This window comes from Paracoccus methylarcula (assembly GCF_003007735.2).
In the GTDB taxonomy this organism is placed as follows: Bacteria; Pseudomonadota; Alphaproteobacteria; order Rhodobacterales; family Rhodobacteraceae; genus Paracoccus; species Paracoccus methylarcula.
The window spans coordinates 113,495-169,818 of sequence record NZ_PXNQ02000011.1; the positions used below are offsets into that span (position 1 = coordinate 113,495).

49 protein-coding genes, 1 other RNA gene and 9 pseudogenes (2 of these 59 running past the window's edge) are annotated in these 56,324 nt (G+C 64.1%); 28 read left to right on the forward strand and 31 right to left on the reverse strand.

What is annotated here, in order from left to right:
- Both A7A09_RS20605 and A7A09_RS20610 read right to left on the reverse strand, forming a co-directional pair.
- Positions 1–48: the start of a hypothetical protein gene (locus A7A09_RS20605; protein ID WP_148043704.1), read on the reverse strand. 432 nt of this gene lie to the left of the window's left edge; the window shows 48 of its 480 coding nt (coding positions 1–48); the start codon lies at positions 46–48; the stop codon falls past the left edge of the window.
- A 227-nt stretch (positions 49–275) separates the two neighbouring features.
- The gene (locus tag A7A09_RS20610) at positions 276–524 is read right to left on the reverse strand and encodes a hypothetical protein (protein WP_148043705.1); all 249 of its coding nucleotides are present in this window, start codon (positions 522–524) and stop codon (positions 276–278) included.
- Between the two features lie 104 nt (positions 525–628).
- Between A7A09_RS20610 and A7A09_RS16865 the strand changes: the two genes are divergently transcribed.
- From A7A09_RS16865 to A7A09_RS16875, 3 genes are read left to right on the forward strand one after another with little or no spacing between them, the layout of a single operon-like run.
- Positions 629–1,219: an anthranilate synthase component II gene (locus tag A7A09_RS16865; protein WP_106692482.1), complete on the forward strand. Its 591-nt coding sequence runs from the start codon at positions 629–631 to the stop codon at positions 1,217–1,219.
- Positions 1,216–2,235 (forward strand): anthranilate phosphoribosyltransferase, encoded by a 1,020-nt coding sequence (trpD, locus tag A7A09_RS16870; RefSeq protein WP_106692483.1) that lies wholly within the window; start codon positions 1,216–1,218, stop codon positions 2,233–2,235. The genes A7A09_RS16865 and trpD overlap by 4 nt, the downstream gene beginning before the upstream one ends.
- On the forward strand, positions 2,232–2,870 hold the full coding sequence (locus tag A7A09_RS16875) for a uracil-DNA glycosylase (protein ID WP_106692484.1): 639 nt from the start codon (positions 2,232–2,234) through the stop codon (positions 2,868–2,870). Before trpD ends, A7A09_RS16875 begins: the two co-directional genes overlap by 4 nt.
- Before the next feature lie 44 nt (positions 2,871–2,914).
- On the opposite strand, the gene A7A09_RS16880 is transcribed toward A7A09_RS16875, so the two are convergent.
- On the reverse strand, positions 2,915–3,700 hold the full coding sequence (locus tag A7A09_RS16880) for an IclR family transcriptional regulator (protein WP_106692485.1): 786 nt from the start codon (positions 3,698–3,700) through the stop codon (positions 2,915–2,917).
- Between the two features lie 135 nt (positions 3,701–3,835).
- Between A7A09_RS16880 and A7A09_RS16885 the strand changes: the two genes are divergently transcribed.
- The 8 genes and pseudogenes from A7A09_RS16885 to mutL all read left to right on the forward strand — a co-directional run bounded on the left by A7A09_RS16885 (position 3,836) and on the right by mutL (position 14,224).
- Complete coding sequence (locus A7A09_RS16885; RefSeq protein WP_170167148.1) at positions 3,836–5,341, forward strand: ABC transporter substrate-binding protein; 1,506 nt, start codon at positions 3,836–3,838, stop codon at positions 5,339–5,341.
- Positions 5,342–5,442: 101 nt separating this feature from the next.
- Positions 5,443–6,360 carry an ABC transporter permease gene (locus tag A7A09_RS16890; protein WP_106692487.1) on the forward strand — a complete coding sequence of 306 codons (918 nt, stop codon included), beginning with the start codon at positions 5,443–5,445 and terminating at the stop codon, positions 6,358–6,360.
- A 1-nt stretch (position 6,361) separates the two neighbouring features.
- Positions 6,362–7,252 (forward strand): ABC transporter permease, encoded by an 891-nt coding sequence (locus A7A09_RS16895; RefSeq protein ID WP_106692488.1) that lies wholly within the window; start codon positions 6,362–6,364, stop codon positions 7,250–7,252.
- 11 nt (positions 7,253–7,263) lie between these two features.
- On the forward strand, positions 7,264–8,265 hold the full coding sequence (locus A7A09_RS16900) for an ABC transporter ATP-binding protein (protein WP_106692489.1): 1,002 nt from the start codon (positions 7,264–7,266) through the stop codon (positions 8,263–8,265).
- A pseudogene (locus tag A7A09_RS22245) lies at positions 8,262–9,241 on the forward strand (ABC transporter ATP-binding protein). Before A7A09_RS16900 ends, A7A09_RS22245 begins: the two are co-directional and overlap by 4 nt.
- An 11-nt stretch (positions 9,242–9,252) precedes the next feature.
- Positions 9,253–10,826, forward strand: a pseudogene (locus A7A09_RS16910) (gamma-glutamyltransferase).
- The gene (locus A7A09_RS16915) at positions 10,823–12,196 is read left to right on the forward strand and encodes a M20 family metallopeptidase (RefSeq protein WP_106692490.1); all 1,374 of its coding nucleotides are present in this window, start codon (positions 10,823–10,825) and stop codon (positions 12,194–12,196) included. Before A7A09_RS16910 ends, A7A09_RS16915 begins: the two are co-directional and overlap by 4 nt.
- A 197-nt stretch (positions 12,197–12,393) precedes the next feature.
- A pseudogene (gene mutL, locus A7A09_RS16920) lies at positions 12,394–14,224 on the forward strand (DNA mismatch repair endonuclease MutL).
- 25 nt (positions 14,225–14,249) lie between these two features.
- Here mutL and A7A09_RS16925 read toward each other — a convergent pair.
- Positions 14,250–15,460: pseudogene (locus A7A09_RS16925) on the reverse strand (PQQ-dependent sugar dehydrogenase).
- Between the two features lie 307 nt (positions 15,461–15,767).
- Here A7A09_RS16925 and A7A09_RS16930 point away from each other — a divergent pair.
- A complete protein-coding gene (locus A7A09_RS16930; protein WP_106692491.1) occupies positions 15,768–16,541 on the forward strand; it encodes an MBL fold metallo-hydrolase in 774 nt (257 codons plus the stop codon).
- 86 nt (positions 16,542–16,627) lie between these two features.
- Here the strand turns inward: A7A09_RS16930 and A7A09_RS16935 are convergent, their stop codons facing one another.
- Genes A7A09_RS16935 through A7A09_RS16950 form a run of 4 tightly spaced genes read right to left on the reverse strand, consistent with a single transcriptional unit; the run spans position 16,628 to position 18,717 of the window.
- Positions 16,628–17,275 (reverse strand): pseudouridine synthase, encoded by a 648-nt coding sequence (locus A7A09_RS16935; RefSeq protein ID WP_106692492.1) that lies wholly within the window; start codon positions 17,273–17,275, stop codon positions 16,628–16,630.
- Positions 17,272–17,898, reverse strand: coding sequence for a LysE family translocator (locus tag A7A09_RS16940; protein WP_106692493.1), 627 nt, complete (start codon positions 17,896–17,898; stop codon positions 17,272–17,274). The genes A7A09_RS16935 and A7A09_RS16940 overlap by 4 nt, the downstream gene beginning before the upstream one ends.
- On the reverse strand, positions 17,895–18,275 hold the full coding sequence (locus tag A7A09_RS16945; protein WP_106692494.1) for a GFA family protein: 381 nt from the start codon (positions 18,273–18,275) through the stop codon (positions 17,895–17,897). Before A7A09_RS16945 ends, A7A09_RS16940 begins: the two co-directional genes overlap by 4 nt.
- On the reverse strand, positions 18,265–18,717 hold the full coding sequence (locus tag A7A09_RS16950) for a GAF domain-containing protein (RefSeq protein ID WP_106692495.1): 453 nt from the start codon (positions 18,715–18,717) through the stop codon (positions 18,265–18,267). Before A7A09_RS16950 ends, A7A09_RS16945 begins: the two co-directional genes overlap by 11 nt.
- 149 nt (positions 18,718–18,866) lie before the next feature.
- Here A7A09_RS16950 and A7A09_RS16955 point away from each other — a divergent pair, with 149 nt between their 5' ends.
- The 4 genes from A7A09_RS16955 (at position 18,867) to mbfA (ending at position 22,429) form a co-directional block, all read left to right on the forward strand.
- Positions 18,867–20,189: a histidine kinase gene (locus A7A09_RS16955; protein ID WP_170167145.1), complete on the forward strand. Its 1,323-nt coding sequence runs from the start codon at positions 18,867–18,869 to the stop codon at positions 20,187–20,189.
- Positions 20,190–20,199: 10 nt separating this feature from the next.
- Entirely contained in the window at positions 20,200–20,823 is a 624-nt protein-coding gene (locus A7A09_RS16960) for a response regulator (RefSeq protein ID WP_106692497.1), read from the forward strand.
- Positions 20,823–21,335 (forward strand): DUF2478 domain-containing protein, encoded by a 513-nt coding sequence (locus A7A09_RS16965; RefSeq protein WP_106692498.1) that lies wholly within the window; start codon positions 20,823–20,825, stop codon positions 21,333–21,335. Before A7A09_RS16960 ends, A7A09_RS16965 begins: the two co-directional genes overlap by 1 nt.
- Before the next feature lie 119 nt (positions 21,336–21,454).
- A complete protein-coding gene (mbfA, locus tag A7A09_RS16970; RefSeq protein WP_106692499.1) occupies positions 21,455–22,429 on the forward strand; it encodes an iron exporter MbfA in 975 nt (324 codons plus the stop codon).
- Positions 22,430–22,551: 122 nt separating this feature from the next.
- On the opposite strand, the gene doeB is transcribed toward mbfA, so the two are convergent.
- The 10 genes and pseudogenes from doeB to ehuR form a co-directional block, all read right to left on the reverse strand.
- Positions 22,552–23,556, reverse strand: coding sequence for a N(2)-acetyl-L-2,4-diaminobutanoate deacetylase DoeB (gene doeB, locus A7A09_RS16975; protein ID WP_106692500.1), 1,005 nt, complete (start codon positions 23,554–23,556; stop codon positions 22,552–22,554).
- Positions 23,553–24,749 carry an ectoine hydrolase DoeA gene (gene doeA, locus A7A09_RS16980; protein WP_106692501.1) on the reverse strand — a complete coding sequence of 399 codons (1,197 nt, stop codon included), beginning with the start codon at positions 24,747–24,749 and terminating at the stop codon, positions 23,553–23,555. Before doeA ends, doeB begins: the two co-directional genes overlap by 4 nt.
- A pseudogene (locus tag A7A09_RS16985) lies at positions 24,750–25,717 on the reverse strand (cyclodeaminase).
- Positions 25,714–26,670 (reverse strand): hydroxyectoine utilization dehydratase EutB, encoded by a 957-nt coding sequence (gene eutB / locus A7A09_RS16990; protein WP_106692502.1) that lies wholly within the window; start codon positions 26,668–26,670, stop codon positions 25,714–25,716. The pseudogene A7A09_RS16985 and the gene eutB overlap by 4 nt, the downstream one beginning before the upstream one ends.
- On the reverse strand, positions 26,664–27,368 hold the full coding sequence (locus A7A09_RS16995; protein ID WP_106692503.1) for a maleate cis-trans isomerase family protein: 705 nt from the start codon (positions 27,366–27,368) through the stop codon (positions 26,664–26,666). The genes eutB and A7A09_RS16995 overlap by 7 nt, the downstream gene beginning before the upstream one ends.
- A gap of 18 nt (positions 27,369–27,386) precedes the next feature.
- Positions 27,387–27,830: a universal stress protein gene (locus A7A09_RS17000; RefSeq protein WP_106692504.1), complete on the reverse strand. Its 444-nt coding sequence runs from the start codon at positions 27,828–27,830 to the stop codon at positions 27,387–27,389.
- A gap of 12 nt (positions 27,831–27,842) precedes the next feature.
- A complete protein-coding gene (locus A7A09_RS17005) occupies positions 27,843–29,129 on the reverse strand; it encodes a TRAP transporter large permease (RefSeq protein WP_106692505.1) in 1,287 nt (428 codons plus the stop codon).
- A gap of 3 nt (positions 29,130–29,132) precedes the next feature.
- On the reverse strand, positions 29,133–29,783 hold the full coding sequence (locus A7A09_RS17010; protein ID WP_106692506.1) for a TRAP transporter small permease: 651 nt from the start codon (positions 29,781–29,783) through the stop codon (positions 29,133–29,135).
- Between the two features lie 83 nt (positions 29,784–29,866).
- Positions 29,867–31,003, reverse strand: a complete 1,137-nt coding sequence (locus A7A09_RS17015) for a TRAP transporter substrate-binding protein (RefSeq protein WP_106692507.1) — start codon at positions 31,001–31,003, stop codon at positions 29,867–29,869.
- Positions 31,004–31,164: 161 nt separating this feature from the next.
- Entirely contained in the window at positions 31,165–32,619 is a 1,455-nt protein-coding gene (gene ehuR, locus A7A09_RS17020) for a MocR-like ectoine utilization transcription factor EhuR (RefSeq protein ID WP_148043706.1), read from the reverse strand.
- Between the two features lie 18 nt (positions 32,620–32,637).
- Here ehuR and A7A09_RS17025 point away from each other — a divergent pair, with 18 nt between their 5' ends.
- From A7A09_RS17025 to A7A09_RS17040, 4 genes and pseudogenes are all read left to right on the forward strand, one after another.
- Positions 32,638–33,120, forward strand: a complete 483-nt coding sequence (locus tag A7A09_RS17025) for an Lrp/AsnC family transcriptional regulator (RefSeq protein ID WP_106692509.1) — start codon at positions 32,638–32,640, stop codon at positions 33,118–33,120.
- 107 nt (positions 33,121–33,227) lie between these two features.
- Positions 33,228–33,929 carry a transferrin-binding protein-like solute binding protein gene (locus A7A09_RS17030; RefSeq protein WP_106692510.1) on the forward strand — a complete coding sequence of 234 codons (702 nt, stop codon included), beginning with the start codon at positions 33,228–33,230 and terminating at the stop codon, positions 33,927–33,929.
- A 223-nt stretch (positions 33,930–34,152) separates the two neighbouring features.
- Positions 34,153–35,612, forward strand: a pseudogene (locus A7A09_RS17035) (NAD-dependent succinate-semialdehyde dehydrogenase).
- A 13-nt stretch (positions 35,613–35,625) separates the two neighbouring features.
- A complete protein-coding gene (locus tag A7A09_RS17040; RefSeq protein WP_106692511.1) occupies positions 35,626–36,996 on the forward strand; it encodes an aspartate aminotransferase family protein in 1,371 nt (456 codons plus the stop codon).
- Positions 36,997–37,068: 72 nt separating this feature from the next.
- On the opposite strand, the gene A7A09_RS17045 is transcribed toward A7A09_RS17040, so the two are convergent.
- From A7A09_RS17045 to A7A09_RS21620, 6 genes and pseudogenes are all read right to left on the reverse strand, one after another.
- A complete protein-coding gene (locus tag A7A09_RS17045; RefSeq protein WP_106692512.1) occupies positions 37,069–37,626 on the reverse strand; it encodes a nucleotidyltransferase family protein in 558 nt (185 codons plus the stop codon).
- Positions 37,623–38,474 carry an XdhC family protein gene (locus tag A7A09_RS17050; protein ID WP_170167146.1) on the reverse strand — a complete coding sequence of 284 codons (852 nt, stop codon included), beginning with the start codon at positions 38,472–38,474 and terminating at the stop codon, positions 37,623–37,625. Before A7A09_RS17050 ends, A7A09_RS17045 begins: the two co-directional genes overlap by 4 nt.
- Positions 38,475–38,596: 122 nt before the next feature.
- Positions 38,597–38,764 carry a 50S ribosomal protein L33 gene (rpmG, locus tag A7A09_RS17055; RefSeq protein WP_089344652.1) on the reverse strand — a complete coding sequence of 56 codons (168 nt, stop codon included), beginning with the start codon at positions 38,762–38,764 and terminating at the stop codon, positions 38,597–38,599.
- 163 nt (positions 38,765–38,927) lie between these two features.
- Positions 38,928–39,322, reverse strand: an RNA gene (rnpB, locus tag A7A09_RS17060) — RNase P RNA component class A.
- Positions 39,323–39,450: 128 nt separating this feature from the next.
- Positions 39,451–40,449, reverse strand: coding sequence for a tRNA dihydrouridine(20/20a) synthase DusA (dusA, locus tag A7A09_RS17065; RefSeq protein ID WP_281277612.1), 999 nt, complete (start codon positions 40,447–40,449; stop codon positions 39,451–39,453).
- 427 nt (positions 40,450–40,876) lie between these two features.
- Positions 40,877–41,062, reverse strand: a pseudogene (locus A7A09_RS21620) (MFS transporter); the annotation flags it as partial.
- 206 nt (positions 41,063–41,268) lie between these two features.
- Here A7A09_RS21620 and A7A09_RS17080 point away from each other — a divergent pair.
- From A7A09_RS17080 to A7A09_RS22170, 4 genes and pseudogenes are all read left to right on the forward strand, one after another.
- Positions 41,269–42,087 carry a chromate resistance protein ChrB domain-containing protein gene (locus tag A7A09_RS17080; RefSeq protein WP_106692515.1) on the forward strand — a complete coding sequence of 273 codons (819 nt, stop codon included), beginning with the start codon at positions 41,269–41,271 and terminating at the stop codon, positions 42,085–42,087.
- Between the two features lies 1 nt (position 42,088).
- Complete coding sequence (gene chrA, locus A7A09_RS17085) at positions 42,089–43,462, forward strand: chromate efflux transporter (protein ID WP_211341167.1); 1,374 nt, start codon at positions 42,089–42,091, stop codon at positions 43,460–43,462.
- A 15-nt stretch (positions 43,463–43,477) separates the two neighbouring features.
- The gene (locus A7A09_RS21145) at positions 43,478–43,765 is read left to right on the forward strand and encodes an ATP-binding cassette domain-containing protein (protein WP_211341168.1); all 288 of its coding nucleotides are present in this window, start codon (positions 43,478–43,480) and stop codon (positions 43,763–43,765) included.
- A pseudogene (locus tag A7A09_RS22170) lies at positions 43,657–44,070 on the forward strand (ABC transporter permease); the annotation flags it as partial. The gene A7A09_RS21145 and the pseudogene A7A09_RS22170, both read left to right, overlap by 109 nt.
- An 18-nt stretch (positions 44,071–44,088) precedes the next feature.
- Here the strand turns inward: A7A09_RS22170 and A7A09_RS17100 are convergent.
- From A7A09_RS17100 to A7A09_RS17125, 6 genes and pseudogenes are all read right to left on the reverse strand, one after another.
- Complete coding sequence (locus tag A7A09_RS17100) at positions 44,089–45,099, reverse strand: ABC transporter ATP-binding protein (protein WP_106692517.1); 1,011 nt, start codon at positions 45,097–45,099, stop codon at positions 44,089–44,091.
- Positions 45,077–46,090 carry an ABC transporter ATP-binding protein gene (locus A7A09_RS17105; protein ID WP_106692518.1) on the reverse strand — a complete coding sequence of 338 codons (1,014 nt, stop codon included), beginning with the start codon at positions 46,088–46,090 and terminating at the stop codon, positions 45,077–45,079. Before A7A09_RS17105 ends, A7A09_RS17100 begins: the two co-directional genes overlap by 23 nt.
- Positions 46,080–46,979 carry an ABC transporter permease gene (locus tag A7A09_RS17110; RefSeq protein ID WP_106692519.1) on the reverse strand — a complete coding sequence of 300 codons (900 nt, stop codon included), beginning with the start codon at positions 46,977–46,979 and terminating at the stop codon, positions 46,080–46,082. Before A7A09_RS17110 ends, A7A09_RS17105 begins: the two co-directional genes overlap by 11 nt.
- Positions 46,976–47,917, reverse strand: a complete 942-nt coding sequence (locus A7A09_RS17115) for an ABC transporter permease (RefSeq protein ID WP_106692520.1) — start codon at positions 47,915–47,917, stop codon at positions 46,976–46,978. The genes A7A09_RS17110 and A7A09_RS17115 overlap by 4 nt, the downstream gene beginning before the upstream one ends.
- A 9-nt stretch (positions 47,918–47,926) precedes the next feature.
- Positions 47,927–49,498: an ABC transporter substrate-binding protein gene (locus tag A7A09_RS17120; protein ID WP_106692521.1), complete on the reverse strand. Its 1,572-nt coding sequence runs from the start codon at positions 49,496–49,498 to the stop codon at positions 47,927–47,929.
- Between the two features lie 235 nt (positions 49,499–49,733).
- A pseudogene (locus A7A09_RS17125) lies at positions 49,734–50,549 on the reverse strand (IS5 family transposase).
- A 153-nt stretch (positions 50,550–50,702) separates the two neighbouring features.
- Between A7A09_RS17125 and A7A09_RS17130 the strand changes: the two are divergent.
- On the forward strand, positions 50,703–51,920 hold the full coding sequence (locus tag A7A09_RS17130) for a methyl-accepting chemotaxis protein (RefSeq protein WP_106692522.1): 1,218 nt from the start codon (positions 50,703–50,705) through the stop codon (positions 51,918–51,920).
- A gap of 58 nt (positions 51,921–51,978) precedes the next feature.
- On the opposite strand, the gene guaB is transcribed toward A7A09_RS17130, so the two are convergent.
- Positions 51,979–53,427, reverse strand: a complete 1,449-nt coding sequence (guaB, locus tag A7A09_RS17135) for an IMP dehydrogenase (protein WP_106692555.1) — start codon at positions 53,425–53,427, stop codon at positions 51,979–51,981.
- 269 nt (positions 53,428–53,696) lie between these two features.
- On the opposite strand from guaB, the gene A7A09_RS17140 reads away from it, so the two are divergent.
- The 3 genes from A7A09_RS17140 to A7A09_RS17150 form a co-directional block, all read left to right on the forward strand.
- Entirely contained in the window at positions 53,697–54,860 is a 1,164-nt protein-coding gene (locus A7A09_RS17140; RefSeq protein WP_106692523.1) for an OmpP1/FadL family transporter, read from the forward strand.
- A 305-nt stretch (positions 54,861–55,165) separates the two neighbouring features.
- The gene (locus tag A7A09_RS17145) at positions 55,166–56,017 is read left to right on the forward strand and encodes an ATPase (RefSeq protein ID WP_106692524.1); all 852 of its coding nucleotides are present in this window, start codon (positions 55,166–55,168) and stop codon (positions 56,015–56,017) included.
- 5 nt (positions 56,018–56,022) lie between these two features.
- Positions 56,023–56,324, forward strand: the beginning of a protein-coding gene (locus A7A09_RS17150; RefSeq protein WP_106692525.1) for a homoserine O-succinyltransferase. The gene runs 625 nt beyond the window's last position; the window shows 302 of its 927 coding nt (coding positions 1–302); its start codon is at positions 56,023–56,025; the stop codon falls past the right edge of the window.

A 56,324-nucleotide genomic window follows, 5' to 3' on the forward strand; every position in this document is an offset into this window, starting at 1 on the left:
GCTGACCGCCGGGGGCTCGGACTGTCCGGTTTGCGAATTGGGCGTCAAGGGGGTGGGCAGTTCCGGCAGGGTGTCACCGCCGCGCCCGAATTCCGATCCGACGGGCAGGTCGATCGCCGCCGCCTCGGGACGCCTCTCCTCTTCGGCGGGCGCGGGTTCGGACGTGGCGTCAGCCGCTTCGGTTTCCGTGGTTCCGGGTCCGGTCTCCGCAGTGTCGCCGTAGGCCGTTTCATCCCCGGCCCCGTCATCCGATCCCTCGGATCCGGTTTCCGAGATTACCTCATCCGCCTCGGAGCCTGAGACAGCGATCCGGGATCCGCCGCCTCCATGCCGGGGCCGGGCGTGGTTTCGCCGCCCGGGGATGCCGATTCGGCCGTTTCGCCCGCATTCCCATTCCCGGCATCGGTGGCGGGCAGAGGGGCCGTGCCCTGCTGTGGCAGAGGTGTCAGCAATGACAGGGCCACCAGCCCTATCGCGCTGATTCCCGCGCCATGCAGCAAACCTGTCCAGAATCCACGTGCCATCCGCCTCTTCACCCTCTGGCCGGGCTTGACCCCCCGGCGCGCTTTGGCCCATCTATAGCGAACCCGAATGCGGGGGGAAACCGCCCCGGAACCAAGGCGAGACAATGATCCTTCTGATCGACAATTACGACAGCTTCACCTGGAACCTCGTGCATTACCTGGGCGAAGCGGGGGCCGAGGTGGTCGTGAAACGCAATGACGCGCTCTCGGTGGAAGAGGCGCTGGCGCTGCAACCTGACGGCATCGTGATCTCTCCGGGCCCCTGCGATCCGGCGCAGGCCGGGATCTGCGTCGAGTTGATCCGGGCGGCGGCGGAACGCGAACTGCCGCTGCTCGGCGTCTGCCTTGGTCACCAGGCCATCGGCGAGGCCTTCGGCGGCAAGGTGGTGCGCGCAAGCCGCATCCTGCATGGCAAGGTCGATGCGATCAACCATGACGGCAGCGGAGTATTCACCGGCCTGCCCTCGCCGCTGAAGGCGACGCGCTATCATTCGCTGACGATCGAGCCCGAGAGCCTGCCCAATTGCCTGCGCGTCACCGCCAGTTCCGATGACGGCACGATCATGGGGCTGATCCACGCGGATCTACCAATCGAGGGCGTGCAGTTCCACCCCGAATCCATCGCATCCGAGCACGGGCACGAGATGATCCGCAATTTCCTTGCCCGCTGCCGCCCCGGAAAGCAGGCCGCATGACCGATATCCGCCCCCTCATCGGCATCGCCGCCACCCGCCCCCTCACCGGCCCCGAGGCCGAAGCCGCCTTTTCGGCCCTGTTCGACGGTGCCGCCACCCCGGCCCAGATCGGCGGATTGCTGATGGCGCTGCGCGTGCGCGGCGAAACCGTGGACGAGATCGCCGCCGCCGCACGCGCCATGCGGGCGCGGATGAACCGTGTGCAGGCCCCCGATGGCGCGATGGACATCGTCGGCACTGGCGGGGATGGCAAGGGCACGCTGAACATCTCGACCGCCACGGCTTTCGTCGTCGCGGGCGCGGGCGTGCCGGTCGCCAAGCACGGCAACCGCAACCTGTCGTCGAAATCCGGCGCGGCGGATGCGCTGACCCATATGGGCATCAACGTGATGGGCGGCCCGGCCATGGCGCAGCGGGCGCTGGACCGGGCGGGGATCTGCTTCATGATGGCGCCGATGCACCATCCCGCCATGCGCCATGTCGGCCCGCCCCGCGCCGAACTGGGCACCCGCACCGTCTTCAACCTGCTGGGACCGCTGACCAACCCGGCCTCGGTCCGACGCCAGTTGACCGGCGCATTCAGCAGCCAATGGCTCCGCCCCATGGCCGAGGTGCTGCGTGATCTCGGCTCCGACGCGGCCTGGCTGGTCCATGGCAGCGATGGCACAGACGAGATCAGCATCGCGGGCGAAACCCGTGTCGCCGCGCTCAAGGATGGCGAGGTCGGCGAATTCACCGTCACGCCCGAGGATGCCGGACTGCCCCGCCATCCGTTCGAAGCCATCATCGGAGGCGAGCCAGCGGACAACGCCCGCGCTTTCCGTGCGCTTCTGGATGGCGAGACGGGGGCCTATCGCGATGCGGTCCTGCTGAATGCCGCGGCGGCGCTGCTGATCGCGGGCAAGGTGGCCGACCTGCGCGAAGGGGCGGCGCTGGCCGCCGAATCCATCGACAGCGGCAAGGCCAAGGCCCGGCTGACCAGCCTGGCCGAAGTCACCGGCCCGCCCGAGGCATGAGACCACCCGAGGCCTGGGCCCATCTGCCCTTCTTCGAGCAGGACTGGCCAGCGATCCGGGACCGGTTGCTTGATGCGCGTGACTGGCTGCCCGGCCCCGGCCGGATTTTTGCGGCGCTGGAAGCCGTGCCGCCCGACAGGCTACGCGTGGTGATCCTTGGTCAGGACCCTTACCCGACACCGGGCCATGCCAACGGGCTGGCATTCTCGGTCGCGCCCGACATCCCGCTGCCCCGGTCGCTGCGAAACATCTATGCCGAGATGCGCGAGGATATCGGTGCCGCGCCCGCGAATGGCGATCTGTCGCATTGGGCGCGGCAGGGGGTATTGCTTCTGAACACATCGCTTTCGGTTCCCGTCGGATCGGCGGGCGGTCATGCCCGATGGGGCTGGCACAGGCTTGCGCAGCAAAGCATCGCCGAAGCACAGCGGCATGGCCCGCTCGCCTTCCTGCTTTGGGGAGGACACGCGCAAAAGGCCGTCGCCGGCTTGCCCCGGGAACAGGACCTGACGATCGCGACCGCCCATCCATCGCCGCTATCGGCGCGACGCGGATTCTTCGGCAGCCGGCCTTTCAGCCGGATCAACGGCTGGCTGGAGGACCGGGGGCATCCGCCGATCCATTGGGCAGGCTGACAGCGTTTCCTCGTGGAAATATCGCCCGAGCAGCGAAATTGCCTTCAGGACCGCAGCGCCGGTGAGATCGAATTCGCCGTATCCAGTAGCCATGGCAGAATCTCGGCGCGCAGCCGTGCATCGTCCCAGGTATAGGCCGAGACGGAGCATTGCACCCCGGCCAATGCGCGCCCGTCCGGGCCGATGATCGGTGCCGCGATGGCCATTTCGTTCAACAGCATCTGGTCACGCGATACCGAGAAACCGTTCGCGATGGTCTCGTCTATGCTCCGGCGGATCTCGTCGCGATCCATGACCGTCCGCGGGGTGAAAACCTTCAACGGCCATGTCTCGATGGCGGCTTCGCGCTCGGCCTCGGGCCAGGTCGACAGGATCGCGCGGCCAGCAGAGGTGGACAGCGCCGGCAGCCGCCGCCCGATGATCGTGGCCGCGAAATAGGTCCGTTTGCACGGCAGGCGCGAGACATAGATGATGTGATCGCCCGAGATCTCGGCCAGGTTGATCGTCTCGCCCAATTGCCGGGACAGTTCGATCAGCTTGGGCATCGCCGTGCCGACCAGCGGATCCGACCAGTAATAGCAATAGGCCAGCTCCAGCCAGGCATGCGAGGGACGCAGGCGCCGGGTATTGGGATCCTTGTCCAGATACCCTTCCAGATGCAACGTGTTGGCCAGCCGCTGGATCGTGCTCTTGTCCATGCCGGTGCGCTTCGCAAGCTCGCCCAGGCTCATCTCGGGCTTGCTTTCGTCGAATGCCCGCAGCACGCGCAATCCCTTGGCAAGTGCCCCCACGAACAGCGTATCGCGCTTGGTTTCGCCGGTATTTGCCATCAATCCCTCCACTCATGATCAAAAAACTTGACCTAGGGGCAATAAGCCTGCTTATTTAACCATAATAAGATTTAACGTATCACTATGCGATACAGCACACAACAACAATCACGGGAGAGTTTCACAATGGGACGAATGATGTTGCGCGGCGGCACGGCCGCAATCGCCCTTCTGGCCGCCGGAGCAGCCCATGCCGACAAGGCGGCCGACACGCTGCGCGTCGCCTTCACCAAGGAACTCGAAAGCGTCGACAGCTATTTCAATTCGGCCCGCGAGGGCGTGGTGCTGCAGCGCGCAATCTGGGACGGGCTGCTTTACGCCGATCCGCAGACCGGCGAATACAAGGGCAATCTGGCGACCGAGTGGAACTGGGTCGATGACACCACGCTGGAGCTGAAGCTGCGCGAGGGTGTGAAATTCCACGATGGCAGCGATTTCACCGCCGATGATGTTGTCTACACGGTGAATTTCGTGGCCGACGAGGCGAATGGCGCGGTGACGCAGCGCAATGTCAACTGGATGGATCATGCCGAGAAGCTGGATGACTACACCGTCCGCATCATCACCAAGGAGCCCTTCCCCGCCGCGCTGGAATACCTGTCCGGGCCGGTCTCGATGTATCCTTCCGACTATTACGAAGAGGCCGGACCAAGCGGCATGGGGCTGAAGCCCGTCGGCACCGGCCCCTACAAGGCCGTCAGCGTGGAGCCGGGCAAGCATTTCGTGCTGGAGCGGAACGAGGATTATTTCGACGGGCCGAAAGGCCAGCCCACCATCGGCAAAGTCGATATCCGGACCATTCCCGATGTGAACACCCAGATGGCCGAGATCTTCAGCGGCCAGCTTGACCTGATCTGGCAGGTTCCCTCGGACCAGGCCGAACGGCTGGCCGAGATGGGGCAGTTCACCGTCGCCAATGAAAGCACCATGCGGGTGGGTTACCTGTCCATGGACGCGGCCGGGCGATCCAATCCGGACAATCCCTTCACCAAGCTGGAGGTGCGGCAGGCCGTGAATTACGCGATCGACCGCCAGACCATCGTGAAGGAATTGCTGAAGGGCAAATCGACCACGATCGATACCGCCTGCTTCCCCAGCCAGTTCGGATGTGTCCAGGATGTGACCGAGTATCCCTATGATCCGGAAAAGGCCAGGGAACTGCTGGCCGAGGCGGGTTATCCCGACGGGTTCACAACCGAGTTCTACGCCTATCGTGACCGCGAATATGCCGAGGCCATCTCCAGCTACCTGAACGCCGTCGGCATCACGACGGATTTCAAGATGCTGCAATATTCGGCGCTGCGCGACCTGAACATGAAAGGCGAGGTGCCGATCTCGTTCCAGACATGGGGCTCGTTCTCGATCAATGACGCCTCGGCCATGGTCAGCCAGTTCTTCAAGCATGGCGAGCTGGACGATGCCCGCGACGACGAGGTCCTGGCCGAACTGGACATCGCCGACAGCTCCATCGATCCCGAGACCCGGACAGAGCATTACGGCATCGCGCTGCAGCGCATCGCAGACCAGGCCTATTGGGCACCGCTCTTTTCCTACAACACCAATTACGTGTTCACGAAAGAGGTCGCATACACGCCCACCCCGGACGAGGTTCTGCGCTTCCATACCGCGACCTGGAACTGATCCGGACCGCGATCCGACGCCCGCCGCAGGATGGCCGGACAACCGGCCATCCCGAACCCGGCCCGATATGCCGGGGCACGCAAGCAAGGATGTGAATTCAGATGCTTCGCTTCATCCTCAAGCGATTGGGCCTGGCGCTTCTTGTCGCGCTCACCGTTTCCTTCATCAGCTTCAGCCTGCTGTTCCTCGCGGGTGATCCGGCAATCGCCATCGCGGGCGAAAGTGCCAATGCCAAGGATATCCAGGCGATCCGCGAGCTTTACGGCTTCGACCGGCCGATGCTGGTGCAATATGCCGACTGGCTGTGGAACGCGCTGCGCTTCGATTTCGGGCAAAGCTATTACTTCAAGTTGCCCGTCGCCGACCTGATCGCGGAACGGCTGTCGGTCACAATGACGCTCGGAGTCTGCGGCATCCTGTTCGCGCTGCTGACCGCCGTGCCGCTTGGCGTGATCGCGGCGATCCGCCCCAATTCGCTGATCGACCGGATCGCCCTGTTCCTGTCGGTCGCCGGACAGGCCATGCCCAGCTTCTGGTTCGGGCTGATCCTGATCGTGGTCTTTGCCATCCAGCTAGGCTGGCTGCCCGCCTCCGGCGCGTCGAGCTGGCAGCATTTCATCATGCCGACAGTGGTGCTGGGCTATTACGCCATGCCCGCGATCATGCGGCTGACGCGGGCCGGGATGCTGGAGGTGCTGTCGGCGGATTATATCCGCACCGCCCGCGCCAAGGGCGCGCCCGAAGGCCGGGTGCTGTTCAAGCATGCGCTGCGCAACGCGATCATCCCGGTCGTCTCGTTGGCGGCGGTGCAGATGGGCTTCATGCTGGGCGGCTCGATCGTGGTCGAGTCGATCTTCGCGCTGCATGGCGCGGGTTATCTTGCCTGGGAATCGATCGGGCGCAACGACCTGCCCACCGTGCAGGCGCTGATCCTCGTCTTCGCGCTGTTCTATATCGTCTTCACCTTTCTGGCCGATGTGCTGAACGCCTGGCTGGATCCCCGCATGAGGAGCGCCTGAGATGACGGCCCTTCCCGATATCGCCGAGATCACCGGCCCGACGCCCGGCCAGCAATTGCGCAAGCGCATGTTCGGCCATCAGGGCTTCATGATCGGGGCGATCTTCCTGGCGCTGCTGGTGCTGGTCGCGATCCTCGCGCCGGTGCTGGCTCCGCATGATCCCTATGCCCAAAGCCTTGGCGACCGGATGGTGCGACCGGTCTTCATGGGCGGAACATGGGAGCATCCGCTCGGCACCGACCATCTCGGCCGCGATTACCTGTCGCGGCTGATCTATGGCGCCCAGATCTCGCTGCTGATCGGGGCGATTGCGGCGCTGATCTCGGGGCTGATCGGCACCACGCTCGGGATCGCCGCAGGATATTTCGGCGGGCGCGTCGATGCGGTGGTGACCTTTCTCATCAATGTCCGGCTGGCGATGCCGGTGGTGCTGGTCGCGCTGGCTGTCGTGGCGATCCTCGGCGGGTCGCTGAACGTGGTGATCGGGGTTCTGGGCCTGCTGCTGTGGGACCGCTTCGCCGTCGTCATGCGCGCCTCGACATTGCAGATCCGCAACCGCGAATTCGTCGCAGCCGCCCGCGCCATCGGCTGCTCGACCCCGCGCATCCTGCTGTCGGAAATCCTGCCCAACATTCTCAACAACCTGATCGTCGTGGTCACCCTGGAAATGGCCCATGCGATCCTGCTGGAAGCCGCCCTGTCCTTCCTTGGCCTCGGCGTGCAGCCACCGACACCAAGCTGGGGGCTGATGGTGTCCGAGGGCAAGAACATGATGCTGTTCGAGCCATGGCTGGTGCTGATCCCCGGTGCGGTGCTGTTCTTGCTGGTGCTGGCGATCAACCTGATGGGTGACGGGCTGCGCGACGTGACCGCGCCCGAAAACCGCAATTGAGGGGACCAGACATGACCGAAGACCCCATTCTCTCTGTCCGCGACCTGACATTGGACATCCCGACGGCAGGCGGCATGCTGCACGCGGTCCGGGGCATCGATTTCGACCTGCATCGGGGCGAGACCCTGTGCATCGTGGGTGAATCCGGTTCGGGCAAATCTCTGACCTCGTTGGCGCTGATGGGGCTTCTGGCACCCAAGATCCAGCGCAGCGCCGCCCGGATCGATTTCGACGGCACCGACCTGCTGAAAGCCTCGCGCCGCCAGCTCCGGCATCTGCGGGGCGCGCGCATGTCGATGATCTTCCAGGAGCCGATGACCTCGCTCAACCCCGCCTATACCATAGGCGACCAACTGGCCGAGACGCTGCTGCTGCATCGCAAGGTCAGCCGCGCGCAGGCCCGCGCCCGCGCGGTGGAACTGCTGGAGAAGGTCGGCATCACCGCCGCCGAAAGCCGCCTGTCGCAATTCCCGCATCAGCTTTCGGGCGGGTTGCGGCAGCGGGTGATGATCGCCATGGCACTGATGTGCGAGCCCGAGCTGATCATCGCGGACGAGCCGACCACCGCGCTCGACGTGACCATCCAGGCGCAGATCCTGCGGCTGCTGGTCGATCTCCAGCGCGAGATGAACATGGCGATGATCCTGATCACCCATGACCTGGGCGTGGTGGCCCGCGTCGCCGACAAGGTCGCGGTGATGTATGCGGGTGAACTGGTCGAGACCGGCCCCGCCGAGGCGATCTTTCGCCAGCCCGCGCATCCCTATACGCGCGGCTTGATCAATTGCATCCCGGTTCCCGGCCGGACCGAGCGGGGCGCGCGTCTCGGCACCATTCCCGGCATCGTGCCGTCACTGGTTGGCGAGGTGACCGGCTGCCCCTTCCGCAGGCGCTGCGATCAGGCGGTGGAGGCATGCGCACACGCGATCCCGTTGCATCGGCTTGACGGCGACACGCATCAATTGCGCTGCGTCCATCCCGACGGCCATCGCCATGAGGAGGTGACAGCATGACCGGCAATCCCGTTCTGGAACTGAAGAACGTCTCCAAGACCTACACGGTCAAGCAGGGGATTTTCGGTCAGCCGCGCCCCTTGCGGGCCTTGAACGATGTCTCGCTCAGTCTCGGGCGCGGCGAAGTGCTGGGGCTCGTCGGCGAATCCGGCTGCGGCAAATCCACGCTCGCCAAGATCCTGCTGGGGCTGGAGGCGCCGACCGAGGGGCAGGTCCTGGTCGATGGCCAGGCGCTTGCCACGCAGGACCGCATCGCCCTGTCGCGGCGCATCCAGCCGATCTTCCAGGACCCCTATTCCTCGCTGAACCCGCGCAAGAGCATCGAGGATATCGTCAGCCTGCCCCTTCGCGTCCATCGCATCGGTGACGCTGCCAGCCGGCAAAAGAAGGTGCGCGAGATGCTGGATATCGTCGGCCTGCCCTCGCGGGTGGCGCGCAGCTATCCAAGCCAGATGTCGGGCGGTCAGCGCCAGCGCGTCGCCATCGCCCGCGCATTGATCATGAATCCCGAGATTGTCATCTGTGACGAGCCGACCTCGGCGCTGGATGTCTCGGTGCAGTCGCAGATCCTTAACCTGCTGGGCGATCTGCGGCAGGAATTCGGCCTGACCTACCTGTTCATCAGCCACAACCTTGCCGTGGTCGAGCATCTCGCGACCCGCGTGGCGGTGATGTATCTGGGCCGGATCGTGGAAGAGGCCAGCGTGGCCACCCTGTTCGAAGAGGCGCGCCATCCCTATTCCCGCGCCCTGCTGGAATCGGTGCTGACCCCTGATCCCGGCCTCGGCGTGCCCGACACACAACTTGGCGCGGCTATCCCAATCCGATCTCTCCCCCCTCGGGCTGCGCCTTCCATCCGCGTTGCGCGAAAGCGATGCCGCATTGCGCGCAGATTGCGCCCAGCCCCATCGCGACGCCGGATGGCCATGTCGAATGCCATCTTTACGACGACACGCCCACACGGGCGGCAAGCTGAGGATCCCGCCCATGACATCATCACTGTCCCGCACGCAAACGGTGCGCAAAACGGTCGTGGAAACACCGCGAGGCGTGGTGGCCGCGCAGAACTCCCGCGCGGCGCAGGCCGGGGCCGAGGTCCTGGCGGCCGGGGGAAACGCGGTCGATGCCGCCGTCGCCGTCTCCTTTGCCATCGGCGTGCTCGAACCCTGGATGAGCGGCCCCGCAGGCGGCGGCGGGATGATGCTGTGGCATGCCGGCACGGGCGAGGCCGAGGTGTTGTTCTACGGCATGCGCTCACCCGCGGCGCTCGATCCGGCGGATTATCCGCTGGCGGGCAGCGGCAAGGCCAGCGACCTGTTTCCATGGGACGCGGTCGAGGGCGACAGGAACATTCGCGGCGCGACAGCGGTGGCGGTTCCGGGCGCGTTGATGGCATCGGACAGGCCCATGCCCGCCATGGCCGCCTGCCATGGCGCGACTTGCTGGCCCCCGCCATCGGCTTCGCGCGCGAGGGGCTGCCGGTGGACTGGTATGCATCGCTGATGATCGCCTCGGCCACCCGCGCATTGGCGGATGACGCGGATGCCGCCGCGATGTTCCTGGAGGACGGGCGATGGCCGACCATCGTGGGCTGGACCAGCACCGCGGGCAAGACCATCGCCATGGACGCCATGGCCGCGACCCTGGCCGAGATCGCCGAGAAGGGTGCGCGGGAATTCTATGACGGCGATGTCGGGGCCGCGCTGGCCGCCGATATTAGAGCCAAGGGCGGCAGCCTGTCGCATGACGACCTGCGCGCCTATCGCGCCGAGTTCCAGCAACCCCTGTCCTTCGCGCGTGGCGATGCGCGCTATCATGTCACCCCGCATCTGACGGCTGGCCCGACCTTCCGCGATGCCATGGACGCATTGCCGCCCCTGTCCGGAGAACCCGGGCCGGATGCCTACTTGGCCTATGCCGACGCATTGAAAGCGGCCTATCGAAAACGGCTGGCGGGGATGGGAGACGACGGCGAAAGCCCCGAGGCGCCGGGCTGCACCACGCATTTCTCGATCGTGGATCGCGACGGCAACATGGTGGCGATGACCCAGACCCTGCTCTCGGCCTTTGGATCGCATGTCGTGTCACCCTCAACCGGGCTGCTTCTGAACAACGGGATCATGTGGTTCGATCCGGTGCCGGGCAGGCCCAACTCGCTGGCTCCGGGTAAGCGCTGCCTGATGAATATCTGCCCCGTGATCGGCGAGTCCGGCCCGCGCCGCTTCGCCCTTGGCGCCTCGGGCGGGCGCAAGATCGTCGGCGCGGTGGCCCAGCTCTCGTCATTCGTGGCCGATTTCGGCATGGGGCTGGAGGACGCGTTCCACCAGGGCCGCATCGATATGTCCGGCGGCGATATGGTGACCGTGGACGACGCCCTGCCCCAGCATGTCCAGGACGCGCTGGCCGCACGCCACGCCACCACCCCGTTCCGCCGGACGGTGTTCCCCTATGCCTTCGCCTGCCCCGCAGGTGTCATGCGCGACGGGGAAACCAATAGCGGCTGCACCGAGATCATGTCGCCATGGGGCGATGCCATCACCGAACCGGAGACTCTCGCATGACCCGCGACACCGCCCTTGCCGCTTCCGAGCAGTATTTCGACAGCGGAGATTTCCAGTCCGACCTCGCGGCACTGGTCGAATACCAGACCGAAAGCCAGAACCCCGACCAACGCCCGGAACTCTACCGCTACCTTGAGCAGGCGATGCTTCCCCGGCTCGAAGCGGCCGGGTTCAGCTGCAGCATCCACGACAATCCCGACCCCAATGGCGGCCCGCTGCTGATCGGCGAGCGGATCGAGGATCCCGCGCTTCGGACCGTGCTGACCTATGGCCATGGCGACGTGATCCGCGCCCAGACCGAGCAATGGCGCGACGGCCTGCACCCGTTCCGCCTGATCGAGGAGGGAGACCGCCTTTACGGTCGCGGCACCGCCGACAACAAGGTGCAGCACCTGATCAATATCGCCGCGCTGGAAGCGGTGATCGCGGCGCGCGGCAAGCTTGGCTTCAATGTCAGGATCGTGCTTGAGATGTCGGAAGAGACCGGCTCGGCCGGGCTGCCAGAGTTCTTTCGCGCCCATAAGGATGAATTGGCGGCGGATGTGCTGATCGCCTCGGACGGCCCCCGGCTGCAACCGGATCGGCCAACGCTGTTCATGGGCTCGCGCGGGGGGATCAGCTTCGATCTGGAACTCGAGCTGCGCGACGGCGCGCATCATTCCGGCAATTGGGGCGGGCTGCTGGCCGATCCGGCAATGATCCTGTCCCATGCGCTGGCCTCGATCTGCGACCGGCGCGGGCAGATCCAGATCCCCGAATGGCGCCCCGACAGCCTGACCCCGGCGATCCGCGAGGCGCTGAAGGACCTGCCGGTCGAGGATGGCGACGGGCCTGCGGTCGATACCGATTGGGGAGAGGAGAGCCTGACCCCCGCCGAATGCGTCTATGGCTGGAACAGTTTCGCGATCCTCGCGATGACCTCCGGCGTTCCCGAGGCGCCGGTGAATGCGATCTCGGCCAAGGCGAGGGCAACCTGCCAGCTGCGCTATGTCGTCGGCACCGATCCCGACGACATCCTGCCCGCGCTGCGCCGTCACCTGGACAGGCACGGGTTCAAGGCGGTGCAAATCCGCCCCCATGACCGCGGCTTCTTCCGGGCGACGCGGCTGGATCCGGATCACGAATGGGTCCGCTTCGCCATCGCCTCGCTGGAGCGCACATCGGGCAAATCCCCGCATGTCCTGCCGAATCTCGCGGGTTCGCTGCCCAATGACAGTTTCACCGATATCCTCGGCCTGCCGACCATCTGGGTGCCGCATTCCTATCGCGGCTGCTCGCAGCACGCCCCGGACGAGCATGTGCTGAAACCGCTCTGCCGCGACGCGCTGCGGGGCATGGCCGGGCTGTGGTGGGATATCGGCGAGATGTGATCGCTCCGGCAGGACTGCGAAGCAAGGTTTGCGTCCCGCGATGGCCGGGGGCGCTTCGCCCCCCGGACCCCCAGAGAATATTTGCATGAAGAAGAAGGTAAACTCAGGACCCGGCGACGGAGTCCATCTGAGCGGACTGCCCCGCCACGATCTCGAATCACTGGCGAACAAAGCCCATAGCTGCTAAATATGGTGGCATGAACAGCCATGCCCGCAATATCCGCCCGGTCATCCGTCAATTGGACGAGGCCACCGCCAACCGCATCGCGGCGGGCGAGGTGGTGGAGCGGCCCGCTTCGGCGGTCAAGGAACTGGTCGAGAACGCGCTGGATGCGGGCGCGAGTCGGATCGATATCGCCATCGAGGAAGGCGGCAAGCGGCTGATCCGTGTCAGCGATGACGGCTGCGGCATGACCGCCGACGATTTGCCGCTGGCGCTTTCGCGTCACGCGACCAGCAAGATCGACGGCAATGACCTTCTGGCGATCAACAGTTTCGGGTTTCGCGGCGAGGCTCTGCCATCACTTGGTGCGGTGGGGCGGCTGACCATCACCTCGCGCGTCGATGGCGGTGATGGCGCGGAAATCTCGGTCACCGCGGGCCGGATCGCTTCGCCGCGCCCCGCCGCCGGAAATCGCGGCACGGTGGTCGAGCTGCGCGACCTGTTCTTTGCCACCCCCGCGCGGCTGAAATTCATGCGTAGCGAGCGTGCCGAGACGCAGGCGGTGGCCGAAACCGTCCGCCGCCTCGCCATGGCCGAGCCCTATACCGGCTTTACCCTGAGCGCCGATGGCAAGGAGACATTCCGCGCCGATGCCGAGCAGGGGGAGCTGTTCGGCGCGCTCCAGGCCCGTCTGACCCGCGTCATGGGCCGCGATTTCATCGATAACGCCATCCCCATCGATGCCGAGCGCGACGGGCTCACACTGACCGGCTTTGCCGCCCTGCCGACCTATTCCCGGGGTGCGGCAGTGGCGCAGCATCTTTACGTCAATGGCCGCCCGGTCCGCGACAAGCTGCTGACCGGGGCGCTGCGGGCGGGCTACATGGATGTGCTGGCCTCGGGGCGGCACCCGGCGGCGGTGTTGTATCTGACCTGCGATCCGCAGCTTGTCGATGTGAATGTCCATCCCGCCAAGGCCGAGGTGCGGTTCCGCGATCCCACCGCCGCGCGCGGGCTGGTGGTCAGCGCCCTGCGGCACGGGCTGGCAAATGCCGGGCACCGGGCCTCCTCGACCGTCGGCGATGCGACGCTGGCGGCGTTCCGGCCGGAGCTCCGGGTTGAACGCGCCGCCCCCGCGCAATTACCAGATGGATTACCGCCCCTCGGGCGGCGCGATCCGGGCGAGCCTCGATCTGCAGGCGCCCGCGCCCATGCAGGAGACGGGCTTTGCCGAGACGCCATCGGCCCGGTTCGAGCCTGCCGATGAGAGCGCCCCGACCGAGGCCCCCCTGGGGGCGGCCCGCGCCCAGATCCACGAGAATTACATCATCGCGCAAAGCGATGACGGTCTGGTCATCGTCGATCAGCATGCCGCGCATGAACGGCTTGTCTACGAACGGCTCAAGGCCCAGGCAGAGGCGAATGGCATCGCCAGCCAGGCCCTGCTGATCCCCGAGATCGTGGAACTGCCTGACGCCGACGCCGCCCGCATCCTGTCCATCGCCGATGAGCTGGCCGAGCTTGGCCTTGTCATCGAGGCCTTCGGAGGCGGCGCCGTGGCGGTGCGCGAGGCCCCCGCGATGCTGACCAAGCTGAACGCGCAGGCTCTGATCCGCGACATCCTGGACGACCTGTCCGACCAAGGCGCCTCGGATCGCCTGCGGGCGCGGATCGACGCGGTGCTATCCTCGATGGCCTGCCATGGCTCGGTCCGCTCCGGCCGCCGCATGTCCGCCGAGGAAATGAACGCTTTGCTGCGCGACATGGAACGCACGCCGAAATCCGGGCAATGCAACCATGGCCGCCCCACATGGGTGAAGCTTCGGCTGGCGGATATCGAACGGCTCTTCGGCCGCAAGGAGTGACAGGCGCGGACCGCGCCGGGATGCGCTACTGTCCCGGCGTCACCCGGACCAGCGCGCCATTCGACTGGTCGGTCAGCAGCATGACCGCACCATCCGCTGCAACGGCGACATCGCGGACCCGGCCGATCCCCTGCAGATGCCGCGCCTCCCCGGTGACCCGGTCCCCGTCCAGTTCCAGTTCCAGCCGCACCAGGCGCCGGCCTGCATCCCGCCGATCAGCAGATCACCCTGCCAATCGGGAAACATCGCGCCGTCATAAAAGCTCATCCCGCCCGGCGCGATCACCGGGTCCCAGAAATAGACCGGCTGCTCAATCCCCTCCAGCCGCGTGATTCCGTCGCCGACCGGCTGGCCGCTATATTCGACGCCATAGGTGACACGCGGCCAGCCGTAATTGCGCCCCGCCTGCGGCCGGTTCAGCTCGTCCCCGCCTCTTGGCCCATGCTCGATCGTCCAGAGCGTGCCATCCGGTCCCATGGCCGCTCCTTGCATGTTGCGATGCCCCCATGACCAGATCTCGGGCAAGGCGCCCTCCACGCCCGGCTGGCCCATCGGCGCCCCGCTCTGCGGATCGATCCGGACCACCTTGCCAAGCGTTGTCGCCAGGTTCTGCGCATGCACCCGCGCATCATTGACCGACCGTTCCCCGGTCGTCACGAAAAGCCCGCCCTGTCCGTCAAGGACCAGCCGCGAGCCGTAATGCTTGGTCGAAGCCCAGGCCGGTTCCTGCTGCCAGATCACCTTGGTCCCTTCGAGGGTGGAGCCGTCAGCCGACAGGACCCCGGTGGCGACGGCGGTCGCGGTCCTGCCGCCCTCGCGAGGCTGGGCAAAACTCAGCCAGAGCTGCCGAGTGTCGGCGAAGTCATCGGCGATGGCCACGTCGAGAAGCCCGCCCTGATCGCGGTTATCAACCTCTGGCAGCCCGGCGATCGGATCGGACAGGGCGCCATCGCCGCTGATCAACCGCAGCCGTCCGGGTCGTTCCGTCACCAGCCAGCTTCCGTCAGGCAGTTGCGCCATGCCCCAGGGATGCTCCAGCCCCTCGGCGACGACCTGCTGTTGCAACGCCATGTTAGGCAGGATCGGCGCCCGGGTCTGGTTCTCGAAAGCCGGTACCTGCCCTTGTGCATTCGGAGGTGCGTCGTTGAAGTCCTGCGCGACAGCCGCTCCGGCGAACATCCCGGTCGCGGCAAGGATGGTCAGGCGAATGGAAGAACGCGGAATGTCATGCGGCATGGTGGGCCTCTCTCGGCTGATGGCGGGATCATGTCTCATCCGAAGGCGGAATGGCTGATCCTCACTCCGCGCTTCCTCCGCGAGGGTAGCCTATCCCCGGTCACGATCAAGGTTCGCCTCAGTCACTTTGGGGGGATATGGCATCCCTTGGATGTGCGACGAAATCAGATGGCCGGTATTGGCCCCCCCGAAGATATTTGCACGAGGAAGAAGGACGGCGACGTTCAATGGCTTCGCCCGCGGCGCGGGAACCTTCTTCACAAATCCGCGTTAACGTTTCGCATCATTATAATCAGGAGATTCCCACATGCGTATCACCCGCCGCACCGGGCTGACCCTCGCCGCCGCCGCCATCGGCAGCAGCGCCCTGCCACGCCTTGCCGCCACGCAAGAGGTGGCGAAGACCTTCCGCTATCCCGTCGATGGTGGCGAGGTGGTCATTCACCCCGTCGATCACGCCTCGATGGTGATCGAGACACCGGACGGTGTCATTCATGTCGATCCCGTGGGCGGCGGCGCGAAATATGCCGGTCTGCCTCAACCGGACCTGATCCTGATCACCCATGAACATGGCGATCATTTCGACCTGCCGACGCTCGAGGCCCTGCCGGCCGTGCGCCTGATCACCAACCCGGCAGTGTATGAGATGCTGCCCGATGCCATGAAAGAGCGCGCCAGCACGATGACCAATGGCGACATGGTCGAGGTGCTGGGTCTCGGGATCGAGGCAATTCCCGCCCATAACATCACCGAAGACCGGCTGCAGTATCACCCGAAGGGGCGCGATAACGGCTATGTTCTGACCATCGGCGGCAAGCGCTTCTACATCGCCGGAGATACCGAACCGGTGCCCGAGATGCTTGCGCTGACCGGTATCGAGGTCGCCTTCCTGCCGATGAACCTGCCTTACACGATGACCGTCGAACAGGCCGCCGAGGCAGTCACGGCATTCAAGCCCGTGGTCGTGTTCCCCTATCACCATCGCGGCAGCGATATCGACGAATTCGCCCGGCTGGTCGAGGCAGGCGGCTCGGGCAGCCTCGTCATCCAAGCGAATTGGTATCCGGACGGGGAAGGCTGAAACGGCGCCGAAGGGAACGCGAGATCTCTGCGGGCACGCAGCGCCCGGTGGCGCTCATTACCCCGGAACGGTTTTCAGAACCGGCATCAGAAAGGTGCAGATGCGTTGAAGCCTTGCTGCACGCCGCTCTCGGGATGCTTGATGCGCAGGCTCTCGGCATGCAGCATCAGCCGCGGATATTCCGCCGCCGCTCCGTCGGCGTAAAGCGGATCGCCCAGGATCGGATGCCCGGTCTCGGCCATATGCACACGCAACTGATGGCTCCGCCCGGTCAGCGGAAACAGCCTGACCCGCGTTTCCTCGTCACTCGCGCGCACCACCCGCCAATCGGTCTGCGCCGCCCGCCCCTCGGCATGATCGACCTTCTGCCGTGGCCGGTTCGGCCAGTCCACGATCAGCGGCAGATCGACCCGCCCCGCCTTCGGCTCCAGCCGCCCCAGGACACGGGCGATATAGGATTTCTTGACCTTCCGCTCTTCGAATTGCTTCGACAGCATTCGCTGCGCATGTGGTGTCAGCCCGAAGATCATCACGCCCGAGGTGTCCAAATCCAGCCGGTGCACCAACAGCACGGTCGGAAACGCGCCACGCAGCCGCTCGATCAGGCAGTCGGCCTTGTCCGGCCCGCGCCCCGGTACCGACAGCAAGCCCGCAGGCTTGTTGACCACCAATATCTCGTGATCGGCATGGATCAGCTCGGGCGGAGCCGAGGGCGGCGCATAGATAAAGCTCATTTCGCGACAAGGCGCATGGCCAGGCCCGCATACATCACCGCGGCGATCCTGTTGACCAATCCGAGACGCCGCCCGATCACCTGCCCGGCCAGCCCCCCGACGACGCCATAGCCCATGGTGACAATCGTGCCGGTCAAGGTAAAGATCAGCCCCAGTCCCAGGACCTGCTGCCAGATCGGACCCCATGCCGGGTTGGTGAATTGCGGCAGGAATGCCAGCAGGAACAGCACCGGCTTGGGGTTCAGCGCGTTCGACAGGAAACCGCGCCGAATGATGTTCCATGGCCTGACGCTGCCGCGCGCCGAAGGATCGACCGGCCCGGCGGTCCAGCTTTTATAGGCCAGCCATAACAGATAGGCGGCGCCCGCATATTTGATCGCCAGGAGCGCCTCGGGATGGGCGGCGACGACGGCCCCCAGCCCCACGGTCGCCATGGTCAGATGCATGCAGACGCCCAGGCCCACGCCCAAGCCGGCCAGCATCCCTGCCCTCGGCCCGCCCTGGATACCGCAGGCGCTGGCAAAGAACACGTCCTGGCCCGGCGCGAAATTCAGCACCAGCCCGCCCAGGATAAAGGTCATGAGCTGGGCTGCCGGAATATTGGCCAGCGTATCCCAGATCATTCCCGCGCCTCTTGCGGCAGGCCATCGGCGATTTCGTAGCTATCCCCCTTGTCGGCCACGAAGATATGCCCGGTCAGGTGCAATCCCGTGGGCTCGTCCACCGCTCCCGGTCCCACGGCGACCCTGTCCGCCCCGATCCGGCGCCAGAACAGGCTGCTGCCGCATTCCGGGCAGAAACCGCGCTCGGCCTCGTCGGAAGAGCGATACCATTTCACCACCCCCTCTATCGACAGATCGGACGCGTCCGCCCCGGCCCAGATATGCCCGGACCAGCGGCGGCATTGGCCGCAATGGCAGGCGCTGTATCCGGCCTGCTCCCACTGTCCGCGAAAGCGCACCGCACCGCAAAGGCAATGCCCGGTAAATTCAGACCCCATCGAAGACCTCCTCCAATATCCCTGCCAGCCGCGCGGCATCCTCGCTGTCGAAAGCATCGGGGCGATCGCTGTCGATGTCCAGAACCCCGATCAGCCGCCGCCCCTTGCCAAAGACCGGCAGCACGATCTCGGACCGGGTCGAGCTGGCGCAGGCGATATGCCCGGGAAAGGCATCCACATCGGCGACGATCTGCACCTCGCCGGTTCGCGCCGCAGCACCGCACACACCGCGCGAGAACGGGATGACCAGGCAGCCATGCCCGCCCTGGTAAGGTCCGATCTTCAGCAATTCGGCCGCGACCACCCGGTAGAAACCGGTCCAGTCGAAACGCTCGTCGGAATGATGGATCTCGCAGGCCAAGGTGGCCATCAGCGCAACCTCGTCGGTCTCGCCTTCGGTCAGGGCGCGGATCCGCGCCTGCAATGCATCGTAATCGCTCATGCCCCCTCTTACGACAGCCAGACCGCGACGAGAAGCCCGCGCCCCTTCTTCTTCATGCAAATATCCCGGGGGTGAGGCCGCTTACGGCCGAGGGGGCAGCGCCCCCTTTGGCATGGACCTCTTCGCCTGCTTGCGCCAATCTGCGGGCCATGAACCGCCTGTCCCTGACCACGCGCATCCTTTTGGTGATCTTCACCGTGCAAGCAATGCTCTTCGCGGCATTGGCGGCGGCCAACCTGAACAGCCTGCGCGGCGAGATCGCGCTGGAGACGCGGCTCGGCGCGCAAACCGCCCGCTCGCTGGTATTGGCCACCATCGGCACGCTGCAAAGCGCCGTGCCGCCCGACGCGCTGATGACCGCGCTGCCCGAAAGGCTGGTGCCGCCGCGCCATACCCGGATCATGGTCCTCGATCCGCGTGAAGGCGTCATTCGCGAATCCGAGCCCGATCCCGAACCGGCGCGCGCAGCCCCGGCATGGTTCGCGGCCATGGTCGCTCCCGAGCCGCAGGAAACCCGGGTTCCGGTCACTGCCGGGGGGCGGTTGCAAGGCTTTGTCCATATCGCCACTGATCCTGCGGCCGGGATCGCCGGTGCATGGCGGACCATCCGCACGACGCTCGGGCTGGCGGCACTCGCCGCGCTCGCGCAGGCGTTGCTGATCCTGATTGCCACGCGGCACGCACTGCGCCCGGTCGGCAGCATCGCGGCGCGGCTGGAGGATCTGACCCATGGCGACCTGGCCGCGCGGGTTGGCCTTCTGTCGCAACCCGATCTCGCGCCACTCGCCACGGGGGTGGACCGGCTGGCCTCGGCACTCGAACAGGCGCAGACCGATCGCAGGCGGTTGCAGCGCCGGGTGGTCAATCGTGGCGACGAGGAGCGCAAGGCCATCGCCCGCGACCTGCACGACGAGATGGGCCCCTGTCTCTTCGGCCTGCGGGTCGAGGCGGACGCTCTGCACGAGGCTGCCCCGGATCCCGCCATCGCCGAACATGCCAATGCCATCTCCGCCATCGCCGAAGAGATATCGCGCGTGAACCGCTCGCTCCTGAACGACCTGCGTCCCGCCGCGGTGGGGCAATTGCCATTGCCCGCGGTTCTCTCCGACTATACCGATGATCTTGGACGGCGTTTCCCGGATATCCGCATCCGTCTCGATATCGCAGAGGGGCTTCCCGAACCAGACGAGGCGACCGCGCTGACCCTGTTCCGCATCCTGCAGGAAGGCACGACCAATGCGCTGCGCCACGCCGATGCGCATTCCGTCGCGATCCGCCTCTGGACCGATCCGGCGCATTGGCGCATGATCCTGTCCGATGACGGCAAGGGCCTTGCCCCCGGCAGCCGCGAGGGAACCGGGCTGACCGGCATGCGCGAGCGGATCACCCTGCTGGGCGGCGAATTGACCCTGTCATCGACAGGAAACGGAACCACGATCGAGGCAAACCTGCCACGGGCACAGACCGGATGAGGCCAAAGGAATGAAAAGCGCGCTGGTCATAGACGACCATCCCATCACCCATCTGGGCGCCAGCCGGTTGCTGCGCGAGATGGGCTATGACCCGGTTGGACAGGCGATGTCGGGCGAGGACGCATTGACCCAGTTGGCGGAAACCCCGGCTCCGGACCTGATCGTGCTGGATATCAGCCTGCCCGGGACCGGCGGGCTGGACCTGGTCGAACCCCTGCGCGAGGCCGCTCCCGGAGCGCGAATCCTGATCTTCTCGATGAACGACCAGACCGGCTTTGCCGCAAGGGCCTTGCAGGCCGGCGCACAGGGGTTCCTGTCGAAAAACGCGCGCCCCGCCGATTTCCGCGAGGCGGTGCGCACATTGGAGGCCGGTGAATTCTACCTGTCGGCCAAGCAGGCCGTGGCGCTGGCGACCCTGCGCGCCGGGGCCTCGGCCGATCCGCTCGGCGCCCTGTCGGATCGCGAGAGGCAGGTGCTCGCGCTGATCGGGCGCGGCCTCAGCCTGCAGGCCATCGCGGATGAGTTGGGGGTCAGCTACAAGACCGCCGCGAATACCTCGTCCTCGCTGAAGAAGAAGCTGGGGGTGGATGGCATCAACGGGCTGATGAAATTCGCCCTGGAAAGCGGGGTCTGATGCTGGGCTGGTTCGAATTGCCGGAGGGCGCATCCCCGGGCGCGGCCGACCGGCTACTGGAAGCGTTGGTCGGGAAACTGTCCGGCGAGGGATTGCGATTGGCTGGCGCGGTGCAGGTCAACCGCGACCGGGGGCCGGATTGCGCCTGTGACATGGATATCCAGGTGATCGGCGAGGAGGATCGCCCGATCCGTATCTCGCAATCGCTCGGTTCGGGCTCCACCGGCTGTCGGCTGGATCCCGGCGCGCTGGAAACGGCGGCGGCCCGGGTGGAGGCAAGGCTCACGGGGGCCGAATTGCTGATCCTGCCGAAATTCGGCAAGCAGGAGGCCGTCGGACGTGGCTTTTGCAGCGTGATCGGACAAGCGATCCTGGACGATCTGCCGGTGCTCCTGCATGTCTCGCGCGAGCAGCGTTCGGCATTCGCGGAGTTCAGCGGCGATCTTGCCGAGGAGGTCGATCCCGATGCCCTGGCCGACTGGTGCCGAAGACAATCGGCGGGGCCCGGATGATCCTTGCGGATACGCGAATTGACGGGTGGCGCACCTGCCGCTGTCGTGGCATGGGGGCTGTCCGCCCCCTCGGCGCGAGCGGCCTCACCCCCGAGGATATTTGAATAAAGAAGAAGCCCATGCGGATGTTGAATAATCGCAAGCGTTTTTCCGATCTGAGCGAGCGCGAGGTTCTGGCCCTGGCCATCGCCTCGGAAGAGGATGACGCGCGGATCTATCGCAACTGGGCCGAGTTCCTGCGTGCCGATTATCCCGCGACGGCGGCCGTGTTCGACGGGGTCGGCGACGAAGAGGACGAGCATCGGCGACAGTTGATCGAGGCCTACCGGTCGCGTTTCGGCGAGGCGATTCCGGTGATCCGGCGCGAGCATGTGGCCGGTTACTACAGCCGCCGGCCGGCCTGGATGATGCAGAACCTGTCGCTGGACGCGATCCGCGCCGAGGCCGCGACGATGGAACATGACGCGGCGGAATTCTATACCCGGGCGGCCCAGGCCAGCAGTGACGCGGCGACGCGCAAATTGCTGGGTGACCTGGCCGCCGCCGAGCGCGGGCATGAGGAACGCGCCGGAGAGTTGAGTGACGAGCACCTGACGCCAGAGGCGCGGGAAGAGGAAGACGCGATTTCGCATCGCAATTTCGTGCTGACCTGGGTTCAGCCGGGCCTTGCCGGGCTGATGGATGGCAGCGTTTCGACCCTGGCGCCGATCTTTGCCACCGCCTTTGCCACGCAGGATACCGGAACGACCTTCCTGGTCGGGCTGGCCGCCAGCCTGGGCGCGGGGATCAGCATGGGCTTTACCGAAGCGGCCTCGGACGATGGCATCGTGTCGGGGCGCGGATCGCCCTTCAAGCGCGGGTTATCCTCGGGGGTGATGACGGCGATTGGCGGGCTTGGCCATGCGTTGCCCTATCTGATCCCGCATTTCTGGACCGCCACCATCATCGCCTGCATCGTGGTCTTCATCGAATTATGGGTCATTGCATGGATCCAGAACCGCTGGATGCAGACGCCCTTCTGGCGGGCCGCGCTGCAGGTGGTCGTCGGCGGCGGGCTGGTCTTTGCAACCGGGGTGCTGATCGGTTCCGGTTAAAGCATCTCCGGGCGCAAAGACGCAGTAGGTGCGAAGGGAGACAGATCCCCTCGCCCTATCTGGCAGCGAACCGGCCGGATTATTGGCCGGTCCCGCCATTTCGTGCCATCGCTCCGGTCTGGCTATGCCTCCCCGGCATGGAAAACCGCGATCACGGCAAGGCAATCGCCGCTCTGGACCAGCCCCGGGAAATGCCGCGCGGCGATCACGCCGTCGCGATTGGCAAGCACATCGACAGGCTCGATGCCGGTGCGGTCGGGCGGCCAGATCCGAGCGATCGGCTGACCCGCCTTTACCTGATCGCCCAGATCGGCCAGCGGATGCATCAACCCGTCCCGGCTGGCGAAATGGAAGCAATCGCCGCCCGGCATGTCCAGCATCTGGGCACCTTCCGCTGGCTCGACCCCTCCCGCCAGGATGCCCGAATGCCGCAGGAGGTTTCGCGCCCCCCGAATGGCGATCTCGGCAGAGCGGGCGGTGGCCGTGCCGCCGCCGCCCAGTTCGGTCGTCACGAAGACCTTGCCCTGGCTTTCGACGGCGGTGTCGAACATGCCGACGCTGTCGATTTCCAGCATCATCATGCTGTAGGGCGCGCCGAATGCCTTGACCGCGTCCACGCAAGCCGCCTGCTGACGCTTGTCGTCAAGGTAATGCGCCGCCGCATAGGGCAGGAAATCCAGGGTCTTGCCGCCCGAGTGGTAATCCAGCACGACATCGGCCATCGGCACCAGCACATCGTTGAAGTAATGGGCGATTTTCTGGCTGACCGTGCCGTCGGGCCGTCCCGGAAAGGCGCGGTTCAGGTTCACCTGGTCGATGGGGCTGACCCGCGCACCCGCCCGGAAAGCCGGGTAGTTCATATAGGGCACGATGATGATCCGACCGGTCACATCGGCCGGATCGATCTCCCATGCCAGTTGCTGCAGCGCGATGGGCCCCTCGTATTCATCGCCGTGATTGCCCCCGGTCAAAAGCGCCACCGGCCCTTCGCCATTGGCGATCACGGTGATCGGGATCATCACACTGCCCCATGCGCTGTCATTGCGCGAATAGGGCAAACGCAGGAAACCATGCTGCTTGCCCTGCCCGTCCAGAGGGATCGTCGGTTGAATCGGGTTGGCCGTCATGACTTCACCAGCATCCGGCGCGGGATATTGCACAGCAGTTCCGGCTCGCGCTCGGTGATGACGATGGATTCGGTGGTCTCGTAACCCCAATCCTCCATCCACAAGCCGGTCATGAAATGGAAGGTCATCCCCGGCTTCAGCTCGGTCCGGTCGCCACGGCGCAGCGACATGGTGCGTTCGCCCCAATCGGGCGGATAGGACAGCCCGATGGGATAGCCGGTGCGGTTGTCCTTCTCGATCCCGTATCGGTCCAGCACGGTGAAGAAGGCCGCCGCGATATCCTCGCAGGTATTGCCCGCGCGGGCGGCGTGAAGCCCGGCCTCCATCCCTTCCAGCACCGCTTTCTCGGCATCGAGGATCTCTTGCGGAGGCTTGCCCAGGAAGATCGTCCGCGACAGCGGCACATGGTAGCGTTGATAGCAACCGGCGATCTCGAAGAAGGTGCCTTCGTTATCCTTCATCGGCTGGTCGTCCCAGGTCAGATGCGGCGCGGCGGCATCCGGCCCCGAGGGCAAAAGCGGCACGATGGCAGGGTAATCGCCGCCATGGCTGGACCATTCGTCATAGCGCAGGCCAGCGTCATAGATCTCGGCCACGAGATCGCATTTGCGCATGCCCACCTCGACCTTGTCGGCGATGCGGCGATGCATCCGCTCGACGATACGGGCGGCCTTGCGCATATAGGCCAGTTCCTTCGGCGTCTTGACGGCGCGCTGCCAGTTCACCAGCCCGGTCGCGTCGAGGATCTGGGCTTCGGGCAGGCCATGGACCAGCCGCTCATGCGCCTTGGCGGAATACCAGTAATTGTCCATCTCGACGCCGATGAAACCGCGATGCCAGTTGCGATCCGCAAGCTGCGCCCAGAGGTAGTCCATCGGGTGACGCTCGACCGATTGCACGTAGAAATCGGGATAGCCGATGATCTGCTCCTCGCCCATCCAGACGGTCCGCAGCGCGCCATTGGCGTCCTGCCCGCGACCGAACCAGATCGGCGGGCCGTCGGGGCCGACGATCACGCATTGATGGACGTAGAAGGACCAGCCGTCATAGCCGGTCAGCCATGCCATGTTCGACGGGTCCGACACGATCAGCAGATCGAGGCCCAGCTGGGCCATGCTGGAACGTGTCTTCTTCAGCCGCTCTTCATATTCCTCGGTCGAGAAACGCTCGGGGGTCCTTTGCAATTCGGGCATTCAGTGGTCTTTCGAAAACGCGGCAAGCGCGTGGGTGGCGATAGCGGTGTCCTGCACGCCGGTTCCGGTCAGGTCGGCGATGGTGATCTGTTCGGGGCTGGTGCGGCCGGGATGGCGACCGGTGATGATGTTGCCCAGTTCGGGAATGTCATCCACATCGGTCAGCACGCCGGTTTCCAGCGCCGCCCGCAATTCCCCCATCAGCCGCGTCTGGCTGACCCGGTCGGCGACATAAAGATCGGCGCGGTCAAGGCAATGCGGGTCCAACTCGTTCTTGCCCGCCTGGTCGCTGCCCATCGCGGTGACATGCTGGCCGGGGCGCAGCCAATCGGCTTGCAGGATCGGCTGGCTGGCAGGCGTCGTGGTGACGATGACATCGGCGAACGCAACGGCCTCTGCCGGATCGGCCAAGGCGCGGCAGCGGATGCCCTCGGTGGTCATTTCCTCGGCCATGGCCTGTGCTTGGCGTGGTCGCGCGCCCAGATCACGGCCTCTTCGATGGGGCGCACCAGCGCGAGAGAGCGCAGCTGCATCCGCGCCTGCAACCCGGCGCCAAAGATCGCCGCACGGCGCGCATCCGCGCGCGCCAGATGCCGCGCCGCCACGCCGCCCGCAGCCGCCGTGCGGATATCGGTCAGATAGCCATTGTCCAGCAGCACCGCGCTCACCCGCCCGGTTTCCGAGGACAGCAGCACCATCAGCCCGGATGTCGATGGCAGCCCCTTGGAGGGATTGTCGAAAAATCCCGGGGACAGCTTGACCGCAAAGCCCGGCAATCCAGGCACATAGGCGGTTTTCACGTCCAACTCGCCATTCACGTCCGGCATATGCATCGACAGGACCGGCGGCATGACAACGCCGCCACCGGCCAGCGTGGCAAATGCATTCTCGACCACGTCAATCGCGGCGAGATCAAGACCGACGCGCTCGCGCAACTGGTCTTCGGAGAGAATCAGAATATCGCTCATGAAACACCTTTCACTATTTCCGCATGACGGGCGGGATCGATATTCCCCCCCGACAGGATCAGCACCAGGGGACCATCCCCGGCGTTCAGCTTGCCCGCAAGCACGGCCCCCGCCCCGACGGCGGCGGCGCCTTCTACCGTCTCGCCATCCTCGATGGCCAGATGGCGGATGCCCGCGGCGATTTCATCCTCGGTCAGCAGGATCAATTCGTCCATCAGATCGCGGACCATGGGAAAGGTCAGCCGGTTCTGCAGACCGATCCCGCCGCCCAGGCTGTCGGCCAGCGTCTCGACCTCCTCGACCTCGACCGGGTGACCGGCCGCAAGGCTGGCCGCCATCGCGGCCCCCTTCTCCATGCTGATCCCGACGATGCGAATGCCTGGCTTCAGCGATTTCGCGGCCAGCGCAACCCCGGCCAGCAGGCCGCCACCGGACAGTGGCACGGCAAGCGTGGCCGCATCGGGGATCTGGCGCAGGATTTCCATGCCCAGGGTCCCCTGCCCCGCGATCACGTCGGGATGGTCGAAAGGCGGGATCAGCGCGAAACCTTCGTCATGTTTCAGGCGATAGGCCTCTTCGAAGGCCTCGTCCTGGCTGGCACCGATCACCCGCGCCTCGGCGCCAAGCTCTTCGATCGCCACAAGCTTGTTGCGCGGCACGAGGCGCGAGACGCAGATCACCGCGGGCAGCTTCAACTGCCTTGCCGCATGCGCGAGCGCCCGCCCGTGATTGCCGGTCGAGGCCGTGGTCACCCCCGCGACATCCCCCAAGCGTGCCACCGCATTCGAGGCCCCGCGCAGCTTGAACGCCCCGGTCTCCTGCCTATGCTCGCATTTCAGCCAGACCGGGCCACCCGCCAGCCGTGACAGGCTGGCCGAGGATTTGACCGGCGTTTCACGGACCATGTCGCGGATCCGTTCTGCCGCCGCAGCGACATCATCCATTGTTACCATGTACGAACCTTGAAAAGTTGTCCCAGCCCCCTGGCCGGGATCCTGGCAATATCGAGCATCGACCAGAACAGCGCCTGATTGGAGCTGAGAACCGGCTTGCCCAGTTCCGCCTCGATGTCCTCGATGACGGAAACGGCGGGAAGCGCCGTGCAGGACATGAACAGCGCTTCGGCATCGGAATGATCCGAATCCAGAGCAAAACGAATGACCTCTTCGGGCGGCAGCAGGGCCATGTCGCGGTCATCGGCATAGCCCATCGCATGGCGGGATACGACATCCATCCCATGCGCTGCGAAATAATCCCCCACCAGATCCGACGCTTCCTGCATGTAAGGCGTCATCAGCGCGACCCGTTTGACCCCAAGTGCCGCAAAGCCCCGCAGCGCCGCACCTGCCGGCGTCGTCACCGGCGCCCGGTCGCCGATCTCTTCCTGCACCTTCGGGCCCAGCACCGCCGAGGCCGAGGTGCAGGCGAAACCGATGCCCTTCAGCTCGACCCCGGGCACCAGCAGACCGGCCGCCGCCCGCAGGCGGGGGCCGGTCTTGCGCAGGTTTTCGGCAGTCGTGGGATTGTCGAACGCAATCCGCGTCACATGCAGGCGGCAGCCCTCGGGCAGCAGCCGTGCAGCATCACCCTCGATCGTGAGATCGGTGGCCAGGGCGATAAGCCCGAACCGGGACAGCTTGTCGCGCCACATCTAGGATGCCGCCCTCCCTCACACGACCAGGACCGGGCAATCGGCTGTGCCCGTGACCTTGTGACTGACCGAGCCGAGCAGATAGCTTTCCGTCGCGCCGAGACCACGTGAGCCAAGGACGATCAGGTCGCAGGCCTTCTCATTCGCCATGGCGACGATGGTGCGGGCGGGTTGCCCGGCCTTGATGAAGGCGCTGACATGCTCCACCCCGGCATCCTTGGCATGGCTCTTGGCGAAATCGGCGGCCTCGCGCGCGGCGCTGCGCATCGTCTCGTCCAGGTTGCTGCCCGGCTCGGAACTGCCGCGCACCATGGAAAGCGACGCCTCCAGCATCGAATGATGCCGATAGACCGTCACGATGATCAGATGCGCCTTGCACAGCTTGGCCAGTTCGGTCGCCTTGATCAGCGCCCGCTCGGCCCCGGTCGAGCCGTCATAGGGAACCAGTATCCGTTCAAACATCTCGGCCTCCCTCTAATATCCAAAGGCCAGATCGCGCAGGAACAGCGCTATCGGCGGGAAGAAGATCAGCAGCACCGCGACCAATAGCAGCATCAGGATAAAGGGCGGCGTGCCACGCACCACCTCCGTATAGGGCCGCTTGAAGACCGCGATGGCGGTGAAGATGTCGCAACCGAATGGCGGTGTCGCGCTGCCGATGGCGACCTGCAGGGTGATGATCGTGCCGACCAGCACCGGATCGAGGCCGACCGCTTTCACCACCGGAGCGAAGATCGGCACGAAGATCAGGATCACCACGATCGGATCGACGAACATGCAGCCGACGAAGAAGGCGACCGAGATGGTGAAGAGCACCCCATATTGCCCCATCTGGTCGATGCCGATGGCGCCAAGGATCTGCTGCGGGATCTGGGCAAAGCTGATGACATAGGAGAACGCCGCGCCCGCCCCGACAAGGATGAACACCACGGCGGTGATCAGCCCGGTCGATTTCGCCGTGGCATAAAGCGTCTTCAGGTCCATTTCCCGGAATACGATCATTTCCAGGAACAATGCGTAAAGCACACAGGCGGCAGCGGCCTCGGTCGGCGAGAAGATACCGCCATAGATGCCGCCGATGACGATGGCGGGAAAACCGAGCGGCCACAGCGCGCGCCGGAAAGCCTGCCCGCGTTCGGCCCAGGTCGATTTCGGCTCGGTCGGGACGTTGTTCCTGATGGCGTAGATATAGGAATAGATCGAGAACAGAACCAGGATCAGCAGCCCCGGCCCGATCCCCGCGATGAACAATTCCGCGATCGAGGTGCCCGAGACGACGCCATAGATGATCATGCCGATGGAGGGCGGGATCAGGAAGGCGATATCGGATGAATTCACGATCAGCGCGAGGATGAAGCTGTCGTTATACCCGGCCTTCAGCATCCTCGGGCGCAGCGGGCCGCCGACGGCGACCACCGTGGCCTGGGTCGAACCGGACACCGCCCCGAACATCGTGCAGGCACCGGCCGTGGCCACCGCAAGCCCGCCTTTCAGATGACCGACAAAGGCCATCACCAGGTCGATCAGCCGGGTCGCGGACTGCCCGCGCGTCATGATGTCGGCGGCAAAGATGAACATCGGCACGGCGATCAGGCTGGCCGGGCGAATCCCGGCCATGATCTGCTGCACCATGGTATCAAGCTGGCCGAACCCTCCGAAAAGGCCGACGAAGCCGATCAGCGATCCGGCGATCAGCGGGATCATCATCGGGAAACCCAGCAGCAGCAGGACGATCATCGTGCCGAAAATAGCCCAGACCATGGCTCAGACCTCCTCTTCGCGGCTATCGTCATAGCCTTCCAGCGTGCTGGTCGACAGCCAGATATCCTTGTCGATGACATTCTTGATCGCGGTCAGCGTGTATTGCAGCCCGGTCAGGAAAAAGCCCAGGGGCGCCCAGATAATGATCCACCATTGCGGAATGTTCAGCGCCGGAAGCAATCGCCCGCGGGAAGCCTGAGAAAGCACGTAATCAAGTGAATACCAGGTCAGCAGGAACATCGCCGCCGCCGTGACCACGGCGATCACCACCATCATCACCCTGCGCAGCGGAAAGCTCATCGCGTCGAAAAAGGCCGACATGCGGATATGCCGCCCATGCCGTGCCGCATAGGAAATCCCCGCGAAGGTGATCAGGATGATCAGTGCCTGGTTGAGCTCTTCGGAAAAATAGAAGGTATGGCCAACCATCCGTCCGACCACGTTGGCCATGGTGTTGACGGCCATCAGCAGAACGCCTGCGGCCAGCAGGACCGCCTCGATCCGGGCGATTCCGACATCGATCACGCCAAGGAACCCGGGCAGTCCCGATACATATTTGGAATCGTCGATATCGTCGTCATCGATGGCAGCGGATGTGGCCGCCGCGACAATATCGGGATCAGGCTCGGGGGCGTGCTTGTCGTCAAGCGTCATGGCCGCTGCCTCTTATGTCGAAAAAATCACTGGTAAACCGGCCGGAAACCCGGCCAGTTCGCAAATCATCGGCGCAACGTGGCTCAGTTGCCGGTTTCCCCGGCCTCTTCGCCTTCGTCCGCAGTCTCCATCGCGGCTTCGTCTGCGGCGGCTTCGCCTTCGGCGGTCGAAGCTCCGTCTGCCGCGGCCTCATCTTCGGCAGCCTCGCCACCACCTTCGGAAACCGCCGCAAGGTCGGCTTTCATCTGGTCGAGGATTGCCTGCGCCTGCGCCCCGCCGATCTTGAGGAATTCCTCCTCCACGGTCTCGGCGGTCGCCTTGAAGGGCTCGCGCTGCTCCTCGGTCAGCTCGGTGATCGTCATCGAGGGCTTGGCCTCCATGATCTTCGCCAGCGATTCCTCGGTCAGGCCGGTCTGGTATTCGACGATATAGTCGAAGGAGGCGTCGATGGCGTTCTGGATGACCTCCTTGTCCTCGTCAGGCAGTCCGTCGAAGAATTCCTTGTTGGCCATCACCGCCGTGGTGAAGTTGTTATGGCCGGCGCGGGTGATGTGATCGGTCACCTCGTACATCTTGGTGGATTCGATGAAGAATGCCGGGTTTTCCTGGCCCTGGATGATGCCGGTCTGCAACGCGCCATAGACCTCGCCCCATGGCAGCGGCGTCGGCGTCGCGCCGAATGCCTGGTAGCTGGAGACCAGGAGCGGGTTGGTCATGACCCGGAACTTCACCTCGTTCAGGTCCTCGGGCGACTCGACCGGCCCGGTCGTGGTCATCATGACCTCGCCCTCGGGGAACATGGTCAGCAGTTCCAGCCCCTGATCTGCGTATAGCGGCGGGAAAAGTTCCTTGATGGCCTTGGATGTACGGAAGAACTCGACCAGCTGCTCCTGGTCGGCAGGCAGCAGATAGGGCACGAAGAACACCTGCGCCTCGGGGATCAGCGCGCCGGTAAAGCCGGGCGACTGGTCGACGAATTGCAGGATGCCGGATTGCGCCTGCTCCATGATGTCGGCGGATTCCCCCAATGTTCCAAAGGGGAAAAGCTGGATTTCATGATCGGAATTGGCCTCGACCTCTTCCTTGAATTTCTGCGCGAACTTGCCCTGGACCTCTTCCAGCGCCTCTTCGAACGCATAGCGCCAGGTCTCGGCCATCGCGCCGCTCGCGCCAAGGAGCAGGGCCGCGATGCTGGCAGCGGTAATGGATTTGTAAGTCATTCTACCTCCTGTGTGTGGGACCTTGTGACGCAGGGCGTCCTCGGTCTTCCGGGATGCAGGATTCGGGTCGTTCTGCCCGATCTGGCTGAGCCCGAGAGTTCTGCGCAACAAGTTTTCAAGTCAATTCATATATTAAATCATGACAATTTGATGCGAGACTGTCAAACCTCCCCCGGCTCCACGACGGGTTCGAACCGGTTTGAGTCAGGCAGGAGCGCCGAAATCACGTTCAGGGCATGTTCGAGTTCGCGGCCATTCGCGCCGCCCAGGCAGACTCGCAGGGCCGGTGCATAATCCGTCACCGCGAATCCCGACCCCGGCGCCAGCGCCACATCCCGGGCAAGTGCCGCGCGAATCAACCCATGCTCATCCGTGCCCGGCGGCAGCGGCAGCCAGCGGTGCAGACCATGCGGAAAGCCAATGCTGCGCCCTCCCAGGAGCCGCTGCGCAATACGGTTGCGGGAGGCGAGTTCGGCCCGTTGCGCGGCCAGCAATTCATCGGCCACGCCGGTCTCCATCCAGTCGGCCGCGATTTCGGCGATCAGCGGGGTCGCCATCCATGAAAGCGACAGATGCCGGTTCAGCACGCGCTCTGCCAGGTATTCGGGCATGGCGAGAAAACCGAGGCGCAGACCCGGCGACAGGCATTTCGACAATCCGGTGAAATAGAGACTGCGCTCGGGCGCAAAGCTGGACACGGGCGGCGGGCGACGCGGGGCGACCGGTCCGAGCACGTCGCTTTCGATGATGACCAGCCCCTGCTCGACCGCGACGGCCGCCAGTTCCTCGCGCCGCCCGCGATCGATCACCCGCGCGAAGGGCCCCGCACCGGAAGGCAGGAGAAACACCGCCCTCAGCTTGCCCCCCGAGGCCCGTGCCGCATCTGCGAGCGCATCGGGGCGCATGCCGCGCCCGTCTCCGGCAATTCCCCGCATACGCAGGTAGAGATGGCGCAGTGCGGGCTTCAGGGTATGGCAGGTCGAGCTTTCGGTCGCGATTTCGTCACCGGGCTGAGCGACGCTCATCAGGGCGACCATCTGTGCGGGCGTGCAACCATTGGTGATCAGGATCCGCTGTGCCGGGACCACCATCCCGCAACGCGCCAGCCAACCCGCCGCCATGCCGCCATAAAGCGACATGGTCTGGCGCGGGCGGAACGAATGGATGACCGAATCGGGCAGGCGTCCGGAAATGCGCTGCATCGAGTCCCGCCACGCCTCGGCGATCCGCGGCAGGCGGACCGGCGTCATCATCGACAGGTCAACCGGAGAGCGACCCGCCTCGGCGCGGAACCAGGGCACCTCGATGGTCTCGCGCGGGCCGGATTTGACGAAGCTCCCGCGTCCCACCTCGCCCGAGATCAGGTCGGCGCGGATCAGTTCCTCATAGGCGCGGCTGACCGTCTGCACCGAAAGCCCCAGCCTCCACGCGAGATCGCGATGCGGCGGCAGCCGGTCGCCGGGACGCAGGCTGCCCGCATCGATGGCCGAGGCGATCCCCTGGGCCAGGCTGCGATAGGCGGGACGGCTGATATCCTCGCGGGTGAGTGGCCAATGCGACATGGGGGCAGATTCGCCAAGCCGGGGGCCATTGTCCAGATTGACATTCGCTGGCACCGGCGAAACAAGCGCTTCATGACCCCGCTACGCCTCGATGACCGTGACATTGCCATTCTTGCGACGCTCTCCCGCGAGGGGCGCATCGCCAAGACGGATCTGGCCGCCCGCGTGAACCTGTCGCCGACCCCGTGCTGGGAACGGATGAAGCGGCTTGAGAAGGCCGGGCTGATCCGAGGTTACCGCGCCGAGATCGACCTGTCTGGCCTGGGTCCGCATGTGCAGGTCTTCGTCACGGTGGAACTGGACAACCACCGCGCCGAAAGTTTCCAGATATTCGAGCGCACCGTCGCACGGATCGACGAGATCACCGGCTGCTGGGCCATCGGCGGCGGATATGACTACCTGATGCAGGTGGTCACCGGCGATGTCGGCGCCTTCCAGACATTGATGGACGGGCTGCTGGAAAGCCGGGCCGGCGTGCGGCGCTATTACAGCTATATCGTCACCAAGCCGGTCAAGGATGTGCCGCCAGCATTGGGGCTGCTGTTTCAACCGTAAACCGGCACCGATAAAATGGCACACAATATTCCCTTGAAGAGCATACAAGTATGAACATACCATGAACATGAGTCTTATTTCCAAGATCGATATTCACGGAGACGACGATGAACGGTTATATCGTAAAAAGTGCCGCCGTTTTGAGCATACTCGCATTGACAGCCTGCGGGGGCGGCGGTTCCTCTTCTGGCGGAGGAAAAAGCCCGGCAGGCGGCGACTCCCCTCCTGGAGGAGAAACGGCGCCGACAGGTGGTGGTGACTCCTCATCTGGCGGGGAAACAGCACCGACGGATGGCGGGAATGGCACCAAGGGACCATCCTATAACAGCCTGCTCGCCCAGTTCGAGGATTTCAGAGGTCGTTACCTGCTTGATGATCCCACCGCCTATGACAATCTCACCGCCCCGGCGGAAACGCCGGTCAGCGGCAAGGCCACCTACAAGGGCACCGGGGGCTACCGTCTGGCATCGACGCCGGAAGGTACACCCCCTCCCATTATCGGCGAGGCGCTGATGAATGCTGATTTCGGCAAGGGAACGGTTAGCGGTAGCGTGACCAATCTCAAGGCTTCGCCCGGCAACCGGACCTCGGGCGGGATCATCAGGATGGAGGCGATCATCGACAAAGATGCCGTCGTGCAAGGTGCGATCAACGGCAATCTCGACCTCAACGGCGAGACCCATAGATTCAGCAACCCGGCGCTTGGCGTGTTCTATGGCAGCGACGCAGAGGCCCTCGCCGTAGTCTCCGCCGGCCAGAACTGGGCGGGCGAGGATTACGTGACGGTGCTTACCGGCGAGACTCCCTGACCGCACCTGCCTCGTCACGGACGGGGTTCCGGCAACCCTGCCGCATTCCTTCTGCGGTGGGGTTGCAACCCGGTCCCTGCCCCAGCCTGCCGCGAATTCCGACGGACGAAGAAAATCCGCCTCCGGATCGGGAAAACAGAGAATTCCTCTGCCCGCCCCGCCGCGATTGGTGAAATCGCCTGCCTGCCTCCCCTCATATTCCGATCAAGCAAGGAGGTGCGCAATGCTCGACGATCTGTCTTCCCGATTGGCCGACCGGATATCGGATTCCGGCCTGTTGCCCGGCGGCGGGGATTTCGTCACCGATGGCCGGCTGGCCGTTCGTGATCCGGCGACAGGTGAACTCATCGCCCAGGTCGCGATCAGCGATGCGACCGCGCCCGCGCCGCCGTCGATGCGGCCCAGGTCGCCTTCCCCGGCTGGTCGGCGATGCTGCCCCAGAACCGTGCCGAGATCCTGCATCGCTGGCACGGGTTGATCATGGAAGCGAAAGAGGATCTTTCCCGCATCATGGTCGCCGAACAGGGCAAGCCGATCAGCGAGGCGCGGGGCGAGATCGACTACGCCGCCAGCTTCGTGCAATTCTATGCCGAAGAGGCGCTGCGTCCGAATATCGAGGGCGTCACCAGCCACCTGCCCGATGCCGAGATGGAGCTGTGGCGCGAACCCGTGGGCGTGGCCGCACTGATCTCTCCGTGGAATTTCCCCTGCGCGATGATCACCCGAAAGGCCGCCGCCGCGCTTGGCGCGGGCTGCACGGTGGTCATTCACCCTTCGGCGGAAACGCCGCTTTCGGCGCTCGCATTGGCGGAGCTGGCGCGGCGCGCCGGTTTTCCCGATGGCGTCATCAACACGATCATCGGCGATGCCGCCAGCATCGTCGGCGAATGGACGGCGGATGCCCGCGTCCGCGCCCTGTCCTTCACCGGCTCGACCGAGATCGGGCGGCTGCTCTATCGCCAATCCGCCGATACGGTGAAACGCCTGGTGATGGAACTTGGCGGCCATGCGCCCTTCATCGTCTTCAAGGGCGCCGATCTGGACCGCGCCGTGGCCGAGGGCATCAAGGCGAAATTCGCCACGTCCGGGCAGGATTGCCTTGCCGCGAACCGCTTCTATATCGAACGGCCGATCTATGACGAGTTCTGCAAGCGCTTCGCCGAGGCCGTCAGCAAGCTGACCATCGGCAAGGGCATGCAGGATCCCGATATCGGCCCGCTGATCCATGACCGCGCCGTGGACAAGCAGATCGCCCATGTCGAGGACGCGATCTCCATGGGTGCCCGGCTGCTGACAGGCGGCGAGGTGGCCAAGGATCTGGGCCCGCTCTTCTTCCGTCCCACGGTCCTGGCCGATGTGCCGGACGAGGCGGCGATCATGTCCGAGGAAACCTTCGGCCCGGTCGCAGCGCTGTCACCCTTTGACGACGAGGCCGAGGTGATCGCGCGGGCCAATGCCACCGAATACGGGCTGGTCGCCTATGTTCACAGCCACGATCCGCGCCGCATCTATCGCATGACGCGGGCGCTGCAATACGGCATGGTCGCGGTGAACCGCACCAAGGTCACCGGCGCGCCGATCCCCTTCGGGGGAATGAAACAGTCCGGGATCGGCCGCGAGGGCGCCCGGCAGGGCCTCGAGGCCTTTACCGAGATCAAGTATATCTGCCGCGATTGGGGATGAAAGGAGCTTAAGAATGCTGACGAATGACAAACTGGCCGAATGGGACCGCGAGAGCTTTTTCCATCCCTCGACCCACCTGGCGCAATTCGCCCGTGGCGAGGCCGCGCAGCGTATCGTGACCGGGGGCGAAGGCGTCTTCATCCAGGACCGCGACGGAACCCGGCTGCTGGACGGTTTCGCGGGGCTTTACTGCGTGAATGTCGGCTATGGCCGCAAGGAGATCGCCGAGGCCATCGCCGATCAGGCACGCCAGCTTTCCTATTACCACGCCTATGCGGGTCACGGCTCTGAAGCGTCGATCACGCTGGCCAAGATGGTGATGGACCGCGCGCCCAAGGGCATGGCGCGGGTCTATTTCGGACTGGGCGGCTCGGATGCGAACGAGACCAATATCAAGCTGGTCTGGTATTACAACAATATCCTCGGCCGTCCCGAGAAGAAGAAGATCATCTCGCGCTGGCGGGGCTATCACGGTTCCGGGCTGATGACCGGCTCGCTGACCGGGCTGGAACTGTTCCACAAGAAATTCGACCTGCCGCTGGCGCAGGTGATCCATACCGAGGCGCCCTATTACTATCGCCGCCCCCAGCTGGACATGTCCGAGGCCGATTTCGTGGCCTATTGCGTCGAGCAGCTGGAAGCACTGATCGCGCGCGAAGGCGCGGATACCATCGCCGCCTTCATCGGCGAGCCGGTGCTGGGCACCGGCGGCATCGTCCCGCCCCCGGACGGTTACTGGCCGGCGATCCAGAAAGTGCTGGACCGCCATGACATCCTGCTGATCTCGGACGAGGTGGTGACGGGTTTTGGCCGCCTTGGGACCATGTTCGGCTCGGATCACTACGGGATGAGGCCGGATCTCATCACCTCGGCCAAGGGGCTGACCTCGGCCTATGCGCCGCTCTCGGCCAGCATCGTCGGGCAGCGGATGTGGGATGTGCTGATGCAGGGCACCGACGAGAACGGCGTGATCGGCCATGGCTGGACCTATTCCGCCCATCCCATCGGCGCGGCGGCGGGTATCGCCAACCTGAAGCTGATCGACGAGTTGGGCCTGGTGAAGAATGCGGGCGAGACCGGCAATTACTTCTGGCAGACCATGCGCGAGGCCCTGGGCGATCATCCCAATGTCGGCGAGGTTCGCGGCGAAGGCATGCTCTGCGCGGTCGAACTGGTCGCCGACAAGGAGAAGCGGCAATTCTTCGATGCCGCCGAGGGCAAGGGTGCGAAGGTCGTGGCGGCGATGCTGAAACGCGGCGTGATCGCCCGAGCCATGCCGCAGGGCGACATCCTGGGCTTCGCCCCGCCGCTCTGCCTGAGCCGGGCCGAGGCCGACCAGATCGTGTCTGTCACCAAGGATTCGGTCGCAGAGGTGCTGGGCTAGGTTTGCGGACGGGGCTCTGCCCCGTCGCCGTTCCGGCGACTCCCCGGGATATTTGGATGAAGAAGAAGGCGGCTATCTGGCCGTCTTCTTCATTCTGGCCAGATCCGGCGCGGTATCGATATCGTCAAGCAGGCCCGGTGCCTTGACCAGCGCCCCTGCGGGAAGGGCGCGGATGAAGCGCCCTGCCCCCTGATCCCCGGTCAGATCCGCCAGGCGGGTGAGCCAGCCGCGCGGGAAGCAGGCGGGGGGCATCGGCGGGCCAGGATCGTGGCAAGCCGCCGGGCGGTCCTCCGTTGCGGTGCTTGTCACCATGTCCAGAAGTTCCGATGTGACGCGGGGCATATCCGCCAGCGCGATCAGCAGCCGGTCGGTTTCACCCGCCACTTGCAAGCCGGCGCGCAAGCTGTCGGACTGCGCGGCTGGCCGTATTTCCACGATCTCGAAACCATGCAGATATGCCCGCAAAGCCGGATTGGCGATCACCGCGATTCGGCGCGTCAGAGCGGCATTGCGCATGGCGTCTGCCGCATGGAAGATGAGCGGGCGGCCATCGAGAAGGGCGAGCAGTTTATCCGCCGCTCCGAAACGGCGGGAGGCGCCTGCCGCCAGCAGCAAGCCTGTGCGGATCATCCGAATGCCTGATCGTAGGCGGCGAGGATCTCGGTCAGGACCGAGGCGGCGAGCAGGCGCGGCTCTCGCACCGGGGCGATCACGCCGATGGGGCCGCGGAGCCTTGCAAGCGCCCCATCGCCGAAACCGGCCTCCCGCAGGGCCGCGACCCGCGCCATCTGGGCCCGGCGAGACCCCAGGCCGCCGATATAGAAGGCCGGTGAGTCAAGCGCCCTGCGCAGGGCAGGCAATTCCCGGTCATGGTCGTGAAACAGTGTTACCACTGCCGTCTGCGCATCGATTGCGGGAGCCTCGGGCCCGGAATGGCAATCAAGCCCGGCAGCGCGCGCCATCGCCGTCAAGGCCGCCGCCTCGTCTCCTTCGCCGTGAATATGCAGGGCGCAGCGGGGATTGGTCCTCAGATCGAAATGATCGCCCTTCAGCCCGGTTTCGGTCCTTTCGACCTCTCGTCTCATTCCGGTCGCGAGGTCCAGCCGCCAGCAACCCACCCGGCGATTCCGTTGCGCATCGGCGATCTGTGCCAGCCAAGCCGGGTCGGGGTGATGCAGCAGGGCGATCTCGACCGTGCCGCCGCAGGGCAAGGGCAGATCGACCGGCCCGCCCACGCCATAGATCAGCCGCGTCACCGGGCCGGGCCGGTCCAGATGCGCGGCGATATCGGCATCGATGCAACCGGCGCCGAGCCGCCCGACGCGGGCACCATCGGGCCACAGGGTCATGGTTGCGCCCGGGCGGCGCGGGAAGCCGCCCTCCGCACGGACAAGCAGCGCCAGGGCGCCGCCGGGCTTGGCCCGAAGAGCGGCAAGCGGATCGATCATCATGTCGGACATCTGGGGATGGGGTTCCATTCTCATGATGCCTAGATGGAACGTCACGGCATCACCCGCAAGATCCCATGCCATGAGAAATGCGAAAAGGCCGCCGCCCTGGAAAGGGCGCGGCCTGACCGCAATACAGTCAAAGGCAGATCTTACTTGATCTTGCCTTCCTTGTATTCGACATGCTGACGCACAACCGGATCGTATTTCCGGACCGTCATTTTTTCCGTCATGGTACGGGCGTTTTTCTTGGTCACGTAGAAATGCCCGGTCCCGGCCGAGGAATTGAGCCGGATCTTGATAGTCGTCGGCTTCGCCATAATCGTCGCTCCTGCTTCGGGGCAAGCCGCTTGACGCAAACCCCGTGGAATTCGTTTGAAGCCAGCCTTGTAGTCGGGCGGCGCATGAAGTCAACCGGGAATCGCTGAAAATCCCGGCATTTTCGGCTTTGAAAGGCTGCTATGCAAAAAATGCAGCCATAAACCGCGCGGAGGGCCTGTAAGCCGGATTCTGTCCCCCGGGATTGCTCCCGGATGGATGACCATTCCTCTGGCCCGGCCGTTACCGGCCGGATCAAGCTGCCTACCCGGATCTGCTGGGGCAAGGCGGCCCTGCGGGTTTCCCCGCGCGCGATCCCTATTCGGCATTGCTCCCGGTGGGGCTTGCCATGCGGGGGTTGTTGCCAGCCCCCCGGTGGGCTCTTACCCCACCGTTTCACCCTTGCCACCCGCAAGCGGGAGGCGGTCTGTTCTCTGTGGCGCTTTCCCTGGGGTCGCCCCCGCCGGGCGTTACCCGGCACCGTTGCCTCATGGAGTCCGGACTTTCCTCGCGGCCCCTTCCCTTGCGGCAAGCGGCCACGCGGTCATCCGGCCCTCCGCGCATGGCTGATATGGCGGGGATGGGGCCGGTGGTCAATGGGGGCGCTGCCCCCGCCCCCCGTTCCGGGAACCTCCCCCGGGATATTTGGATGAAGAAGAAGGGATGGTGGCGATTCCCGGCCCGCCGGTTACGCGGCCATCCGGACGGTTTCTGCCAAGGCGGCGTCATAGACATCGAGCCCGCCTTTCGCGGCGCCCTCGGAAAGGGTTCGCCGCCACCCCCTTGCCCCGGGCTGGCCATGGAACAGGCCGAGCATGCGGCGGGTGACCTGGTGCAGGCGGCCGCCGCGCCGCAGATGATCACCGATATAGGGCCGCATCGCCTCGGCCACCTCGCGCGCCGAACCGAAAGCCGGGGTCTCGCCCCAAAGCATGTCGGCATCTCCGAGCATGTCCCAGGGCCGGTGATAGGCCGCCCGGCCGACCATCACCCCGTCCATCACCCGCAGATGCGCGCGGACCTCGTCGAGGCTCTCGATGCCGCCATTCACCGAGAGGTCCAGATCAGGAAAGGCCGATTTCATCGCATGAACCAGCGGGTAATCCAGTGGCGGGACATCCCGGTTCTCGCGCGGGCTGAGACCTTGCAGCCAGGCCTTGCGGGCGTGAATGGCGATCCGGCGCACGCCCGCGCGGCGCATGGTATCGAGGAAAACCGGCAGGATCTCGGCCGGCTCCTGGTCATCCACCCCGATGCGGCATTTCACCGTGACCTCGACCGGACTGACCGCCATCATCTCAGTGACGCATTCGGCGACCAGTTCGGGCGATTTCATCAGCACCGCTCCGAAACAGCCCGACTGCACACGGTCACTGGGACAGCCGACATTCAGGTTGATCTCGTCATAGCCCCAATCGGCCGCGATGCGCACCGCCTCGCGCAGCTCGGCCGGAACCGAGCCGCCCAGTTGCAGGGCCAACGGGTGCTCGACCGCATCGTAATCGAGCAGCCGCGCCCGATCGCCATGGATGATTGCCGGCGCGGTCACCATCTCGGTATAAAGCAGCGCCCGCCGCGACATCAGCCGATGAAAGACGCGGCAATGGCGGTCGGTCCAATCCATCATCGGTGCAATGGAGAAAACAGCAGCCTTGAAATATCCACCTTTTTCATTCTCATCAGCCACTTAGAAACCCTTCATTTTCGTCGCTTTCGCGCTCATCCTGTACCAAAAGCGCCGATTCTGGCGCTGGAGTTGGCAGAATGTACCAAATAGGATTCCCATGTATCAAACGAGGAGACAATCATGGGTTCGACCGACACTAGACGAGCTCAACAGGCTCCTGGCGCACTTCGTGGAGCTCCGGAAAAGGACGCCTCAAGCCATACCGGTGCACAAGGTAATTGTGTTCGCGCTTTTTTCGACACGGCGTCAAGCGGAGATCACGCGGCTCGCATCGGCTGACTTCCAAAAGGAGCGCAAACCAGAAATCGTCCCCTATTCCCCCGATGCGATAACAGCGAACGTCATCCGCGGCTGCAAACTGTTCGGAATCGAGGATTTGCACTTCCACGATCTTCGACAATAAGGCATCTTCGTCTATTCGAGATGGGTTGAGTGCCAGAAGGCCGCGCAGACGTGGGGTTGCCAAGTAAATGCGAATTCCACGTGTGGTTCGATCGTATATCCCGCGTGGCTCGGATGTTCTCGGGCTTGGCAGCAGCACAAAGAGAGCAAGCAGGGCAGAACCGAGGAACCCTGCAGCCGTGCCCAGAAACAGCGAGTTGTAGCTCATCACCGCAACGCAAATCGTTCGCGGCTAGAACGGAAACGTGCCGCAGTTACATGCAAGTCACCCGATCTCATGTCCCGGACAATCCTGCGCCACCCTTGACCACCAAGCCGCATTGTCGTTATCTCAAGCCATGGGGATGGCGAGCTCCCCACGAGGCGCCAGCCGAAGTTCGCGTTCCAGCACAAGATCCTGTCAAGGGAGGAACGCATATGCCTGCGCCCAATGCCATTTCGAGTGACAAGCTGTCAAAGATCATCGGCACTCCACGTGCGCCGGTGCTGCTGGATGTCCGCTCCACGGAAGATTTCGAGGCCGATCCCCGTCTCATACCGAGCGCCATCAAGGCCGATGATCGGGCGCTACCAGAGCTTGCATCTCGCCTGACCGGCATCGCTTCTGTCACGATCTGTCAGGCCGGGCACAAGCGCAGTCAGGGGGCGGCGGCCTGGCTCCGGGCCGAGGGCTGTCCGGCGGAATATCTGGAAGGCGGTTTCGAGGCATGGAAAGCCGCTGATCTTCCCCTGATCCACCCGGACAAGCTGCCGCCACGCGATGCGGGGGGGCGCACGGTCTGGGTGACGCGGTCGCGGCCCAAGATCGACCGCATCGCCTGCCCCTGGCTGATCCGCCGCTTTCTCGATCCGCGCGCCGTGATCCTGTTCGTCGCGCCTTCCGAGGTGCTTGGCGTGGCCGAACGGTATGACGCGGCCCCCTTCGATATCGAGAATGTGTTCTGGAGCCATCGAGGGGAGCTTTGCACCTTCGACGTGATGCTGGCCGAGTTCGGCCTGACCATCCCTGCGCTCGACCGGCTTGCCACCATGATCCGCGGTGCGGATACGGCGCGGCTCGACCTTGCGCCCGAGGCGGCGGGATTGCTGGCCGCCTCGCTTGGCCTGTCACGCATGTATTCCGACGATCTGGAACAGCTCGAAGCCGGCATGCTGCTATATGACGCGTTTTATCGTTGGGCACGGGATGCCAGCGACGAGACCCATAACTGGCCGACCAACAAGCCGAAGGTGTGAGATGAACAAGCCCCGCTACCCGACATTGATGGAGGCAACCCGGATCTGGGCCCGGATCGGCCTGCTGAGTTTCGGCGGCCCTGCCGGGCAGATCGCGATGATGCACCGCATCCTTGTCGAAGAGCAGAAATGGCTGGGCGAGAAACGGTTCCTGCACGCGCTGAACTATTGCATGCTGCTGCCGGGACCGGAGGCACAGCAATTGGCGGTCTATATCGGCTGGCTGATGCACCGCACGCTTGGCGGGATCATCGCCGGCGTGCTTTTCGTTCTCCCCGGTGTCGTCGCGATCATGGGCTTGAGCTGGATCTATGCCATCTGGGGCAATGTCGGCATCGTCGAGGCGCTGTTCTTCGGGTTGAAGGCCGCGGTTCTGGCCATCGTCGTGCAGGCCGTGATCCGCATCGGCAGCCGGGCATTGAAAAATGCGGCAATGCTGGCGATTGCCGCGGCGGCATTCATCGCGATCTTTGCCTTCGGCGTGCCCTTTCCACTGATCATCCTTGCCGCCGGGCTGATCGGATTTATCGGATCGCGCGCGAATATTCCGGCGTTTCGAGACGGAGGCGGTCACGGGAAGGTCGGCTCGGTGCAGGTCGCCGATGCCGATACGCTGCTGGGCGAGGAATCGCCGGAACATACCCGCGTCAACCGGGGCTGGGCGCTTCGCATCTCGGCCGTGCTGCTTGGCATGTGGCTGATCCCGGTGGCATTGCTGTTTCTGCTGCTCGGCCCGGCGAATGTGTTCAGCCAGATCGCGGGCTTCTTCAGCACCATGGCGGTGGTAACCTTCGGCGGTGCCTATGCGGTTCTGGCCTATGTGGCGCAGGAAGCGGTGCAGCATTACGGCTGGCTGGCACCGGGAGAGATGCTGGACGGGCTCGGCATGGCCGAAACCACGCCGGGGCCGCTGATCATGGTCACGCAATTCGTGGGCTTCATGGGCGCCCTGCGCGAGGCCGGTGGCCTGTCGCCACTGCTCGCCGGAACCCTGGGCGGTCTGCTGACCACCTGGGTGACCTTTACCCCATGCTTCCTGTGGATCTTCCTTGGCGCGCCCTTCATCGAACGGCTTCGGGACAATCATCAACTGACAGCCGCCCTGACGGCGATCACCGCCGCGGTCGTCGGTGTGATCCTGAACCTTGCGGTCTGGTTCGGTCTGCATTTGGTCTTCGGGGAGATGCGCGTCTTCACGGGGCTCGGCATGCAGGTAAACGTTCCTGTTCCTGGCAGCATCAACCCTGCATCGGCCCTGCTGACGCTCGCGGCGCTGGTGGCGATGCTCCAATTCCGGGTCGGGATATTCAAGGTGCTGATCGGCAGTGCCGCTGCGGGAATCCTGCTTTACCTGTCCGGTCTGGGCGGTATCTGAATCAACCTCGCTGTCATGCGCCTCATTGCACGGAACATCTCCACGGTGATCCTAGCCGGATGCAATCTCGATCTGCCGGGCGGCAGCATTGTTACGATCCGTGGACCGTCAGGTGCCGGTAAGAGCCTGCTCTTGCGCGCTATTGCCGATCTCGACCCGCATGAAGGCGAGTTGTGGTTCGGCGGCATGGCGCCATCCGCGAACGCGCGGCAATCGAGGCGCGCATCGCGCTCGGCGCGACACGCTTTGAAGCGTTGCGCCCGGCCATGCAGGAGGCGATACGCCGCGGCTTCATGCCGATGACCAACGCGATGGCGGCAGGGGTGGTGTCTTTTCCGGGTATGATGACCGGACAGATCCTGGCCGGTGTCTCCCCGGCGGAGGCCGTCCGGTATCAGCTTTTGATCATGTTCCTGATCATCGGCGCGACGGGTCTCGGTCTTCTTTGCGCAATACTCGGAGGTGCCTGGCGCCCGACCGACCATCGACACAGGCTACGGCCGGATCGGCTGGTCGAGCGCCGCATGCGCACCCGGCATCCGATCAAACTCGATGAGTTCGTCCAGAAGGCGGGTATCGTGAAATTGACCAGCGATGATCGCGCCATGCTCCTCGGGGCAACCAGGTCACGCCGCCCTGTGCTCGACAAAAATCGACCGGCGCTTGGCATGCATTTCGCGTGCACGGATACAAGCCGAACTATGAGCGGGCGACACGGTCGCCGGTTCGGGAAGATGCAGGCTGCACCTGTCGGCAACCAGGGGACAGCGCGTCCGGAACCTGCACCCGGAAGGAGGATCCACCGGGCTCGGAAGCTCACCGGCCAGCATGGGCAATTCTCGATCCCGCTCGGTGGTCGGATCGGCCTCCGGGACAGAGGACAGCAAGAACTGCGAATAGGGATGGCTGGGATTGTCGTAGAGCTCCTGGGATGGCCCGTGTTCAACGATCTTGCCGAGATACATGACATATACGCGTGAAGAAGCCTGTCGGACCAGTCCCAGATCATGCGCGATGAACAGTATGGCGACGTCCAGCTCCTTTCGCAAATCAAGGAAGAGGTTCATCACCTGCGCCCGGATCGACAGGTCCAGCGCACTAACGGGTTCGTCGCAGATCAGAACACGCGGATTGACCGCCAGCGATCTGGCGATCGCCGCCCGCTGGCGCTGCCCCCCGGACAGCTCGCGCGAATAGCGATCCTTGACGACACTGGCCAGCCCCACTTGATCCAGCAATTTGGTGATCTGGGCCGCGCGCTCCTCTCGCGAGCGCAGCCCACCGATCAGGAGTGCCTCTTCGATTGTTTCCCCGATGGTCTGACGATCATTCAGGGAGGAATAGGGATCCTGGAAAACATACTGAACCGCTCGCCTGCGCTCCCTTGCCTCGCGGCCGTTCAATCTGTTGAGCTCGACGCCGTCCAGGAACACCTTTCCAGTATGGGCCTTTTCGAGGCCGACGATGGTTCGCCCGAGTGTGGACTTTCCGCAGCCGGATTCGCCCACCAGTCCCACGATCTCGCCCGACCGGAGTTCAATGGAAACATCGTCCACCGCATGCACGAATTTCCCGCGCTGACCGGTTTTGAAACGCGTGCTGAGGTTTTCAACCTTAAGAACAGGTGCCTGTGCCATGAATCTCACTTTCGGTATTGGCTATGGGACAGGCAAACCTCACCGTGGAGTGGGTTGCCTGGGACATGAGCGGGCGGGTATGCCGGCATTCCGCCACCGCCAGGTCGCAGCGTGGTGCAAAAGCGCATCCGGGGTTCGGAGCGCCGAGAATTGGCGGCATACCCGACAGCCCGCGAAAACGCGTGCCGACGGTGTCGCTGCTTTTGGGAATCGCGTTGATCAGGGCCCGGGTATAGGGATGCCGGGGTTGGGTCAGGACCTCTTCCACGGGCCCGCGTTCCACCGCGCGCGCCGCGTACATGACCACGATATCATCCGCCGAGCTTGCAACGACCCCCATATCATGGGTGATCAGGATCATTGCCATGTCGAGCCGCTTGCGCAGGTCTTTCAGCAACCGCAGGATCTGGGCCTGCACGGTTACGTCCAGCGCAGTCGTCGGCTCGTCGGCGATCAGCAGCTTTGGTTCCCCGGCCAATGCGATGGCGATCACGACGCGCTGTCTCAGCCCGCCGGACAATTCATGCGGGTATTGCCTGAGCCGCGCTTCGGGATCCGGGATCCCGACAAGCTTGATCAATTCGAGGGCCCGCGCTTCGGCAGCGCTCGGGCTCAGACCGAGATGCAACTCGGCCATTTCCGCAATCTGACGACCGATGCGGCGCACCGGGTTCAGGGCGCTCATCGGATCCTGAAAGATGAACCCGATCGATTTGCCGCGGATGTGGCGTAGCTCTCCATCCTCCAGGCCGATCAATTCGCGCCCGTTGAACTTCACGGAACCGGACAACTCTGTCGAGACACCGGCTGGCATCAGTCCCAATGGAGCGAAATTCATGACGGTCTTGCCGCTGCCGCTCTCCCCGACGATTGCCAGGCATTCGCCTTTTCGAACCGAATAGCTGACGCCATCCACAGGACGGACGGCGGTCTTGCTGGTAAGCAGATCTACCGTCAGGTTATCGACTTTGAGCGTTGCATCATGCTGCATCTGACGTCTCCTTATGCCAACCCGCGACTTCCATGCGGCGCGTCAGGAGCTGTCGCCGCGACAGTCGTTTCGGCACACGGTTCAATGCGATAGTTTCCCCGAGCGTGTTGAAACCGATAACGGCCGCAGTCAGTGCCAGCCCGGGCAGGATGACCTGTCGCGGATCGGACTCGAGATAGGGAAGCGCGTCGACCAGCATCTGCCCCCATTCCGGTGTCGGCGGTTGAATACCGAGACCGAGAAAGCTCAATGTCGCCACTGCGATTGCCGCCATGCCGGCATCGGCGGTCGCATAAACCATGACCGACCCGATGGTTCCCGGCAGGAGGTGATTGAAATATATGCGAAGTGGGCTGGCACCCAGCACGCGCAGCGCCTCGATATGCGGCTTGTTCATGATGCTGACCGCGACCGCGCGGCTGATCCGGGCGCTCATCGGCCACCAGGCAAGGGCGAGCGCAAAGACCATGGACCAGTACCCCGGGCCGACGATGCCGATAACCGCCAGCGAGATGATCAGGCTCGGGATCGAGAGCCCCACATCCACCAGGCGCATCAGCAGGTCTTCCACCCAGCCACGGCAATATCCGGCGATGGTTCCCATCGTGATGCCGATCGTCATGGCGATGGCCAGAACCATGCCGACGCTGGTCAGGGAAGTGTTGGCCGCAACCATCAGGCGACTGAGCGTGTCGCGCCCAAGGTGATCGGTGCCCAGCCAATGCGTGGCGCTTGGCCCCTGCCCCATCAAGCTGAGGTCCTGGGCACTTGGGTCCATCGGAGCGATCCAGGGGCCGAATATCCCGAAGAACAGAAACAGACTGACTGTCACGACTGTTATTCGCGGCAGGCCCTTGAGCCATGTGACAAGCGATACCAACGGTCTCATGCTCCACTCCTTTGCCGACGGATGCGGGGATCGGTCGCCATCACGGTCAGGTCGACGACGAGGTTCACGACGATGAAGAAAGTCAGAAACAGCAGCAGACAGGCCTGCACGACCATGAAGTCGCGAAAACGCACACCATTCAGGAAATAATCTCCCATGCCCTGCCAGGCGAAAAGCGGTTCGACAATGATCGCAGCTGCGGTCATGAGGCCGATCTGAGTGCCAAGCGCGTTGATATAGATCGGTGTTATATTGGGCAGTGCGTCACGGAACATGATGCGGAAGCGACTTAGCCCCTTGCTTTTCGCCGTGAGCACGTAGGGGCTGGCCATTGCCTCCTCGAGACCGACACGCACCACCCGGCTGAGTACAGCGGCAGGGAGGACGGCGACGGTAATCCAGGGCAGTATCCAACTTTTCAGACCATTGAAGCCAACGGCGGGAACCAGGTTCAGGATCACCGCGAACATGAAGATGACCAGGGCGCCGACAAAGAATGTCGGTGTGGACGCGCCAACCAGGGCAAACCCCCTGACAGCGCGATCCGTTATTCCGCCCGGCCAGAACGCACCGATGAAGCCCAGCACCAGGCTCGCGACGGTGGCGACGACCGCACCACCCGCCACGAGCATTCCGGTGACCGTTATTCGATTCATGATATCGGCATTCACATCATGTCCCGTTCGGTAGGAAATACCGAAATCGCCTTGTATGACATTACCCAACCAGTCCGCGTAGCGTATCAGCAGCGGCTTGTTCAGGCCGATTTCCTGCTCGATTTGCTCGACATAGCCCGGTGATCCGATCATGCCGCGCAATTCGGCGATCAGCACCGCTACGTTTCCGGGTGAGGAAACGACAAGGGTAAAACAGACCACCGATGCGAGGAACAGGAGAACCACCGATTGTTGAAGCCGATTCCCGGTGTAGCGAAGCATGGAATCCTCCTAAGCCTTCAGTGTGATATTCTCATAGGGCATGTCGTATTCCGTAGCGGGGCCGGTGAAGCCTGCTACTCGATCCGAATGAGCCCAGATGCCTGGCACGAAAAGGAGCGGCGCAATCGCGTCATTGTCGTGCAGCCAGTCATAGAATTTTTGAAGTTCGGCCTCGGTGTCCTCCGGCTTCGCGTCAATCGCCGCATTGATAAGTGGATCGAGATGTTCTGCGTCGGTATACAGCTTGCCTTCGACGTCATTCTTGAATGTCGAGAGGAACAATCCGACGATGGTCCCGAATGGATCGAATGGCGCGCCGTAGGTCAGGAAAAAGCCGATATCGTATTTGCGCTCGAGCATCTCGGTATGCTTGGTGGCATGATCGACGGAATGGATGACGATATCGATCCCGATCTCCTTGAGCTGAGCCTGCATGACCTCGGACATGATCCGCAGGCCGGGAACCGCATCGGGACTGATAACCATCTCGATGCTTAGCGGTTTCCCCTCCTTCGAACGAATGGGACCACCGGTCCAACCTGCCTCCTCAAGGAGGGCCGAGGCTGCGGCGACATCGCGGGCGGGCGCTTCGAACTGTTGGCCGGAAAGCGGCAGCACGTCCGAGAACAGGCTGCCGGCGGGTCTCGCATATCCATGGTAGAACGCCTTGCCGACGGCCTCGCGGTCTACACCCAGACTGATCGCGCGGCGCACCCTGTTGTCCCGCAGCGCCTCGGACCGGTCCGGGTTGAACCCCATCACCAATGTGACGTTACCCGGATCGACCGAAATGGTGAAACCGGCATCCTCGAGCTGCTTGGCCTCAATCGGGCTCAACGGAGCGATCCAGAAGCCGCCGATCACGTCCAGCTCGCCTGACCGCAACGCAGCCACCCGAGAGCGGGATTCGGGGATGACCTTGGCCTCCAGCCGCTCGTAAGACGGCTTTTCGCCCCAATACCCATCATAGCGCTCGAACACATTTTCCGCTTCACTCGCGCTGACCTGGCGCCACGGACCTGTGCCGATCGGCTCGACCTGATTGCCTTCTTCATCGACGGCATTGGGACTGACGAAGCGCGACGGGCGCGTATAGGACAATTCCTGGAGAAGCGATATGACGGGGGCCTTGAAATGGATGTTTACATGGTAATCGTCCACCATTTCGACGGATTCGAAATTCTTCGAACAGCTCATCCATTCGAATTTCTCGGTGCCCATCCAGCGTTCCAGGTTCCATTTGCAGGCCGCCGCATCGAAAGGCGTGCCGTCCTGGAAGGTAACACCTTCCCGGAGTGTCAGCTTGAGCGTCGTTCCGCCGTCCTCAAGCGACCAGTCCGTGGCAAGGCAAGGCTCGATCTCGCCGCCTTTGCCGTATTTGACGAGCGGCTCGAACATCAGGTCCTGAACGGCCCAGATCGCATAATGTTTCAGCAGGTCGAGATCGCCGGCAGCTTTGGAAATCGCTATCCGAAGCGTATTCTCGTGCGCTTGTGCGCTCAGGATCCCCGGATACAGCCCTCCCAATGCGGAAGCCCCGATCACTGCGGTTGATCGCTGCAGGAACATGCGTCGTTTCATTGGTCTCTCCTCCCCAATCGCACTGATGTGCCGACTCAATATGTCTATACTTATTTACCGTATTGCCGGCGAAAAAATTGTCAACAAGTTTGTTCACTTTTATCTAATTATTTTGTGAACAATTTTGTTGACCGTGCGGATCGCCGATCGGTGCGGGCTCCGGCATCGAGCCTGTTCACCGGCGTTGTTGCGCGACTCGCGCCTGAGGCGTGACTTCCCCCTTCCCCCGCGGACGTTATGCCACGCGGACGATCTCGGCGGTCTGTCGGTCCGGGTCTCTCGCCATGATGCGTTCGCCGAAGGATTTCAGGTCGAGCAGGTGAACGCCACCGGTTCAAGAGAACCTGCGAGGGCATTTTTGCCGCGATCCGGCTGCGGGCGTGGTATCCGGTCCAGCGTTTCCGGAACGCCCTGCCGTAATGACGGGTGGCGCGCAGAGTCTCGTTGCGGGCGCGTGCCGCCGGGCAATCGTCTTTCCACAGGCGGCCGTTTTTCCGGACCGGAATGATCGGTGTGGCCTCACGCACGAGGATGGCCTTGTGGCAGCGGCGCGTGTCATAGGCGCCGTCGGCAGTCACGGTGCCGATCTGCTCGCCCTCTGGGATCTGGCCGAGGAGCTCCGGCAGTACGGGGCTGTCGCCATCCCGGCTTGGCGTGAATTCCACGGCACGGATGTCGGATGTGGCCGGGTCCATGGCGAGAGATGCACCTTGCGCCACTGGCGGCGGCCCTGCACCCCATGTTTGCGCGCCTGCCATTCGCCGTCGCCGGGGAACTTGATCCCGGGACTGTCCAGCCCCGCCAGCTTCAGCAGGCTCGCCACCATCCCGGCGGTCTGCCGCAAGGGAAGCTTGAACGGCACTTTGATGGACAGGCAGAACTGGATGGCCGCATCGGAAAAGACCGGCGGAGGTCGGGGCCGGCCGTCATGCGGCGCGCGCCAGGCCATGTCCTTGTCGGCACAGATCAGCAGGGATCCCCGCTTCCGCAGCGATGAATTGTAGCTGGACCAGTTCGTCATACGATAGCGGGCGGGGGATGGTTTGCTCATGCAGCGCGTCTAACCGCATGGATTCGCGAAGTGAATCCTCCATCGTCAGGTTTGTGCAACAATGCGGTCCCGCTTGCCCCGATTCGTATCCCTTGAGTGATTCTTAACTCCTTCCGGCTATTCCGGCGGAGCAATTTCAACCAAGGTGCCGACATGACAATCCTGACGTTTCCCAAAAGCCGAAGGCAGAGCGTGCCGGGATGGATGGCAGAGGCGACGCTTGCCAGTGCGATCGATGCCGTCGTCATCATCGATCACCGCAACAACGTGATCTTCTTCAACCGTGCGGCAGAGGTATTGTGGGGCTATTCCGCCAAGGAGGTCCTGGGAAGGAATGTCCGCATGCTGGTTCCCGAACGCTTTCAGGCCGGACATGACGAATATGTCAATTCCAACCGCAGAACGGGTCACGACAAGATCGTCGGTTCCAGCCGGGATTTGAAGCTGATCCGGCGCGATGGCCGCGAAGTGTCGGTGTCGCTTGCCCTGTCCAAGATACGCGTCGGCAAGAGCTGGGCCTATGCGGCCTTCGTCCGGAATATCTCGCAGGAATACGAGGCGCTGGACGGGCTTCTCGGTCGGGTAAAGCATTGCGCGGAAAGCCTGATGACGGCCTGCGCGCATATGAACGAGGCGATAGGACGTGTCAGCGAGGGCACGACACGGCAGGCATCGGCCGCGCAGCAGGCAAGCGCCTCGACCGAACAGATGACCGCCAATATCCGCCAATGCGCCGATAATGCGACGCAAACCGAAACCATCGCGGGGAATTCGCTGGCACAGGCGAGATCGGCGGCGCAGGTCGTGGAAGAGGCCGTGTCGGCGATGGACGCGATCTCCGGGAAGATCGCCATCGTTCAGGACATCGCCCGGCAGACCGATCTCCTGGCGCTGAATGCCGGGGTCGAGGCGGCGCGGGCGGGGATACATGGCCGCGGTTTTGCCATCGTGGCCACCGAGGTCCGGCGGCTGGCGGAACGCAGCCAGGAAGCGGCGAACGAGATCATCGCGCTGTCGCGGACCACGGCGGAAGCTTCTGGCAAGGCCCGGGCAGAGCTGAATGCCCTGATCCCGGAATTCCAGCGAACCAGCGATCTGGTCCAGGAAATTTCCGCGGCCACGAATGAGCAGCGCGTCGGATCGGAACAGATCAACACCGCCATCAACCAGTTGGACCAGGTCATTCAGGCCAATGCGCTGACCGCGAAAAGGGCCGAGTCGGCGACGGATACGCTGACCGACAACGCCCATGCCCTCATGGCGCTGATCGAAGGGTTTCGCGACGAGGATGGCAATATCAAGCGCAAGGACAACGGCCCGGCCACGCCGGAATCCCGTGACCGGCCCGAGATTCCGAAACGCCCGGCCTGAGCGGTCACGCCGCGTCGGGCTCTCGCCGGGACATCGCTTGATACCTAATGCCGCAACCTCACCCCAAGCGGTAATTCGGGCTTTCGCGCGTGATCTGCACGTCATGGACATGGCTTTCCTTGAGCCCCGCCCCTGTGATCCGCACGAAACTGCAATTCTTGCGCATCTCCTCGACGGTGGCGCAGCCGGTATAGCCCATCGCCGCGCGCAGACCGCCGACAAGCTGGTGGATCACCGTACCTGCCGGTCCCTTGTAGGGCACTTGCCCCTCGATCCCCTCGGGCACCAGCTTGTCGGTCGCCGCGTCCTTCTGGAAATAGCGATCGGCCGAGCCGCGCGCCATTGCCCCCAGGCTTCCCATGCCGCGGTAACTCTTGAAGCTACGGCCCTGATACAGAATGACTTCTCCGGGGCTTTCATCGGTGCCCGCAATGGCACTGCCGACCATGGCGCAGCTTGCGCCCGCCGCGATCGCCTTGGCGAAATCACCCGAGAACTTGATGCCGCCATCGGCAATCACCGGCACATCGCCCGCCGCGCTTGCCGCATCCATGATCGCGGTCAATTGCGGCACACCCACCCCCGCGACGATCCGCGTGGTGCAGATCGAGCCCGGCCCGATGCCGACCTTGACCGCATCCGCGCCGGCGCCGATCAGCGCCCGGACCGCCTCGGCGGTGGCGACATTGCCTGCCACCACCTGTACCTCGTTCGAGAAAGCCTTGACCCGTTCCACAGCCTTGGCGACGCCCGCCGAATGGCCATGCGCGGTGTCGATCACCACCATGTCCACCCCGGCCTCGATCAATGCCTGCGAACGCTCGAACCCCTCCTCGCCGACGGTCGAGGCGGCGGCGACCCGCAGCCGGCCCAGATCGTCCTTGCAGGCCAGCGGGTTCAGCACCGCCTTTTCGGTATCCTTGAGCGTCAGCAGCCCGGTCAGCTTGCCCTGCCCGTCGGTGACCAGCAGCTTCTCGATCCGGCGCTCCTTCATCAGGTCGATGGCCTGCTGGCGGTCGGCGGGCTCGGTCAGCATCGCCAGGTTGTCCGAGGTCATCATCGCCCGCACCGGTGTCTTGTCGTCGCTGGCAAAGCGCATGTCGCGATTGGTCACGATACCCACCACCCGGCCATCCTTTTCCACCACCGGGAAGCCGGTGACGTTATAGCGGTCCTGCAGCGCCTTGGCATCGGCCAGCGTCTGCTCCGGGCTGAGCGTGATCGGCTTGTAGACGATGCCGGATTCGAAGCGCTTGACCCGGCGCACCTCGTCCGCCTGCTGCTCGGTGGTCAGGTTGCGGTGGATCACGCCCATCCCGCCCGCCTGCGCCATGGCGATCGCCATCCGGCTTTCGGTCACCGTATCCATGGCCGAGGACAGCAGCGGAATGTTCATCCGGATGGAACGCGTCACATATGTCGTCACATCCGCCGTCGAGGGCAGGACGGTTGACGCGGCGGGAACCAGGAGAACATCGTCAAAGGTGAGAGCCTCACGAATCTGCATGGCGGGGGTCCTTGCGATCATTTCGTTTGGCAGTTTCCCCTTTCATGCAATGGCGGATTTGTCCAGAGCCGAGTTGCCGCCTTGCGCCCGTGCTCCACGGTGGGCGGCGGCGGCAAAGAGTTGCCACGAGGACACGGTGACGCAACGACAGATGGAATCAACGCTACGTCATCTGGCTGTGACAATTGATTCGCACGGGCTTGGCGGTAGGCTGGCTCATCAAGGTTCATCCGGGCTGAGGAGGCCCGGACCTGTAAAGGGAGGTATCTATGAAATACGTGTTTTCCGGCACAGCCGCATTGCTGATCGGCGCCGCGCCCGCCCTGGCCGGCGGTATCGAGCGCGGAGGCCAGTTCCTGGGCCCGCTCTGGGAGCCGGGCAATTACGCCGAGTTCAGCTTTGGCCATGTGAAGCCCAGTGTCGATGGCGTGGACAAGCTTGGCTTCAAGACTGGCAGCGTCGCGAACAGCTATAACCTGTTCGGCATGGCCTATAAGCATCAGTTCAACGACAGCTGGTCCGCGGCGATCATCCTGGACCAGCCCATCGGGGCCGATATCGACTATCCCGATTTCAACCCCGTGGCTGGAACCGGATCAGCCATGCTCGGCGGAACCTCCGCCACCGTGGACGGGGAGCATCTGACCGGGATCGTTCGGTTCAAGATGCCCGAGAACGGTTTCGGCGTCCATGCCGGTATCCGGGCCGGGCGTACGGATGCGAATGTGACGCTGAGCGGGGCCGCCTATGGTCCGGTGAGCGGCTATAATCTCGATGTGGACAGGGACACGGCATATGGCTGGCTTGCCGGTGTCTCGTGGGAAAGGCCAGACATCGCCGCGCGCGTGGCCCTGACCTATAACTCATCGATCGAACATGATTTCGACGTGACCGAATCCGGTCCGCTGGTCGATCCCGACGGGCCGGGCCCGGCCCCCGCCATGGCGCTATTGGATGGTTCGTCCACGCTGAAGGTCGAGTCGCCGAAATCATGGAACCTCGAATTCCAGACCGGTGTCGATCCGAAAACCCTCGTCTTCGGTTCGATCCGTTGGGTGGATTGGTCGAGCTTCCAGGTGAACCCGGAGAAATTCGTCCAGGTGACCAAAGGTGGCCTCGTCGATCTCGAAGACACCACCACCTACACGATTGGCGTGGGCCGCAAGTTCACCGAGAACTGGTCGGGTGCAGCCAGCTTCATCTTCGAGAAATCCGGCGACGATCTGGTTTCGCCGCTGGCGCCCACCAATGGCAAGAAGGGGATAACCCTCGCCGCGATCTATACGCAGGACAAGCTGAAGATCACCACCGGCGTCAGCTATTACAAGCTGGGCGACGCCATGCCGGAAACCGGCACACCCGACACCGCCCGCGCGGATATGGAGGACAACCATGTCTGGGGCGTGGGCGTGAAGGTCGGCTACAGCTTCTGATCCCGCCCGCCACGAGCCCGAAAGGCCCCGGCATCCGCGCGGGGCCTTTTCATTGGCGGTGACGGATTGCGTCCCGCGATGATCGGGGGCTGTCCGCCCCCGGCCCCGTTCCGGGGCCTCCCCCGAGGATATTTGCGTGAAGAAGAAGCACCGGATTTGATCCGCAACAGCCGGAATGCCCGATAATCCGGGGCAGATGGTCCGTTTCGCGGTGCGTGCGGCCGACGCAGCGCCGCCTTGCTCGCGGCCCCTTCCCTCTTGCCTTCGGGCGCATTACCTATGCCCGGGTCAGTGAAAGGCGGAACATGATCTACAGGACCGGCAAGGAATGGAAGGCAGCCCCGCACAAGCGCGTCGCGCTGTTCGGCATGTCGGGGCTTGGCAAGACCTTTCTGTCCTCGATGCTGCGCGAGACCGGCGACTGGTTCCATTACTCGGTCGATTACCGCATCGGCACGCGCTACATGGGCGAGCGGATCACCGACAATTTCAAGCGTCACGCCATGCAGGTGCCGCTGCTGCGTGAATTGCTGATGTCCGACAGCGTCTATATCGCCAGCAACATCACCTTCGAGAACCTCGCGCCCCTGTCCACCTATCTGGGCAAGCCCGGGGATCCGGCGAGGGGCGGGCTGGATTTCGGCGAATACATGAAGCGCCAGGATCAGCACCGCGCGGCCGAGATCGCCGCGATGCTGGATGGCGGGCATTTCATCGAACGCGCGCAGGACATCTATGGCTATGACCATTTCATCTGCGATACCAGCGGTTCGGTCTGCGAGGTGGTGGATCCCGGGGACCCCCGGGACCCGGTCCTGGAGGCGATGGAAAACCGGATGCTGATGGTCTGGATCAAGGGCTCGGACGAGCATACCGCCGAATTGGTCCGCCGCTTCGACAGGGCTCCCAAGCCCATGTATTACCAACCGGAATTCCTTCGCGCCGCGTGGAAGGAATACACCGCCGATCATCCGGCGCCGGTCAATCCCGACGCCTTCATCCGCTGGACCTATGCCCGCGCATTGGCCCATCGCCAGCCCCGCTATGCCACCATGGCACAACGCGGCATCACCGTCACCGCCGAGGAAGTCGCGGCGGTGCGCAACGCTTCCGACTTCACCGAACTGGTGGCACGCGCCATCGACCGCAAGGAATAACGACAATGCCCATCACCCTGAACGAGAACCTTCCCGCCTATCGCATCCTGTCGGATGAGGGCGTGATGGTGATGTCGCCGGGGCGGGCCGCCATGCAGGATATCCGGCCCTTGCGCATCGGGCTTTTGAACCTGATGCCCAAGAAGATCCAGACCGAGAACCAGTTCGCCCGGCTGATCGGCGCCACACCGCTGCAGATCGACTTTCAACTGATCCGCATGTCGGACCATGAAAGCCGCAACACTGCCGCCGATCACATGGAAAGCTTTTATCGCCCCTTCCGCGAGGTCGAGGCGACGGGCGAGAA

Bases quoted from the DNA above. Each gene is read 5' to 3' on its own strand.
- A7A09_RS20610 (WP_148043705.1), bottom strand. From the start codon at position 524: ATGGCACGTGGATTCTGGACAGGTTTGCTGCATGGCGCGGGAATCAGC.
- A7A09_RS16865 (WP_106692482.1), top strand. From the start codon at position 629: ATGATCCTTCTGATCGACAATTACGACAGCTTCACCTGGAACCTCGTG.
- trpD (WP_106692483.1), top strand. From the start codon at position 1,216: ATGACCGATATCCGCCCCCTCATCGGCATCGCCGCCACCCGCCCCCTC.
- A7A09_RS16875 (WP_106692484.1), top strand. From the start codon at position 2,232: ATGAGACCACCCGAGGCCTGGGCCCATCTGCCCTTCTTCGAGCAGGAC.
- A7A09_RS16880 (WP_106692485.1), bottom strand. From the start codon at position 3,700: ATGGCAAATACCGGCGAAACCAAGCGCGATACGCTGTTCGTGGGGGCA.
- A7A09_RS16885 (WP_170167148.1), top strand. From the start codon at position 3,836: ATGATGTTGCGCGGCGGCACGGCCGCAATCGCCCTTCTGGCCGCCGGA.
- A7A09_RS16890 (WP_106692487.1), top strand. From the start codon at position 5,443: ATGCTTCGCTTCATCCTCAAGCGATTGGGCCTGGCGCTTCTTGTCGCG.
- A7A09_RS16895 (WP_106692488.1), top strand. From the start codon at position 6,362: ATGACGGCCCTTCCCGATATCGCCGAGATCACCGGCCCGACGCCCGGC.
- A7A09_RS16900 (WP_106692489.1), top strand. From the start codon at position 7,264: ATGACCGAAGACCCCATTCTCTCTGTCCGCGACCTGACATTGGACATC.
- A7A09_RS16915 (WP_106692490.1), top strand. From the start codon at position 10,823: ATGACCCGCGACACCGCCCTTGCCGCTTCCGAGCAGTATTTCGACAGC.
- A7A09_RS16930 (WP_106692491.1), top strand. From the start codon at position 15,768: ATGCGTATCACCCGCCGCACCGGGCTGACCCTCGCCGCCGCCGCCATC.
- A7A09_RS16935 (WP_106692492.1), bottom strand. From the start codon at position 17,275: ATGAGCTTTATCTATGCGCCGCCCTCGGCTCCGCCCGAGCTGATCCAT.
- A7A09_RS16940 (WP_106692493.1), bottom strand. From the start codon at position 17,898: ATGATCTGGGATACGCTGGCCAATATTCCGGCAGCCCAGCTCATGACC.
- A7A09_RS16945 (WP_106692494.1), bottom strand. From the start codon at position 18,275: ATGGGGTCTGAATTTACCGGGCATTGCCTTTGCGGTGCGGTGCGCTTT.
- A7A09_RS16950 (WP_106692495.1), bottom strand. From the start codon at position 18,717: ATGAGCGATTACGATGCATTGCAGGCGCGGATCCGCGCCCTGACCGAA.
- A7A09_RS16955 (WP_170167145.1), top strand. From the start codon at position 18,867: ATGAACCGCCTGTCCCTGACCACGCGCATCCTTTTGGTGATCTTCACC.
- A7A09_RS16960 (WP_106692497.1), top strand. From the start codon at position 20,200: ATGAAAAGCGCGCTGGTCATAGACGACCATCCCATCACCCATCTGGGC.
- A7A09_RS16965 (WP_106692498.1), top strand. From the start codon at position 20,823: ATGCTGGGCTGGTTCGAATTGCCGGAGGGCGCATCCCCGGGCGCGGCC.
- mbfA (WP_106692499.1), top strand. From the start codon at position 21,455: ATGCGGATGTTGAATAATCGCAAGCGTTTTTCCGATCTGAGCGAGCGC.
- doeB (WP_106692500.1), bottom strand. From the start codon at position 23,556: ATGACGGCCAACCCGATTCAACCGACGATCCCTCTGGACGGGCAGGGC.
- doeA (WP_106692501.1), bottom strand. From the start codon at position 24,749: ATGCCCGAATTGCAAAGGACCCCCGAGCGTTTCTCGACCGAGGAATAT.
- eutB (WP_106692502.1), bottom strand. From the start codon at position 26,670: ATGGTAACAATGGATGATGTCGCTGCGGCGGCAGAACGGATCCGCGAC.
- A7A09_RS16995 (WP_106692503.1), bottom strand. From the start codon at position 27,368: ATGTGGCGCGACAAGCTGTCCCGGTTCGGGCTTATCGCCCTGGCCACC.
- A7A09_RS17000 (WP_106692504.1), bottom strand. From the start codon at position 27,830: ATGTTTGAACGGATACTGGTTCCCTATGACGGCTCGACCGGGGCCGAG.
- A7A09_RS17005 (WP_106692505.1), bottom strand. From the start codon at position 29,129: ATGGTCTGGGCTATTTTCGGCACGATGATCGTCCTGCTGCTGCTGGGT.
- A7A09_RS17010 (WP_106692506.1), bottom strand. From the start codon at position 29,783: ATGACGCTTGACGACAAGCACGCCCCCGAGCCTGATCCCGATATTGTC.
- A7A09_RS17015 (WP_106692507.1), bottom strand. From the start codon at position 31,003: ATGACTTACAAATCCATTACCGCTGCCAGCATCGCGGCCCTGCTCCTT.
- A7A09_RS17025 (WP_106692509.1), top strand. From the start codon at position 32,638: ATGACCCCGCTACGCCTCGATGACCGTGACATTGCCATTCTTGCGACG.
- A7A09_RS17030 (WP_106692510.1), top strand. From the start codon at position 33,228: ATGAACGGTTATATCGTAAAAAGTGCCGCCGTTTTGAGCATACTCGCA.
- A7A09_RS17040 (WP_106692511.1), top strand. From the start codon at position 35,626: ATGCTGACGAATGACAAACTGGCCGAATGGGACCGCGAGAGCTTTTTC.
- A7A09_RS17045 (WP_106692512.1), bottom strand. From the start codon at position 37,626: ATGATCCGCACAGGCTTGCTGCTGGCGGCAGGCGCCTCCCGCCGTTTC.
- A7A09_RS17050 (WP_170167146.1), bottom strand. From the start codon at position 38,474: ATGGAACCCCATCCCCAGATGTCCGACATGATGATCGATCCGCTTGCC.
- rpmG (WP_089344652.1), bottom strand. From the start codon at position 38,764: ATGGCGAAGCCGACGACTATCAAGATCCGGCTCAATTCCTCGGCCGGG.
- A7A09_RS17080 (WP_106692515.1), top strand. From the start codon at position 41,269: ATGCCTGCGCCCAATGCCATTTCGAGTGACAAGCTGTCAAAGATCATC.
- chrA (WP_211341167.1), top strand. From the start codon at position 42,089: ATGAACAAGCCCCGCTACCCGACATTGATGGAGGCAACCCGGATCTGG.
- A7A09_RS21145 (WP_211341168.1), top strand. From the start codon at position 43,478: ATGCGCCTCATTGCACGGAACATCTCCACGGTGATCCTAGCCGGATGC.
- A7A09_RS17100 (WP_106692517.1), bottom strand. From the start codon at position 45,099: ATGGCACAGGCACCTGTTCTTAAGGTTGAAAACCTCAGCACGCGTTTC.
- A7A09_RS17105 (WP_106692518.1), bottom strand. From the start codon at position 46,090: ATGCAGCATGATGCAACGCTCAAAGTCGATAACCTGACGGTAGATCTG.
- A7A09_RS17110 (WP_106692519.1), bottom strand. From the start codon at position 46,979: ATGAGACCGTTGGTATCGCTTGTCACATGGCTCAAGGGCCTGCCGCGA.
- A7A09_RS17115 (WP_106692520.1), bottom strand. From the start codon at position 47,917: ATGCTTCGCTACACCGGGAATCGGCTTCAACAATCGGTGGTTCTCCTG.
- A7A09_RS17120 (WP_106692521.1), bottom strand. From the start codon at position 49,498: ATGAAACGACGCATGTTCCTGCAGCGATCAACCGCAGTGATCGGGGCT.
- A7A09_RS17130 (WP_106692522.1), top strand. From the start codon at position 50,703: ATGACAATCCTGACGTTTCCCAAAAGCCGAAGGCAGAGCGTGCCGGGA.
- guaB (WP_106692555.1), bottom strand. From the start codon at position 53,427: ATGCAGATTCGTGAGGCTCTCACCTTTGACGATGTTCTCCTGGTTCCC.
- A7A09_RS17140 (WP_106692523.1), top strand. From the start codon at position 53,697: ATGAAATACGTGTTTTCCGGCACAGCCGCATTGCTGATCGGCGCCGCG.
- A7A09_RS17145 (WP_106692524.1), top strand. From the start codon at position 55,166: ATGATCTACAGGACCGGCAAGGAATGGAAGGCAGCCCCGCACAAGCGC.